The sequence below is a fragment of the Pseudomonas sp. GW821-FHT02H06 genome, assembly GCF_059421525.1.
The window spans coordinates 110,006-166,458 of record NZ_JBWKVD010000008.1; the positions used below are offsets into that span (position 1 = coordinate 110,006).

Below are 56,453 nucleotides of genomic sequence, written 5' to 3' on the forward strand. Positions count from 1 at the left end.
CTCGCGAAGACTTACTTTCAGCCCCAGAGAAAGTGGCTGAATGCCCCGGCCTCTTCGTGAGCAAGCTCACTCCCACAGGTCTTGCGCCAACCGGGAATCCCGAGCCGAATCACCCTCCCGTGGGAGTCGAGCTTGCTCGCGAAGACTTACTTTCAGCCCCAGAGAAAGTGGCTGAATGCCCCGGCCTCTTCGTGAGCAAGCTCACTCCCACAAGTCATTCGTCGTCAGTTGCATAGGCGACACAGACGCTGCTGCACCGAGGCGGTGGATCAGGTCTTGAGCAGCAACCCGCCCTCGATCGGCACATAACGACTGGCCGCGCGGATCAACGAATTGGCGGTCAACCCCGGTACGCCGTAGGCAATCGCTTCGACGCCGTGTTTGCTGATGATGCGCTCCAGCAACAGGTCAAAATCGCCATCGCCGGACGCCAGCACGACTTCATCGACATTCGGCGCGACGTCCATGATGTCGATGGTGATGCCCACGTCCCAGTCGCCCTTGGCCGAGCCGTCGCTGCGCTGGATGTAGGGTTTGAGTTTGACGGTGAAACCGAGGTTGCGCAGGATCTGCTGGAATTGCTGCTGCTTGCTGTCGCCACGGTCGATGGCATACGCATACGCCTCGACGATCTGCCCGCGCTGGCTGATGTCAGCCCACAGGGCGGCGTAATTGAAGTGACAACCGTGAGCCTGACGCACTGTGTAATACAGGTTCTGTACGTCGGCGAAGACCGCGATTCTTCTCACCCAAAATCCTCGATGCGCTGACAAGCGACAAGGGCCCGAAAACCGGACCGGCGCTCAGTATGCCATTTTGGGAACGGGATTGAAGGATTGGGTGTGGAGGGCCGCAGCGTGCTGTCGGGGCAGCGGGACATTCCTAAAGGATATGCCGCCGCTGCCTTTCGTTATCAGACGAAAGAATCGTCGTCGTCAAACAAGCCGCCACCGGTGTCACTGCCGTAGTCAGTGTCGGCGAAGCCATTTGAATCACTGCCCCAGCTGTCATTGCCGGTACTGTCATTACCTGTCACGCGCTGCTGGTCGTCACCCCACCCACCGCTGCCGCCCTGATCATGTTCGGCGGCAGGCTGGGCCGGCTGCTCCTGGATGATCTCGACGATTTCCTGCGGTTGGCTGTTGTGATGGAACAGGCTGCTGATGCCTTCCGCCAGCATCACGCCACCGGCCACGCCCGCTGCGGTTTTCAGGGCGCCGCCCAGGAAACCACTGCCGACTGGAGCCGCCGGTGCCTGTTGCGGCTGGGCATAGTTTTGCTGTGGCTGAGCATAATTTTGCTGCGGTGCGCTGGCCGGACCGCTTTCACGCCAGCCGCCCGAGGAAGGTTGCGGGTTCGACGGACGCGAGAACGACGAAGCTGGTTGCTGAGCCTGGGGCTCGCGCGAACCGCCGCCGAAGATGCTCGACAGAAATCCACCGCCGCTGCCGGACTGGGCAGGCGCGGCGGACTTTGCCCGCTCCAGCTCAGCCCGCAGCTGTTGAATCTGCTCGTCGCGCTGACGGTTCTGGGCCTCCAGCTGCTTGATCGCGACTTCCTGCACCAGGATCGACTGCGCCATGTAATAAGGCGCGGCCGGCTGGCGAGTCAGGTGCTCCTTGATCAGCGCTTCGGCCTGCGCATCACGGGGGGCCGATTCGGTTTCTGCTTGCTTGAGCTTGCCAAACAAGCCGTCGATCAGGGTTTGTTCTTCGCTGTTCATGGCGACCTCGTTAGATTGCCGTAGGAATTCTGTTCTGAGCCATTGCTCGGACATAGCCAGTAATGGGGCTGTTCAAGGGCGTTTCAATAGGATGTAAAAAAAGTTAAGAAAGCCGGCTCGCGGGTGCCGGTTGGCCGGTTCCGCGGCGCTACGTTACAGTGTCGGCCTGCTTATCCCTGTGATCCGTTCATGAATCCGCTGACCATTCTGCAAGACTCGCTGTACTTCTTCCGACGCAACTTCGGCAGCATTCTTACGTTGTGCCTGCCCTTGGTAGTGCTGGAGGCCCTGACCAAACAGCTCATCGGCTTCGGGCAGGGCAACGGCGTCGCGCCACTGTTGGTCGGGCTGCTTTTTTATCCGCTCTACACCGGTGCGCTGATCCTTTTCCTGGATGCGAAAACCCGGGGCGAAGAGCCGGTCAAATCCAGCCTGTGGGCCGTGGCGTTGCGCATGTGGCCCACGTTCGCGGTGCTGACGGCGCTGAGCACCCTGCTGATCATGGCCGGCATGTCGCTGTTCATCCTGCCGGGCGTGTGGGTGATGATCAAACTGCAGCTGTCGGAATACTTGCTGGTATTGCGCGGGATGGGGCCGCTGGAGGCGATGCGCGAAAGCTTCAGAATGACGCAGGGCCACGTGGTGCGGATTTTCGTCTGCGTGCTGTGCGTTTACATCCCGCTGTCGCTGCTTGAGGCGCTGAGTTATTACGTGCTGCCAGACCAGCAAAGCCCGATGCTGTCGATTGCGGTGGACAGTGTCTCCAGCTTCCTGCAGCTGCTTATCAGCGTGATGATGTTCCGGTTGTTCATGCTCATTGACCCGCCCGCTCGGTCGGTGTGAAAAGATGGCACGTCCGACGCGGTATCTGCTTTACCTCGCGGTGTCTGCCGGGCTGTTCGTGATACTGCTTTATGACGTGACCTGGCACCCCGCCCGGCACGAGAAGGTGGCGGTATCCTGCAACGCGAAGGACGCAAAGCCACCGGTATTGGCGCCGGGTCAGACGCTCAAGGTGATGACCTGGAACATTCAATACCTGGCCGGCAAGCGTTATGTCTTCTGGTACGACCTGCCCGACGGCAGCGGCCCGGACGAGCGCCCGACCCCGGAAGACCTGGCGTACAACCTCGATGAAGTCGCACGGGTCATCCGCGATGAGCAGCCGGACATCGTCTTGCTGCAGGAAGTCGACGACGGCGCGAAGAACACCGACTACGGCAACCAACTAGCCCTGCTCCAGGCGCGCGTCGCCGACCTGTACCCCTGCAGCAGCGAGGCGTTTGACTGGAAGTCCGACTTCGTGCCGGATCGCCACATCTTTGGCAGCGTCGGACGCAAACTGGCGACACTGAGCCGCTACCAACTGGACAGCGCCGAACGCCTGCACCTGCCCTCGCCGTCCGGCCATTTCATCAGCCGCCTGTTTCAACCTCAACCTGCGCTGCTGGTCAGCTACCTGCCGCTGAGCGATGGCCGACATCTGGCGGTGACAAACACGCACCTGGGCGATGCGGAGCCGGGCGGCGACGTGCGAAAACGGCAATTAGCATCGGTTCGTCAGTTGCAACAAACCTTCGAGCAAAACGGCACGCTGTGGATAACCGGCGGAGATTTCAACCTGCTGCCACAGGGGCAATATCAGCGGCTACCTGCCGAGCAGCGCGCGCCGTTTGCGGCAGAGAGTGAGCTGCGTGGCTTGTGGGAAAGCTTCCCGATGATCCCGAGCAATGAAGACGTGGCCGGTGAGGACCGTCGCACGTGGTACACCCGCTTCCCTAACGATCCCCGCATCAGCGGCCCGGACCGGACGCAGGATTTTCTGTTCTACAGCCCGAAGCTGAAACGGGTCGAGGCGCGGGTGAGGCAGGCGGATACGTTGTTGATTTCCGATCACATGCCGGTGATCGCGCGGTTCAGAGTGCCGGCGCAGGGTGAGTAAACCCTCTGTACGGATGCACAAAAGAGTCGTTTGATCTGAACCGACCAGTGCCGGATTGCCCGGCACCGATCGCTGCCATCAGAACGTGACGCTGGCAGTCAGCCGCGCAGTTCGGAGCGCTCCCTCCTCCACCTGGAGCGTGCTGCTGCCCGTGGTGGCCGGGTAGTATTCCTTGTTGAACAGGTTGTCGATGTTCAACTGCAGACTGGTCTTGTAGTCATGGGTGGGTAAATCCCAGCGCACAAAGGCATCGGCCGTCGTGTAGCTGTCCAGCCAAAAGCTATTGGCATCGTCGCCCGGCCGCTCTCCGACGTATCGGGCACCTGCGCCGACAAGCCACTTGCCGGTTTCGGCGGGCAGCCCGAGTTGATGGCTGAGGTACAGGCTCGCGGTGTGCATCGGCGCATTGGGCAAGCGGTTGCCTTCCTGCTCGGGTGATTCTGCGTTTTTCAGCACTTCCGTGTGGTCATAGGCGTAGGTGCCGATGATGCTCCAGTTACGCGCGATCTCTCCTGTTACATCCAGTTCAACCCCTCGCGAGCGCGCCTTCCCTACCGCCTCGTCAATGCTGTCGCCGTTTGCCTGCAGCACGCTGTTCACAAGGTTTTTCTTGACGATGTCATACACGGCCAGGTTCACGTTGAGCGCCTGGACCGGGCTGTATTTGACACCCACTTCGTAGCTGCGACCTTCGGTAGGCTTGAAGCTGTTGCCTGCATCGTCGGCATCATTCGGCACGAAGGAACGGCTGTAGTTGGCGTAGAGCGCGACGTTGTCGGTCGGCTGATAAACAATCCCGCCGAAGGGGAGAAATTTATCGCCGTTAGAATCCGCACCCGGTGCGTACGCGCTGCCCAGCCCCTGATCGCTGTATTGATCCCAGTGTTCCTGACGACCACCAAACACCAGAATCCAGCGATCGTTAAGGTGCCAGTTGTCCTTGAAGTACGCCGAGGTGGTGACCAGGTTATTTTCGGCGTTGCTCTGGGCCGCACTGACCGTCGCAGGCTCAGCCAGATTGCCGTAGGTGGGGTTCTGGATGTCGAGGTTGCCGGCGGTGCTACTGGCGTTGCGGTAGGTTTTACCGCGGTATTTATCCAGCGACTCGTTGTCCACCCCGACGACAATCTCATGCCGCTGGCCGAACAACTGCTGATCGCCTATAAAGTCCAGCGCGGTGTAGCGGCTCTCGTAGTCATAGTGCCCGCCGTTGGCAATCCGGCGCAGGGTGTCGCCTTTCAAGGTGCTGGGCTGTGCAATCGCCAGGCTGTAACGATCCTCGGTCCATCCATAGGTCAACCGGCTGCGCCAGTCATCATTGAGCTGGTACTCGAACTTCGCGGTGGTGCTTTGGCTGATGCCGACGGTCTTGGCCCAGCGCTCATCCAGACGATCGCGGTAACTGATGTCGGCCGGGTGGCCGTTGGCGAACACCGTGCCGCGGTCAAAGGGGCTCGCGTAATCGTTGTAGGTGTAGGCCAGTGAGAAACTGGCGCGGTCGCCGACCCAGGCGATCGACGGCGCAATAAGCGTGTGCTCATCGACACCATAATTACGCCAGTAGTCCTCGTGGGAGCGCTCGGCAACCAGCCGGTACGCCAAGTTGGTATCGCCGAGCGGCCCGGTGGTGTCCACACCAAAGGTCCCGCCGCCTTCACTGTAACCAGAGCCCGTCAATGTCGTGCTTTCGGTGAACTGCGGTTGTTTGCTGATCACATTGATCAGCCCGCCCGGCTCCAGCGCGCCATACATCAGCGACGCAGGGCCCTTCAACACTTCCACGTGATCAGTAGTGGCGCCGAGATTGCGGCCAATCGCCGAGCGGACCCCGTCCCGCAAAATGGAGTTGTCGTCGTTGCTGCCAAATCCGCGCTTGATCACAGCATCCTTGGTGCCCCCCAACGTGTTCGTCTGGGACACACCACTGACGAAGCGCATGGCGTCGTTGAGATCTTTGACCTGGTAGTCATCCAGGGTTTGCGCAGTGACCGTGTTGACGGTTTGGGCTTCATCTCTATTCTGGGTGGAGGTCTTGCTGGCGGTGCTCCCTTCAGAAACCGTATAGCTTCCCGAGCCGTCAGCCGCATCGCGTGTGGACTGGATGACACTGGGCGCCAACTCGGTGACCGTCTGGGCAGCCATTGCAAAACCAGGTAAGGCAGAACACAGCAGGACTGACGCATGAGTCCGGTTAAAGCGCTTGACCACGAGCTGACTCCGTAATGAAAAGAACGCTAATGCGATTCGTTACTATTACACGGGTTGAGCGCGCATTTACCTCACATGGCGTGTGAAGTTTTTTTGCATCCGCTCGTTGTCATGCCCTTGTGCTGCCGTTCACTTCCTCGGCTTCACCCGCGCGGTCGGCTCAGCGATCAGCGGATCGTCTGGCCAATAGTGCTTCGGGTACCGCCCCTTCAGGTCCTTCTTCACCTCGGCATAGGTGCTGCGCCAGAAGTTGGCGAGGTCTTGGGTGACTTGCACCGGGCGGCGTGCAGGGGACAGCAGGTGCAGCTTGACGATCTGCCGGCCGTTGGCAATGCGCGGGGTGTCGGCCAGGCCGAAGAGTTCTTGCAGGCGCACCGCCAGAATGGGCGGGGACTCGCTGTAATCCAGGCGCACCGATGAGCCTGACGGCACGGTCAGGTGGTGCGGCGCCAGTTCGTCGAGCCGCTGGGGCAAGGGCCATGGCAGCAGGTTGTGCAGGATCGATGAGAGGTCCAGATTACCGAAGTGGCTCAGTCGGGTGACCTTGCCCAGATACGGCAACAGCCAGTGTTCCAGCGTCGCCAGCAACCCGTCGTTACTCACGTCCGGCCACTGGCTTTCGCTCAGCGTTTGCAGATCCATCTGACGCAACAAACCGACGCGCGCCTGCCACTGGCGCAGCTCGGGCGTCCACGGCAGCAGCTCCAGTCCCTTGCGCCGCACCAGCGCCAGCAGGGCCTGACCTCGTGCGGAATCGTCTAGCCCGGTGAGCGGCTCGCGGCTGATGATCAGTTCACCGGCCTTGCGCTGACGTTCGGCGCGGAAGACGCCCTCGCGCTCGTCCCAGTCCAGTTGATCGAACTGAGTCACCTGTTCGGCGAGCACTGTGTTGAACAGCTCGGGATCGAACTCGGCGGCGAGATAAATACGCTCTTCGCGCTGGCCCTGGCGGCTGCCCAGGTCGGCCACCACCAGCCACGGCTGTTTCATCAGCGCGTCTGGCTCGGCGAACAGGGCAGCCCGACCGTTGGCGAGTCGATACTCCGCTCCGCCAGCACGGCGTTGTTGCGCGACGCGATCGGGATAGGCCAGCGCCAGCAGCGCGCCGAGCCAGCGCGGGTGATCGGGATCGGCGCCCGGTTTCCGGACGGTGCCCCTCAGATACCCGCGATATTGCCGCGACAATTGCCGCGCTCGCTGCACGCCGCCCTGCCCGCCTTTCTCCGCGCGCTCTGCGCCGGCCAGCAACGTCAGCCGGCTGTGCAGATCGGCACCGGCGCCGCGCAGAATGTCCCGTTCGCCCAGCAACGCAGCCACGTCGCAGGCCAGCGGGCCCAGACCCAGTTCATGACCGCGCAGCAGCAAATGGGCGATGCGCGGATGGGCGGGCACCTCTGCCATCGATTGGCCGTGAGCAGTGAGTTTCCAGTCTTCACCCGGCTTGCGCCTCAGAGCGCCCAGTCGGGCGAGCAGGTCCTGCGCCTGGGCGTACGCGGCGGCGGGCGGCAGATCCAGCCAGGTCAGTTGCGCCGGTTCAACCCCCCAACGCGCCAGTTGCAGTGCCAAGCCGGCAAGGTCGGCCTGAAGAATCTCCGCCGCGCCGTAGGCCGCCAATTGATCGTGTTGCGCCTCGGACCACAGTCGGTAACACACGCCCGGCTCAAGTCGCCCTGCCCGGCCCGCCCGCTGAGTCGCGCTGGCACGGGAGATGCGCTGTGTGTCGAGGCGCGTCATGCCGCTGCCGGGATCGAAACGCGGCACCCGCGATAGCCCCGCGTCGATGACCACCCGCACGCCATCGATGGTCAGGCTGGTCTCGGCGATATTGGTGGCCAGCACCACTTTGCGTTTGCCCTTGGGCGCGGGTTCGATCGCCGCGCGCTGGGCGCTCAGATCGAGCTCGCCATGCAGCGGGCACAACAGCACGTCGCTGCGATCACCAATGGCATCGGCCAACTGTTGAGTGACCCGACGGATCTCGGCCTGGCCCGGCAGGAATACCAGCACGCTGCCGGACTCGTTGCCCAGCGCGTCGAGCACGGTTTGCACCACCCGCGGCTCGATGAACTCCCCCGGCTGAAACGGCCGCCCCCACTGCATCGACACCGGGAACATGCGCCCTTGGCTGCTGATGACCGGCGCGTCGTTGAGCAAGCTCGACAGACGCGCGCCCTCAAGCGTCGCCGACATCAGCAGAATCTTCAGCGGCTGCTCGTCACGAAACAGCGCACGACCGTTGAGGCTAAGCGCCAGGGCGAGGTCAGCGTCGAGGCTCCGCTCATGAAATTCGTCGAAGATCAGCAGCCCCACGCCTTCCAGCGAAGGGTCTTCCTGCAAGCGCCGGGTGAGGATGCCCTCCGTGACCACTTCAATGCGGGTGTTGGGGCCAACCTTGCTGTCCAGACGAATTCGATAACCCACCGTCTCGCCGACGCTTTCCCCCAACTCGCTCGCCAATCGTTCGGCAGCAGCACGAGCCGCCAGACGCCGGGGCTCAAGCATCAGGATCGTCTGCCCCGCGAGCCACGACTCGTGCAAAAGCGCCAGGGGCACACGGGTGGTCTTGCCCGCACCGGGCGGCGCTTCGAGCACAGCCTCGTCCCGATCGGCAAGGGCCTGGCGCAAGGCGGGGAGAACGGCGTCGATGGGCAGCGAATTCATGAGAGCTCCAGAAACAGGGCGACGATTATACGGCGAGCCGCTGCGGCTTTGTTCACCCTGCCTACGAACTGTCTTCCCCTACGGATACTCTTATTGATTAGGCATTTGCCTTGTATAGTTGCGACTTCTTATGAGGAGATCCCCATGCGCATTCCATCCCGTTTGATTGGCGGTGTTCTGGTTGCCACGCTGCTGACGCAGCTCACGGCGTGCGGCAGTATTTTCTACCCGGATCGTCGTGGCCAGATTCAGGGCAGCGGTCGAATGGACCCCGCCATCGTGATACTCGACGCCATCGGCCTGTTGTTCTACATCATCCCCGGCGTGATCGCGTTCGGCGTGGACTTCGCCACGGGCGCGATCTACCTGCCAAGCGGCAATCAGGCGCAGATCGATCCGCAGAAACTTGAACCGGCGGTGCGCGCTGACGGCACGGTCGACAACCTCAAGCTGCAAGCCATCATTCAAACCGAGCTCGGCCGCACATTGCCGCTGGATGATCCACGCCTGATCCAGCACAAAGGCAGCGTGCAGCAGCTCGCTGCTCTGGGCCTTGTCCCGTCCGCTTGAGATTCATGATCTAAAGGAAGCGCCATGAGCACCAGCCCCGAACACGCCCGCTTATTGCGTCTGGCAACCCGCGCCTCGCTGGCGGTCGCGAGCATTCTGATCGTCGCCAAAGCTGTCGCGTGGTGGCTAAGCGGCTCAGTGAGTCTGCTGGCCGGCCTGACGGACTCGATGCTCGACGGCGCGGCGTCTTTTCTCAATCTGCTGGCGGTGCATTACGCGCTGCGTCCCGCGGACGATGATCATCGCTATGGCCACGGCAAGGCAGAAGCGCTGTCGGGCATGGCCCAGGCGCTTTTTATCGCGGTGAGTGCGTTCTTGATCGGTTTTCAGGCGGTCGATCGCATCCAGCACCCGCAACCCCTCGGCGCCCCCGGGTTAGGTTTGCTGGTGATGGTGTTGTCGATCGGCCTGACGATCGCGTTGCTGATGTTGCAGCACCGTGTGGTGAAGGCCACGGGTTCGGCGGCGATTCGTGCGGATTCCCTGCATTACCGCTCTGACCTGCTGCTTAACTTCAGCATCATGCTGGCGCTGGGTCTGGCTTATTTCGGCTATTCCCAACTGGATGCTTATTTTGGTCTGGCGATCGCGTTCTACATTTTGTGGAGCGCGATTTCCATTGCACGGGAAACGGTGTCGGTGCTGATGGACGCTGAACTGCCTGTGGATGTCAGCGCCAAGATGCTCGAACTGGCAGAAGGCGTGCCCGGCGTACTGGGCGCCCACGACCTGCGCACGCGGATTTCAGGCAATCACTGGTTTGTGCAGTTGCACCTGGAGCTGCCGGGCACGCTGACGCTGTCGGTGGCGCACGACCTATGCGAGCAGGTGGAAACGGCAATTCAGGACGAATTCCCCAAGGCCGAAGTGCTGGTGCACGCGGACCCGCAGGAAGTGGTGGGTCGTGGGGATGGACCGGTTTTGAATTGAAGGCGTCCTGCAGGGAAAGCTATGCCTGCAGGATTCTTTGAATTTGGCGGCGATGCGCAATGTGTGGGAGCGAGCTTGCTCGCAAAGACAATGTTCCGTCCGCAGAAAATTTCGCAGACTCACCGGCGTCTTCGCGAGCAAGCTCGCTCCCACATAGAGTGGGCAGTGGTTACTCACCTCTACTGCTGAATGCTATATCCCCGCCCTGCATAACAACTGGCCATCGCTTGACGGTACACACCGAGCACTTCCGGTGCCGGCTGATACGCTGCGCCTGCCGGGTCGAAATTGCTTTGCTGTACGGCGTAGCGGTAGCAGTCGTAGCGGTCCTGTTCGATTTCCTGTTGCGGCTTGCCTTCAGGCGGGTAGGCGACAACATCGTAGGGATTCGCTGCCTGCTGAACGGGCTGCGGCTGCTGAGGTGAATACACCGGCTCGACATTCTGCGGCGGCTCGGCGACCACGTATTCCTGGGTGTTCTGCTCGTAGGTGTAGTAGGTCCCGGCCGCGACGAAGAACAAGGCGCTGCCGAGCCAGACCTGTTGCGCGTAGTCGGGCAGGTAACGGACGCGAACGCCCCGTGGAGGCTGGACGACCACATAGCGCGGGCCCTGCGGGCGATACCAGTAACCGCCTGAGTAGAAGTAATCCCCGCCGCGATAAGGCACCCGCGAGTAACCACCCGGCATGCGATCGATCTCGTAACCCGGCCGATAACGCGGCCCCGATCCCCAGCCGTCGCCATGACCACCGGGGCGGCCGGCCTGCCAGTTGCCGTTATCGGGACGACGGTCGCCGTCGCGCCAGCGGTTGTCTCGGGGCTGGTCGCGGTAGAAGCCCTGACGCGGCTCCTGGGTCTGAACCACCGTGTCCGGCCGTCCCTGAATCGGCAGACCGCCCTGACGGTCCTGCAACTGGCGCTGCTGTTGCTGCTGCTCTTGCTGGCGTCGTTGCTGATCCTGCTGTTGCTGGCGTTGCTGCTGCTGGCGCTGATCGTCACGCTGCTGATTGCGCTCGCGATCCTGCTGCTGGCGCTGCTGATTGGCGCGCTCCTGCTGGTTCTGCTGAATCTGGCGCTGTTGCTGCACCTGTTCCTGCTGGCGCTGCTGTTGTTGCTGATTCTGCTGTTGCTGGCGTTGTTGCTGCTGCTCACGCTGCTGGTTGTCGTTGAAGCCGCGCTGGTTCTCCTGCTGCTGGCGCTGCATCTCGAACCCACGTTGCTGCTGTTGGCGCTGCTGCTGCTCGTTACGCTGCTGTTGCTGCTGTTGATTGTTGTCGTCGGCCAACACCTGAGCACTGATGCTCAAGGCCAAGAGACTGACACCTGCCAAACGCCAGATGCGCGTGTTCATGCTTTCCTCACTACGGCGCGGATACCTATGGGATAGGACTGCGAGTCGGGTGCGCCGTTCGCCGCACTCTATCAGCGTGGCGGATGAAACTATAGAAGCGCTTGCTGCGGTGCTGGCCAAAAGCCGGGCACAAAAAAAGAGGGCTCGATGGCCCTCTCTGGAATACTTCGTCCTGGCTCGACACTTGTGGCATCGGCTCACCTCGCATCGTCTTCTGGACAGTGCGTAGCCCGGTGGCCTGATCAACCCTGTCGGGCTGGAGGCCGCGGCTGGCCTGATTCGGCGGGCCGCGCTGGACGCTGTGTCCGGGCAGTGATTCTGGTTAAAAGAATAGGCTTTGGCGGACGACACAGGATTGCGAATATTGCTGATGAAAACACCACTTGCGCAATAATTCACTTCAGATGAATAATCCTGCGCAATCCATTCAATAAAGGCGCTTATCGTGAGCAAGCTCGACAGATATGACTTGAGTATTTTGGCCGAACTGCAAAAGGACGCGCGCATCTCCAATCAGGAACTGGCCGAACGCATTGGCCTGTCGCCTTCACCCTGCTCGCGCCGCGTCAAACAGCTGGAAGACGACGGTTATATCGTGGGTCAGGTCGCGCTACTGGACCGCAAGAAGCTGGGCCTTAGCCTGACGGCTTACGTGCTGATCGGCATGGATCGCCACACGCCCGACCGCTTCGAGAATTTCGAGCAGCACATCCGCAACCTGCCGCAGGTGCTGGAATGCAGCCTGGTGACCGGCATCGACGCCGATTACCAACTGAAGGTCGTCGTCCCGGACATGGATCACTATCAGAAATTTCTGCTTGGCCATCTGACCCGCATCGACGGCGTGACCAGCGTGCGCTCCAGCTTCGTGCTCAATCAGGTACTCGCGAGCACCGAACTGCCGCTGGTGCATTTGCGCGGCTGAAGCGCGTCCGCGCAGGTACAGGTTTTTGTGGGAGCGACTGGGGCGCCGATCTACCCTGCTCGCGAAGAGGCCCGTTAAGACGCTGAATAACTGCCGGTAGAGATGACGCCTTCGCGAGAAAGCTCACTCCCACAATGGAACTCAGCAGCATTCTAATTCGGGTCTTGCCGCAGTTCTTCAATCAAAGCTTGGCCGGCACTTCCCGCCACTGCCCCTGGTCCAGCCCATCAAGGCTCCAGTCGCCAATCCGCACGCGCACCAGTCGCAGCGTCGGCAGGCCGACTGCCGCTGTCATCCTGCGCACCTGGCGGTTTCGGCCTTCCTTGATCACCAGCTCCAGCCAGCTCGTCGGCACGCTTTTGCGAAACCGCACCGGCGGGTTGCGCGGCCAAAGCTCCGGTTCGTCCAGTTGCCGGGCCTGTGCGGGCAGCGTCGGGCCGTCGTTCAATTCGACGCCGTTGCGCAGCTTCTGCAGTTGCTCTTCCGTGGGCTCGCCCTCCACCTGCACCCAGTAGGTTTTCGCCAGCTTGTGCCTGGGATCGGCGATGCGCGCCTGCAATTGGCCGTCGTTGGTCAGCAGCAGCAAGCCCTCGCTGTCGCGGTCCAGGCGCCCGGCCGGGTAGATGCCGGGGATGTCGATGAAATCCTTGAGCGTCGCCCGGCCTTCGCCATCACTGAACTGGGTCAGCACGTCGAAGGGTTTGTTGAACAGAATCAACCGCGGTTCGGCGGGCGGTGCTTTGGCGACACGCCGGGGCGCGCCCGTGCGATCAGGCGAAGGACGGCGGGAATCGGGACGTTGGTGGCGGGGCATGGGAAACCGGTAAAAAAATGACAGAAACAGAAAGAGCCACTTTAGTGGCCCTTTCGTTGAACGCCTAGCGCCTTAACGGAGCCTTATCGGAACGGCGGTTCGTCGAAGCTGCGCAGTTTGCGCGAGTGCAGCGAGTTGAGCTGCGTGCGCATCAGGTCCAGCGCGGCGATGCCGATCTTCAAATGCTGGGTGACCGCCCGCTCGTAAAACGCATTGGCCGAACCCGGCAGCTTGATCTCGCTGTGCAGCGGTTTGTCCGAGACGCAGAGCAAGGTCCCGTAAGGCACCCGCAGGCGATAACCCTGAGCCGCGATGGTGCCGCTTTCCATGTCCACCGCCACGGCGCGGGACAGGTTGATCAGCGGCCGTTCCTGGGCCCAGCGCAGTTCCCAGTTGCGATCGTCGTAGGTCAGGACCGTGCCGGTGCGCAGACGCTTCTTCAGATCGTCGCCACGTTCGCCGGTGACTTGGGCGGCTGATTCCTGCAACGCCAGTTGCACTTCGGCCAGCGCCGGGATCGGAATGTTCGGCGGCAGCACGCGATCAAGAATACCGTCGCGGCGCATGTAGGCGTGGGCGAGCACGTAGTCGCCGATGGTCTGCGACTGACGCAGGCCGCCGCAGTGGCCGATCATCAACCAGCAATGGGGACGCAATACCGCGAGGTGGTCGGTGATGTTCTTGGCGTTGGACGGGCCGACGCCAATGTTGACCAATGTCACGCCATGGCCGTCTTCGGCGATCAGGTGATACGCAGGCATCTGGTAACGGTGCCAGACCACACCGGAGACGATGGCCTGGGCTTCGCCGTAATCCATGCTCTTGTCGACGACGACGTTGCCCGGCAGGACCATCTTCACGAAGCGCGGGTCATCGCGCAGTTTCTCCAGGCCATGCACGATGAACTGGTCGACGTAGCGGTGGTAGTTGGTCAGCAGGATCCACGGCTGAACATGGCGCCAGTCGCTGCCGGTGTAATGCACCAGACGGCGCAGCGAGAAATCCACACGGGCGGCGTCGAACAACGCGAGCGGCAGCGGATCGGTGTTGGCCCAGTCGTACAGACCGTCAGCGATGCCATCGGTGGCCGCCGACAAATCCGTGCTCGGGAAAACGCGGGCCAGGGTCGCAGCGGTGACGCCGGTACCGGCCAGCTCATCGCCCTGCTCGACCACGTACGGGTAAGGGATGTTCTGCTCGCTGACGCCCACTTCCACCGTCACGGTGAAGTCGTTCATCAACGGCACAAGTTGTTCGAGCAAATATTTGCGGAACGCCGCCGGGTGGGTGACGGTGACGCTGTAAGTGCCCGGCAACTGAACCTTGGCGTAGGCGCGGGTGGTCAGCGGCACTTCGCCCTGGCAGTGGTAGGTCAGACGCAGCTCGGGGTAGCGGAATGTCAGACGCTCGGCGGCAGTAGGTTCGACGCGGTCTTTCAGGTAGCGCTTGAGCGCCTGGCTCAAGGCGGTGGTTGCCCGTGCGTGCAGCTCAGCGAGCCGGTCAACGGCGTGTTCGGCAGTTTCTACGACAATGAAAGCTTCGGTCACGATGCATATCCTTCTTATCTTGCAAGCGCATATCTTGCCTGCAACAGATGACGAAGGCACGATTTGCCTGCGGCCGACGCGGCAATGGACGCGTTATACCTGCGGCGATGACCGCGCGAGCAGCGCCTGAACATCCACCCCGCGCGGCAAGGCGCCGTAGACACGCCCCGGTCGTTCCAGGCGCCCGGCAATAAACCCGTCGCTGACCACGGCATTGTCCGCTTCCAGCAGCAGTTTTGCCTGCAGCGCCACGGCGATGTCTTCGGTCAGTTGACGGGCGCGGTACCGGATGTCGCCGGTGTCCTGAAACGCCTCCTTCAAGCCATGAATATGCGCGGCCAGTCGCTTGTCGCCATGACCGTCGCCCAGCTCATCGAACAAAGCATCCAGCACGCCGGGCTCTTTGGACAGCGCGCGCAGGACGTCCAGGCACTGCACGTTGCCGGAACCTTCCCACGTCGAATTGACCGGCGCCTCACGGTAAAGGCGCGGCAGGATGCTGTCCTCGACATAGCCTGCACCGCCCATGCATTCCGCCGCTTCGTTGATCATTGCCGGCGCGCGCTTGCAGATCCAGTACTTGCCCACCGCCGTTACGAGTCGTGCGAAACGGGCTTCGTGGCCGTCATCCAGACGCTCCAGCGAGCGTCCCATGCGCAAGGTCAGCGCGAGGGCCGCTTCGCTTTCCAGCGCCAGATCGGCGAGCACGTTTTGCATCAGCGGCTGCTCGCTCAGCACACGACCGCTGACTCTGCGGTGGGCGCAATGGTGCGCGGCCTGGGTCAGCGCCTGACGCATCAGCGCGCTGGAACCGGTCATGCAGTCGAATCGGGTCATCGCCACCATTTCGATGATGGTCGGCACGCCGCGCCCCTCCTCGCCCACCATCCAGGCCAGGGCGCCGCGGAATTCCACTTCGCTGGAGGCGTTGGACCAGTTGCCCAGTTTGTTCTTCAGCCGCTGTATGTAGAACGCGTTGCGGGTGTCGTCCGGGCGATGGCGCGGCAGCAGGAAACAGGTCAGGCCCTTGTCGGTCTGCGCCAGGGTGAGAAAGGCGTCGCACATGGGCGCCGAGCAAAACCACTTGTGCCCGACCAGTTCATAGGCCTGACCGGGCCCGGGCTGGCCGACCGGAAACGCACGGGTGGTGTTGGCGCGCACGTCGGTGCCGCCCTGCTTCTCGGTCATCGCCATGCCGATAGTCACCCCGGCCTTGTGGGCGATGCCGACGTTGCGCGGGTCGTAGTGGGTGGCGAGGATCTTCGGCAGCCAAGTCTCGGCCAGGTCCGGTTGAAGACGCAGGGCCGGCACGCTGGCGAAGGTCATCGTCAGCGGACACCCGCTGCCTGCTTCGGCCTGGGTGTGCAAGTAGCTCATCGCCGCGCGGGCGACATGGGCGCCTTCCCGGGGATCGGTCCACGGCAGCGACGGGATGCCATGCTCGACCGCGGTTTGCATCAGCTGGTGATACGCAGGATGAAACTCCACCAGATCGATGCGATGGCCGTAGCGATCATGGCTGGCGAACACGGGTTTGTTCTGATTGGCGAGGAAACCCGCTTCCATCAACGGGCCACCGGCCAGTGCGCCATAGGCATCGATTCGGTCCCGTGCCCAACCCGCGCCGAAGCGCTGCGACCACTCTTGCAGCGGCAGGTCGATGCGGTACAGGTTGGTGCCGTCCAGAGAAGGCGGCTGATTGGTGACTTCGTGGGTCTCGGCGAACTGATGCAGATTGATGCGCTGGTCCATGAGGCGACTCCGGTCCGGGCAGCACGCGGCGGTCGTGCAGATGACCTAGTGAATCACGCACCCCGCACCGGCGACAGCGCCATAAAAGACGAAATCACGGCGGTTTTGCCTTGTCGATGTGTGGGCATCAGAGTTGATGCACATCCCGCGGGATGCACGGCCCATGTAGGAGTGACCGGGGTGGCGCTCCTACACCATTTGCGTCGCGATCTTCACATCCAGGCTCAAGCGGAACTGACTGCCGTTGCCCGGCTCGGATTGGTGGCTCAGGCGCCCGCCCTGCAATTCAATCAACTGTCGGCAAATCGCCAGACCGATGCCCAGCCCGCCGTATTCCCGCGTCGTCGAGCCATCCACCTGGAAGAAGTTGGCGTACAGCGTTTCTTCATCGAGGCGGCTGAAGCCGATGCCGGTGTCGATGACGTCGATCACCAGCCGCACGTGCTCGGCGTCTGGGCGCTGGCCATTGACGCGGATTCTGATCGAACCGGTCTTGGTGAACTTGATCGCATTGTCCAGCAGGCACTCCAGGCACTGGCGCAATTTCACGCCATCCCCTTCGAGGCTGTCCGGCAGTGTTTCGTCCAGTTCCACACTGAGTGCCAGCGCCTTGCTGCGGGCCAGCGGTTCGAAGCCACTGCGCAGTTGAAACAGCACATGACGCAGGCTGAATGGCTCGTTGCGCACGGTGATGCGGCCCGCTTGCAGTTCAGTCAGCGTGAGGATGCCGTTAACAATGCCCATCATGTTTTGCGCCGAGTCGGCGGCTGTCTGGCGATACAGCTCGATCTCGCTGTCGGCCACGTCCATCTGCATCAGCTCCAGCGAACCGATCACGCCGTTCATGGGGGTGCGCAATTCATGGGTCAGCGTGGCGAGAAACTCGTCTTTCAGTCGGTTGCTCACGGCCAATTGCTGATTGAGGGCTTCGAGCCCCTGCTGCGATTGCGCCATGATCTGCGCCTCGCGCTCACGCATGGCATTGATGCGGTCGGCCAGCGCCAGCGAAAGCAACGCCACCTCGATCACCGAGCCGATCTGGCTGGCGTACATGGTCCAGAAGTTGTTGGGCAGATGCCCGAGGAGCATGGTCGCGTTGACCACTCCGCCGATCAGGAACGCCGACCAGCCGATAATGAAATACCGCGCGACCCGCCGCCCCTTGAACCACGCCGCCAGCCCGATCAGCAGCACCACCGGCGTGAACAGCAAGACCAGCCCTGTCACCAGCCGCAGCGCTACGCCGTAATCCATGCTCAACGCGAGCGCCATGATCACCGCCGCGCAGACCATCATCACCAGAAGCGGCACATCCAGCCAGCGACCGAGGCTCGGCGTCTGCAGGAATTTACGGGTGAACTGGCTGGCAAACAGGATCGCGGCGGCAATCAGGAAAGTGGTCGAGGTATTGGCCCACCACGGGTTGTCGGGCCAGAAATACTCGATCGCCGCGCCATTGACCGACACCTGATACAGGCCGAAGAAGGTGATGTAGAGGATGTAATGCAAATACGCGGTGTCGCGCACGCTCAGGTAGATGAACAGGTTGTAGACCAGCATCACCGCCAGCACGCCGTAAATCATGCCGAGGATGTACAGGCGCGACGGCTGCTCTTCTATATACGCGTGGCTGGCCCACAGATTGAGCGGCGCCTGCACCGAGCCGTGACTGGCGACGCGCAGGTAAACGGCTTTGGTCTCGTGGGCGTTCAGGTTGAGATCGAAGACGTAGTTGTTCTGTTTAATCTGCCGACTGGCAAATGGCAGCATGTCGCCGGTCTGCCAGACCAGACTGGGGCGCGCGTCGCCGTTGCCGAGGTACAGATCGACGTGGTCCATCGGCGGGTAGGCGAGTTCGAGCAACCAGTCGGCGGACGCCAGCGGGTTGGCCGGTCGATAGGTCAGACGCACCTTTAGCCAGAACGCCGAGCGCGAATACCCGGCGTTGAGCGACGGACCGGCAAGCGGTTTGAAGCGTGCGGCGCCCTCGGGGGACGAGACTTGCTGAATGGTTGCATCGCCGGTGGGGTCTTCGAACACCTGGGTGTCGCGCCCCAATGCAAGGGTGCGGGTGTTTTCATCGAAGTCCACGGCGCTGGCGAACATCGGAAACAGGCAGAACAGCGCAATCAGCACCAGACGCATGGGGCACCGCCTTGGCACTGGTGACAGGCACAAGCCGCCGTGAAATCGTGGAACGGCTTCGCAATTCTGCGAGCGACCGCTGTATCGGTCGAAGGGGTCAGCGGGCAACGCACTTGCATTTACTCTTTTGGCGGAACAGATGAAGCGCCACAGGATAGCGATTGATAGCTCGATGACACCATCTAAATCTGTGCATTGGGTGAGACGGGTTCGTTCACATGCAGGAGTGGCTTTGGCCAGATTGCCAAGCAGTACAGGCTGATCGCAATGCACCTGGTGGGACCGGCTTTAGCCGGGAAGGCGTCAGGCGTCTCGCTGCAAAATGAGGGATGTTCGCACTGGCCCCTTCCCGGCTGAAGCCGGTCCTACTAACAGCAGGCGTCCTGCCGCAAAAATGATTGTGTTTGCACCAGCCCCTTCCCGGCTGAAGCCGGTCCCACTGGCAAAAAGTTTAGTGGTAAGCTCGCGCACCATGAATATCTATAGCTCCCGCCCTGTTGTCCTCTGTCTCTCCGGTCACGACCCCAGTGGCGGCGCCGGTTTGCAGGCGGATATCGAAGCCCTGCTTGCTCAGGGTTGCCACGCCGCTCCCGCTGTCACCGCGCTGACCGTTCAGGACACCGTGAACGTCACTGACTTTCGCGTGCTGGACCGCGAGTGGGTGCTGGCGCAAGCCAATGCCGTGCTCAACGATTCCACCGTCGCGGCAGTGAAGCTGGGGATGTTGGGTTCGCTGGAGATGGTCGACACCGTCGTTGAACTGCTGGCCGCGCATCCGCATCTGCCCATGGTCTGCGATCCGGTGTTGCGCGCCGGTGGCGGCGGTCGGCTGGGCAAGGACGAAGTGGGTTACGCCATGCGCGAGCGTCTGTTGCCACTCGCCACCATCGCCACGCCGAACCTGCCGGAAGCGCGCATCCTCGCCGAACTGCCTGAAGGCACCGCCGATGAATGTGCCGAAAAGCTGCTGCCGTTCTGCGAGCACTTGCTGATCACCGGCGGTCATGGCGATGAGCACGAAGTTCACAACCGTCTGTACATCCGCGGCGGTCAGTCACGCACTTTCACCTGTCAGCGTTTGCCGGGCAGCTACCACGGCTCCGGCTGCACACTGGCCAGCGCCTTGGCGGGAAGACTGGCGCAGGGCCAGGACCTGATTGGCGCTGTGCAAATGGCGCTGGACTACACTTGGCGCACGCTGCGCGATGCCGAACAGCTGGGCCGGGGACAATTCGTTCCGCGCCGCCTGCCGCTGGATTTCTGCTCGTAACGCCACGAAAAAGAGGCACCCTGATGAGATTACGTGGCTTGTATGCCGTGACCGACAGCCAGCTGTTGGCCGGTAAATTCCTGTCTTACGTCGAAGCCGCCCTCGATGGCGGCGTGACCCTGCTGCAATACCGCGACAAATCCGGCGACGAGACCCGCCGCCTGCGCGAAGCCTCGGCGCTGCTCAAGCTGTGCGAGCGCTACAAGACCCGATTGATCATCAACGACGACGCCGAAGTGGCCGCGCGCCTGGGCGTCGGCGTGCACCTTGGGCAAACCGACGGCTCGCTGCCGGACGCCCGCGCCCTGCTCGGTCACAAAGCCATTGTCGGCGCGACCTGCCACGCACAGCTGGAACTGGCCGACAAGGCCAAGACCGACGGCGCCTCGTATGTCGCCTTCGGACGCTTCTTCAATTCCCAGACCAAACCCGGCGCACCGACCTGCAGCCTCGACCTGCTCAGCCAGGCACGCAAACGCATCAAGTTGCCCATTGCGGTGATCGGCGGCATCACCCTGGAAAACGCCGCGCCGCTGGTGGCCCACGGCGCCGATCTGCTGGCCGTCGTGCACGGGCTGTTCGGCGCTGAAACCACTCAGGAAGTTACGCGCCGCGCCCGGGCTTTCAACGATTTGTTCAAACCCGCCTGATTCTGCATCAGGCCGGTTACGCACTCATTCATTCCCGATTCAAACAGAGACCTCATCATGTCCCGTTCTGAAACCCTGTTCGCCAACGCCCAGAAACACATCCCCGGCGGCGTCAATTCACCGGTCCGCGCGTTCAAAAGCGTGGGTGGCACGCCGCTGTTCTTCAAACACGCGGTCGGCGCCTACGTCACCGACGAAGACGACAAGCGTTACGTCGATTACGTCGGCTCGTGGGGCCCGATGATTCTGGGCCACAGTCATCCGGACGTGCTGGATGCCGTGCGCAAGCAGCTGGAACACGGGCTGTCGTACGGCGCACCGACCGCGATGGAAACCGAGATGGCCGATCTGGTCTGCTCGATTGTGCCGTCGATGGAAATGGTGCGCATGGTCAGTTCCGGCACTGAGGCGACCATGAGCGCGATCCGTCTGGCGCGCGGTTTCACTGGCCGGGACAGCATCATCAAGTTCGAAGGCTGCTACCACGGCCACTCCGACAGCCTGCTTGTGAAAGCCGGTTCCGGCGCGCTGACCTTGGGCGTGCCGAGTTCGCCCGGCGTACCGGCGGCCTTCGCCAAGCACACGCTGACCCTGCCGTTCAACGACATCGACGCGGTCAGAACGATGCTCGCTGACGTCGGCCAGGAAGTGGCGTGCATCATCGTCGAGCCGGTGGCGGGCAACATGAACTGCGTGCCGCCTGCGCCGGGTTTCCTGCAAGGCCTGCGCGAGGCCTGCGACGAGCACGGCGTGGTGCTGATTTTCGACGAAGTGATGACCGGTTTCCGCGTCGCCCTCGGTGGGGCGCAGGCGTACTACGGCGTGAAACCGGACCTGAGCACGTTCGGCAAGATCATCGGCGGTGGCATGCCGGTCGGCTGTTTCGGCGGCAAGCGCGAAATCATGTCGCACATCGCGCCGCTGGGCCCGGTGTATCAGGCCGGCACGCTGTCGGGTAACCCGCTGGCGATGGCGGCGGGTCTGACCACCCTGCGCCTGATCAGCCGCCCGGGTTTCCACGATGAGTTGAGTGCGTTCACCACGCGCCTGCTGGAAGGCCTGCAACAGCGCGCCGACGCCGCCGGCATCCCGTTCGTGACTACTCAGGCGGGCGGCATGTTCGGTCTGTACTTCAGCGACGCCAAAGAAATCGTCACCTTCCAGGACGTAATGACCAGCGACGCCAATCGCTTCAAGCAGTTCTTCCACCTGATGCTGGAAGGCGGCGTGTACCTGGCGCCGAGCGCGTTCGAAGCCGGCTTTACCTCGATCGCCCACGGGGACGCAGAGTTGCAGCAGACGCTGGACGCGGCGGAAAAGGCATTCGCCCAACTGAAATAACGGGCAGACCGGGCGGAACGGATTCCGCCCGCGTCTCTACAGCCTGCTCAACCGCCCTGAATTCAGGCCAATCAAGCCCGCGCAGCAGAAAATCAGTAAAGACTTTGTAAGGTTGCCCTCGCTTATTTCATAATGCGCAGCCAGCACGTTTCGCTGGACGGGCATGCCCGCACCTTTTTCAGAGGTAAGTCGACTTCCATGAATCGCACCGGCCGCACCCTTGCATTGGGCTGCCTGTTGCTTCTTCATCCCCTGCTGGCTAATGCAGGTGGCAACTCGTTGTTGATCCCGGCGGTGGGTCGTTGCACCCTCAATACCCAGCCAGACAACCTGCCAGCAGCGTTGTCCGCTTGTCAGCAGGCGGCTCAGGATGGGGATGCGCAGGCGCAATACGAGTTGGGGGAGTTCTACTACGAGGGCAAAAGTGCGCCACGTGACTTGACCCAAGCACTCAATTACTTCGAAAAAGCTTCGCTGCAGGGGCACGCCCAAGCGCAGTACCAACTGGGCTTGATGTTCTTTCGTGGCGAAGGGGTGCAGGCCAACAACATTCAGGCGTATATCGTGCTGAAGATGGCGGCGGTCAACGGTTCGGAAGATGCGCTGGATCAGGCGGACGAAGTGTCCGCGCAAATGAAGCGCGAAGATCTCGACGTGGCCACCCAAGTGCTCGGGCAGATCTTCCGCAAATACCTGCTGGAGCTGCAGACCGCTGAAGGACGCACGCCGTTTGCGCCCTTCCCTGCCGACAGCGACAAGCCTTGACCTGAATTACTTGTCCGGCATGGGCATCGGAAACGGCATGACGTTGCCGGTGTGACGCGCCTCGGTGATCTTCGCTGTGCCCATCCGCTCCACTTCATCGATCCGCACGATCGAGTGCATCGGCACGAAGCTGCGCACTACGCCATCGAACTGCGCCTTGAGCTTCTCTTCGCTGGGGTCGACCACGACGGTGGTGCGCTCGCCGAAGACGAATTCTTCCACTTCCAGAAAACCCCACAGATCACTCTGATAGATCTGTTTGGCGTACATCTCGAACACCTGTCCCTGGTTGAGAAAAATCACCTTGTAGATTGGAGCTTCGCGTTTGGTCATAACAGGCAGGCAGTGATCAGCGTTTTGAAAAAGGGCGCGAACTATAGCATGCCGCTGGTTAGACGACGCTAGGAAGCCGGGGCCCGCATCCCTATAATGCGCGGTTCTTTGAATCACCTGATGAACCCCCGCATGGCCAAGAAGCTTTACATCGAAACCCACGGTTGCCAGATGAACGAGTACGACAGCTCGCGCATGGTCGATCTGCTGGGCGAACATCAAGCACTGGAAGTCACCGCACGGGCGGAAGACGCTGACGTCATCCTGCTCAACACCTGCTCAATCCGCGAGCGGGCGCAGGATCGGGTGTACTCCCAGCTTGGCCGCTGGCGCGAATTGAAGCTGGCGAACCCGGAAATGGTCATCGCCGTCGGTGGCTGCGTGGCGAGTCAGGAAGGCGCGGCCATCCGCGATCGCGCGCCGTACGTCGACGTGGTGTTCGGCCCGCAGACCCTGCACCGTCTGCCGGAAATGATCGACGCGGCGCGCATCACCCGCCTGCCCCAGGTCGACGTCTCGTTCCCTGAAATCGAAAAATTCGATCACCTGCCCGAGCCCCGTGTCGATGGCCCGAGCGCTTATGTGTCGGTGATGGAAGGCTGCAGCAAGTACTGCACGTTCTGCGTGGTGCCTTATACCCGTGGCGAAGAAGTCAGCCGGCCGTTCGACGACGTCATCAACGAGGTGCTTCATCTGGCCGAGAACGGCGTGCGTGAAGTGACCCTGCTGGGCCAGAACGTCAACGGTTATCGCGGCACCACCCACGACGGGCGCCTCGCTGACCTGGCCGAACTGATCCGCGTGGTCGCCGCCATCGACGGCATCGACCGCATTCGCTACACCACTTCGCACCCGCTGGAGTTCTCCGACAGCCTGATTCAGGCCCACGCCGAAGTCCCGGAACTGGTGAAGCATCTGCACCTGCCCGTGCAATCAGGTTCAGACCGGATTCTCGCGGCCATGAAACGCAATCACACGGTGCTCGAGTACAAGTCACGCCTGCGCAAGCTGCGCGCGGCGGTACCGGACATCTGCATCAGCTCCGACTTCATCGTCGGTTTCCCGGGCGAAACCGAGAAAGATCACCTGCAAACCATGAAGCTGGTGGAAGACGTCGGCATGGATTTCTCCTACTCCTTCGTTTACAGCGCACGTCCCGGCACACCCGCGGCCGACTTGCCCGACGACACGTCGGAAGAAGTGAAGAAGGAGCGCCTCAAGCAGCTGCAGGACCTGATCAATCGCCAGGGCCTGGACATCAGCCGCAAGATGGCCGGCACGGTGCAGCGCATTCTGGTCACCGATTACTCGAAGAAGGACCCCGGCGAACTGCAGGGCCGTACCGAGAACAACCGGATCGTCAATTTCCGCTGCGACAACCCCCGGCTGATCGGCCAGTTCGCCGACGTCTACATCGACAGCGCCCAACCCCACTCGCTGCGCGGGTCGTTGTTGCAATAAGCCAAAGCGCCCCAATCTAATCGCCACGCATGATGTTTATGCGCAGGACCTCGCGCTGAATCTGCTGTCGGACAGCCGCCATACGTCGGCTGCACCGGCGCACGATTCAGCTCGCAGGCCCGGCGGGCTGTCTGTTATCGGCTGCCCCGCCGGGCGTCTGCGCAGCTCATTTATCCATTCGTGAGTGAACCCTTCCTGACACTGCCTGCAGGGGTTATCCTTCACGTCACTTCACATTGCCGTCGGGCGGCCCAAAACCACTTTGAACGCACCTATCGAACCACATCGCTTCAGCCTCGAACCTATCGAGGCTCACCGCTTCGCCAATCTGTGCGGGCAATTCGACGAGCATTTGCGCTTGATCGAACAGCGCCTGGACATCGAGATCCGCAATCGCGGAGGCCAGTTCGAGATGATCGGCGAGCGCAAACAAACCACCTCGGCAGAGAACCTGCTGCGCCGGCTGTATCGGGAAACGAAAGCGACCAAACTGTCACCGGACATGGTTCATCTGTTCCTGCAGGAATCCGGCGTTGAAGAGCTGGATAACCACCCTGCTGCCGAAGTCGGCGTCGCTCTGCGTACCAAGAAAGGCATGATTCGCCCCCGTGGCTTGAATCAGCAGCGGTACGTGAAGGAAATCCTCGCCAACGACATCAACTTCGGCATCGGTCCGGCCGGTACCGGCAAGACTTATCTAGCCGTGGCCGCTGCGGTTGATGCCCTTGAGCGCGAGACCATCCGCCGCATCCTGCTGGTGCGTCCTGCCGTAGAAGCGGGCGAAAAGCTCGGCTTTCTGCCCGGCGACCTGTCCCAGAAAATCGACCCGTACCTGCGCCCGCTGTATGACGCGCTGTACGAAATGCTCGGCTTCGAATACGTCGCCAAGTTGATCGAGAAGCAGGTGATCGAAGTCGCGCCACTGGCGTACATGCGCGGTCGCACGCTTAATAACAGCTTCATCATTCTCGACGAGAGTCAGAACACCACCGTCGAGCAGATGAAAATGTTCCTGACCCGTATCGGCTTCGGCTCCACCGCCGTGATCACCGGTGACGTCACCCAGATCGACTTGCCCAAGGGCACTAAATCTGGTCTGAACCACGTCATCGACGTGCTCAAGGACGTGCCGGGCATCAGCTTCACCCACTTCAAGCCCAAGGACGTCGTGCGCCATCCGTTGGTGCAGCGCATCGTCGAAGCCTACGAGCGCTACGAGGAACGCAACGACAATCCGGCCGCTCCCCAGGGTTCACGGGACACTCGCCGCGATGCTTGAGCTGGATCTGCAACTTGCGAGTCAGGCCAGCGCCCCGAGCGAAGCCCAGCTCCGCCTCTGGTGTGAAATGGGCCTGCGCCAGCGTTCGGCTGACTCGGAACTGACCATTCGCCTCGTCGACGAAGCCGAAGGCCGAGAACTGAATAACACGTGGCGGCACAAGGATTACGCCACCAACGTGCTGTCGTTCCCAGCCGACGTCCCCGACGAGATGCTGGACATCCCGCTGCTGGGCGATCTGGTCATCTGCGTGCCGGTCGTCACCCGTGAAGCCGCTGAACAGGGCAAGTCATCGGACGCTCATTGGGCGCATCTGGTGATTCATGGCTGTCTGCATCTGTTGGGCTACGATCACATCGATGACGACGAAGCCGAAGAGATGGAAGCGCTGGAACGGGAGTTGCTTGCAGAGCTTGGCTATCCGGATCCCTACGCCGACGACGAATCCGTCGACAGTCCGCATTCCGACACACCCCATTTAGAAACATCAGCCAAGGACCACGAGTAAGGGCTATGAGCGAAGACCGATCGAGCAACGGGCAAAAGTCATGGTTGGGCAAACTGACCCAGGCATTTGCCCATGAGCCGAAAAACCGCCAGGAGCTGCTGGAGCTGCTGCGCGAAGCCCATCAGAACAAGCTGCTGGACAGTGAAGCGCTGGCCATCGTCGAAGGCGCCATTCAGGTCGCTGACCTGCAGGTCCGCGACATCATGGTGCCGCGTTCGCAGATGATCAGCATCAAGGCCAGCCAGACCCCACGCGAGTTTCTGCCTGCCGTGATCGATTCGGCGCACTCGCGCTACCCGGTCATCGGTGAAAGCCACGATGACGTGCTGGGCGTCTTGCTCGCCAAGGACCTGCTGCCGCTGATTCTCAAGGAAGACGGTGGCAGCGGCGACGTGAAAAGCCTGCTACGCCCGGCGACCTTCGTCCCTGAATCCAAGCGTCTGAACGTGCTGCTGCGGGAATTCCGCGCCAACCACAATCACATGGCCATCGTCATCGACGAATACGGCGGCGTGGCGGGTCTGGTGACCATCGAAGACGTGCTCGAACAAATCGTCGGCGACATTGAAGACGAGCATGACGTCGAGGAAGACAGCTACATCAAGCCGCTGCCCAGTGGCGACTTCCTGGTCAAGGCGCTGACCCCGATCGAGAGCTTCAACGAGTTCTTCGACAGCGGGTTCTCAGATGACGAATTCGACACCGTCGGCGGTCTGGTGATGAATGCGTTCGGGCACCTGCCCAAGCGTAATGAAATCACCGAAATCGGCGCGTACCGTTTCCGCATCCTGAATGCCGACAGCCGTCGTATTCACTTGCTGCGCCTGAGCCCGATCAACCGCACGTGATGCCCTACCCGCTTTAAGGAATGTAAATGCGCTGGATCACCCGCCCCGGCTGGCCCGGTAACCTGCTAGCCATGGTGGCCGGCGCGTTGATTACCCTGGCCCTGGCACCCTTCGATATCTGGCCACTGGCGATTGTCGCGCTGGTGGTTTTCTATCTCGGTCTGCGCGACCTTACACCCCGTCAGGCCCTCTGGCGCGGTTGGTCCTACGGATTTGGCCTGTTCGGCGGCGGCACCAGCTGGATTTACGTCAGCATCCACACCTATGGCGAGGCGCCGGTCTGGCTGGCGGCTTTCCTGATGGTGCTGTTCTGCGCGGCGGTGGCGTTTTTCTTCGCCCTGCCGGCATGGATCTGGGCCCGCTGGATCCGCCGCAACGAAGCCCCGCTGGCGGATTCACTGGCCTTCGCGGCCTTGTGGTTCGGCCAGGAAATGTTTCGCGGCTGGTTCCTCACCGGTTTCCCCTGGCTCTATTCCGGCTACAGCCAACTCGACGGTCCTCTCAAAGGGCTCGCGCCATTGGGCGGCATGTGGCTGATCTCCTTTGTGCTCGCGCTGACTGCAGCGCTGCTGTGCAATCTGCCCCGTTTGCGGACACGCGCGCCGAAATTGGCGGCAGGCATCGTGTTGCTGCTGGCGCCGTGGGTTGCCGGGCTGGCGCTGAAGCATCACGCCTGGACCGAGCCATCGGGCAAGCCGCTGACCGTGGCGGCCATGCAGGGCAACGTCGAGCAGAGCATGAAGTGGGACCCGGCGGCGCTCAACGCGCAACTCGCGCTGTACCGCGACATGACCTTCACCTCGAAAAAAGCGGACCTGATCATCTGGCCGGAAACCGCCGTGCCGGTGCTCAAGGAGTCGGTTGAAGGTTATCTGTCGGTGATGGGCAAGTTTGCGGCCGAGCGGGATTCGGCGCTGATCACCGGGGTACCGCTGCGAGAAAAAGGCACCCATGGGGAATACCGTTACTACAACGCCATTACCGTAACGGGCGAAGGCGACGGCACCTACCTCAAGCAGAAGCTGGTGCCGTTCGGTGAGTACGTGCCGTTGCAGGACCTGCTGCGTGGGCTGATTACCTTCTTCAACCTGCCGATGTCTGACTTTGCGCGCGGCCCATCCGGGCAGTCGTTGTTGCAAGCCAAGGGTTACGAGATCGCGCCGTTCATTTGTTACGAAGTGGTGTACCCGGAGTTCGCCGCCGGGCTCTCGGCGCAAAGCGATCTGCTGCTGACGGTGAGCAACGACACCTGGTTCGGCACCTCGATCGGCCCGCTGCAGCATTTGCAAATGGCGCAAATGCGCGCACTGGAAGCCGGCCGCTGGATGATCCGCGCCACCAACAACGGCGTCAGCGCGCTGATCAACCCGTTCGGCGAAATCACCACCACCGTGCCGCAGTTCGAGCGCGCCGTGATGTACGGCGAAGTCACCCCGATGCAAAACCTCACGCCCTACCTGCACTGGCGCTCATGGCCGCTGATCGTGCTGTCGCTGCTGCTGATCGGCTGGGCGTTCTTTGCAGGCAGGATGGCGAAGGCGGTTTGAGCCGGTTGCTGGCTCTCTGCAATAGAGGTCACGGCGTCCTGACACAGCGCCGTCGTGCAGCGAACGCAACCTTGTGGGAGTGAGCTTGCTCACGAAGACGGCACATCAGCCGCCGAAGATCTAGCGGCTGCCCCGGCCTCTTCGCGAGCAAGCTCGCTCCCACATGGACAGTGCCTACCGCACCGCCGTGGGTCCTCCACGACGCCAAGGTAATTCTGTCACCGGTAAAACAAGCGATAGCCCACCAGTCCCGCCGCTTCATTGATCAATTGCCCGTTCTGCCACACCGCCCTCGCCTCCGGGGTCCAGCCACCGAACGGGCGGGCGTTGTCCACGCTCAGGAATCCGACCGGCGCCGGAACCACGTCAAATCCGGCCTTCTCGAAACTCCACACCGAACGCGGCATGTGCCAGGCCTGGGTGACCACGACCACGCGCTTGATGCCCTGGGGCAACAAGATCGCGGCGGTCATGTTGGCGTTTTCCCAGGTCGTGCGGCTTTCGCCTTCCTGCCAACGGGCATTCACCCCAAAGTCATCGCGCAGGGAGTCGGCCATGATCGCCGCCTCGCTCGGTGGCTCGCCGTAATGCAGCCCGCCCGTGGTGAGGATCGGCAAACCGGACGCCTTCGACAAACGCGCGGCGTACCTCATGCGCTCCAGCGCCACGCCCGTTGGGATATCAGTGCCCCAGCTCGGGTCATTGCGTTCACGGCCAGAACCCAGAATCACGATCGCATCTGCACGTTGGGCCAGCGTGGCCCACTCGCTACGCGGCAGCGGCGGAATGCTCTCGATGCCCTTCGCCGACCACTCCACCACAATGGGCAGACTCATTGCGGTCATGCCGCCAACGCCGATGACGAACAGTACCCGCGCCAACACCGGCCGGCGATTTTTCAACCACCAGGCGAGCACCAACAACAGCAGGAAAAGGCCCGGAGGCAGTAGCAGGTTTTTGATGAAATAACGAAAGGGCATCGGGCATCTCCAAAGATGCCCGAAGCCTAGAAGCAATGACGCTAAGCAGCAATGCTCGATTGGCCGGGGTCAGCCCCCCGCAGAAGTTAACGCTTGAAATGTTTGGTGGAACTGTAGCGACTCAACTTTGCCGACACCTTGGCTCGGCGCTGCTCCTTGAGCCAGATGACATTGGCTTGAGGATGCGGCGCTCGCATCGACTCGGAAGGCTCCCGTGAGGTGCTGGAACTTCCCCTCGTGATGATTGAAGAATCTTCTTTGATAACGATTTCGGTCCTGCCCAGATAAGCCTCGATCAACTGAAACTCGGCGTGGCTCAATCCACGCAACTCAAGCTCGGCGGGGGATTCGTTTCGAAGCCGCACCGCCGTTTTTGCTGTGTCCAGAGCCAGGCCCAGACGATCGATCAAACGGTCATACACATCAGGTTGCTCTACTTCATGCTGCAGCTCTGCCATCCGCTCACCTCACTGAAGATAAACACTTACCCCCGTCAGTGAGCTTAGCGCCACTGCAAAAACCGGCGCGGTGCCGCGACCAACGGCGGATGCCGCAGATGCCGAGTCTTGAGCACGCAATCAGGGTTTCCCTCGGCTTGGTAGCCTCATGTATGCTACGGCGCTTCCTGTAAATCCACTTCCGCCCAACCGGGCATGGATGCATCGCAATGCGGACGGCCTCGTCTGGCATGCGAAGGCTTCCTGATCCGGTCACGCCGAGAAGCGGTCAAGGGTCACTCATTTCAGCCAAAAGTAGCCATGCACGAACTCTACCAGCCCCGCGAAATCGAAGCCGCCGCCCAGACCTTCTGGGACGAGCAAAAGTCTTTTGAAGTCAGTGAACAGCCAGGCAAGGACACCTTCTACTGCCTGTCGATGTTCCCTTACCCCAGCGGCAAGCTACACATGGGTCACGTGCGCAACTACACCATTGGCGACGTGATCGCCCGCTATCAGCGCATGCAAGGCAAAAACGTGCTGCAGCCGATGGGCTGGGACGCGTTCGGCATGCCGGCGGAAAACGCCGCGATGAAGAACAACGTCGCCCCTGCCAAGTGGACCTACGAAAACATCGCTTACATGAAGAACCAGCTCAAGAGCCTGGGTCTGGCGATTGACTGGTCCCGCGAAATCACCACCTGCAAACCCGATTACTACCGCTGGGAACAATGGCTGTTCACTCGCCTGTTCGAAAAAGGCGTGATCTACCGCAAGAACGGCACCGTGAACTGGGACCCGGTCGACCAAACCGTTCTGGCCAACGAGCAAGTCATCGACGGGCGCGGCTGGCGTTCGGGCGCGGTGATCGAAAAACGCGAAATTCCGATGTACTACTTCAAGATCACCGCCTACGCGGATGAGCTGCTGGAGAGCCTCGACGAGTTGCCGGGCTGGCCTGAACAGGTCAAGACCATGCAACGCAACTGGATCGGCAAATCCCGTGGCATGGAAGTGCAGTTCCCGTACGACCAGGCGTCGATCGGCGAAGCCGGCACCCTGAAAGTCTTCACCACCCGCCCCGACACCCTGATGGGCGCGACCTACGTGGCCGTTGCCGCCGAGCACCCGCTGGCGACCCTCGCTGCGCAGAATAATCCCGAGCTGCAAGCGTTCATCAACGAATGCAAAAGCGGCAGCGTCGCCGAAGCCGACGTCGCCACCCAGGAAAAGAAAGGCCTGCCGACCTCGCTGTTCGTCGAACACCCGCTGACCGGCGAGAAGCTGCCGGTGTGGGTCGCCAACTACGTGCTGATGCATTACGGCGACGGCGCGGTCATGGCCGTTCCTGCCCATGACGAACGCGATTTCGAGTTCGCGACCAAGTACAGCCTGCCGATCAAAGCCGTTGTGCGCACCAGCGCGGGCGATGAAACCCCTGCGCCCTGGCAGGACGCATACGGCGAGCACGGTCAACTGATCAACTCCGGCGAGTTCGACGGCCTGGATTTCGCGGGTGCTTTCGACGCGATGGAAGCCGCGCTGCTGAAGAAAGAACTCGGCAACTCACGCACCCAGTTCCGCCTGCGCGACTGGGGCATCAGTCGCCAGCGCTACTGGGGCTGCCCGATCCCGATCATTCACTGCGACACGTGCGGCGACGTGCCTGTCCCGGAAGATCAACTGCCGGTCAAGCTGCCTGAAGACGTGGTACCGGACGGCGCGGGCTCACCGCTGGCGCGCATGCCCGAGTTCTACGAGTGCAGCTGCCCGACGTGCGGCGCGCCGGCCAAGCGCGAAACCGACACCATGGACACCTTCGTCGAGTCCTCGTGGTACTTCGCCCGCTACGCCTCGCCTCACTACGAGGGCGGCATGGTCGACCCGAAGGCCGCGAATCACTGGCTGCCGGTTGATCAATACATCGGCGGTATCGAACACGCGATCCTGCACCTGCTGTACGCGCGCTTCTTCCACAAGCTGATGCGCGACGAAGGCCTGGTCAGTTCCAACGAGCCGTTCAAGAACCTGCTCACCCAAGGCATGGTCGTGGCCGAGACGTTCTATCGTCTGGAAGCCAACGGCGGCAAAACTTGGTTCAACCCGGCTGATGTCGAGTTCGAACGCGACAGCAAGGCCAAGATCATCGGCGCCAAACTGATTGCCGATGGCCAGCCGGTTGAAATCGGCGGCATCGAAAAGATGGCGAAATCGAAGAACAACGGCGTCGACCCTCAGTCGATGATCGACCAGTACGGCGCCGACACCTGCCGCCTGTTCATGATGTTCGCCTCGCCACCTGACATGAGCCTGGAATGGTCTGATTCCGGCGTGGAAGGCTCGCACCGCTTCCTCAAGCGCGTCTGGCGCCTGGCTCAGGCCCACGTGACGGCGGGCGCTGCAAGCGCACTCGACAAAAGCGCGCTGAACGACGACCAGAAGGCCATTCGCCGCTCGATTCACCTGGCCATCAAGCAGGCCGGTCAGGACGTTGGACAGCATCACAAATTCAACACCGCTATCGCTCAGGTGATGACGCTGATGAACGTGCTGGAAAAAGCGCCACAGGCTTCGGCTCAGGACCGCGCGCTGTTGCAGGAAGGTCTGGAGACGGTCGCGCTGTTGCTGGCGCCGATCACCCCGCACATCAGCCACGAGCTGTGGGCGGCACTGGGCCACTCCGACCCGGTCATCGACGCCGGCTGGCCTGCGGTCGATGACTCGGCACTGGTGCAGGACACGTTGCAGCTGGTGATTCAGGTCAACGGCAAACTGCGTGGTCATATCGAGATGCCGGCCAGCGCCACCCGCGAGGAAGTCGAGGCGGCCGCACGGATCAACGAAAACGTGCTGCGCTTCATCGACGGCCTGACCATCCGCAAAGTGATCGTGGTGCCGGGCAAACTGGTTAACATCGTCGCCAGCTGACGCAATCATTGGGCGCCTGTCTGCAGGCGCCGCATCAATTTCAAGAACCCGGGATGCCGGGTTCTAACGGATTCAAGGGAGCAACAAGATGATCAAACGCAATCTGCTGGTAATGGGACTCGCGGTTCTGCTGAGCGCCTGCGGTTTCCAGCTGCGCGGCACCGGCACCAACGCCCTGTCGATCAAGGAACTGGACGTGAGCGCGCGCGATGCTTACGGCGACGTCGTCACCCAGCTGCGTCAGACCCTGACCAGCAGCGGCGTGCACGTGTACACCGGCGCGCAGTACAAGCTGTTCATTGCCCGTGAAGACGAAACCCAGCGCACCGCGAGCTACGCCGGTTCCGGCCGCTCCGCCGAATACGAGCTGACCACCGTGCTGAAGTACGAAATTCACGGCAGCAAAGACGTCCTGCTGCTTGATGACTCCGTGCAGTCGCAGAAAGTCTTCGTCCATGACGGCAATAACCTGATCGGCTCTGACCAGGAAGCCGCGCAGATCCGTAAGGAAATGCAAAGCGACCTCGTGCAAAAAGTGCTGGCCCGTCTGCAGCAACTGACACCTCAGCGCCTTGACGAGCTGCAAGCCAAAGCCGACGCCGCCGCCCGCGCCCAGGCCGATGCCGAAGCCGCAGCTCAACGCATTCGCGACGAGACGCCACAGCAGTCGCCTATCGAAATCCCGTCCAAGTGACGGCATCGGGGCCGGTTCGCCGGCCCTGATCTTTTCTGACCCATGAAACTCGCCCCCGCCCAACTTTCCAAACACCTGCAAGGCACCCTTGCGCCCGTCTACATCGTCAGCGGCGATGACCCGCTGCGGTGTCAGGAGGCCTGCGACGCCATTCGTGCGGCTGCGCGCCAGCAGGGCTATGACGAACGTCAGGTGTTCAGCGCCGATTCGAGCTTCGACTGGGGCACCCTGCTCCAGGCGGGCGCGAGCATGTCGCTGTTCGCCGAGCGCCGGCTGTTGGAGTTACGCCTGCCGTCCGGTAAACCCGGCGACAAAGGCGCCGCCGCGCTGCTGGAATACTGCGGCCGTCCCGCCGAAGACACGCTGCTGCTGATCAGCCTGCCCAAGCTCGACGGCTCGGCGCAGAAAACCAAATGGGGCAAGGCGCTGGTTGAAGGGCCGCAAACCCAGTTCGTGCAGATCTGGCCGGTGGACGCCAGCCAGTTGCCGCAATGGATTCGTCAGCGCCTGTCACAAGCCGGCCTGGCAGCAACGCCGGACGCCATCGAACTGATCGCTGCGCGGGTGGAAGGCAACTTGCTGGCCGCTGCGCAGGAAATCGAAAAGCTCAAGCTGATGGCCGAGGAAGGCCAGATCACGGTCGAAACCGTGCAGGCGGCGGTGGCTGACAGCGCGCGCTTCGATGTTTTCGGTCTGACTGACGCCATCCTCAACGGCGAAGCGGCCCATGCGCTGCGAATGCTCGAAGGCCTGCGTGGCGAAGGCGTCGAACCTCCGGTCATTCTCTGGGCGCTGTCCCGCGAGCTGCGTGTGCTGGCCAATCTGGCGTTGCAGTTCAGTCAGGGCATTCCGCTGGACAAAGCCTTCAGTCAGGCGCGCCCGCCCATCTGGGACAAGCGCAAGCCGTTGATGAGCAAGGCCCTGCAACGCCACTCCGCGCGACGCTGGGGTCAGCTGTTGATGGACGCGCAACACATCGACGCGCAAATCAAAGGACAGGCCCAAGGCTCGGTCTGGAGCAGCCTGAGTCGACTGACGCTGCTGATGGCGGGACAAAGGCTGGCATTGCCGGCGGAATAATCTGTAACCTTTCGATAGCTCAGGTTAATTGGACAGCGGCGCCGAAGTGGCCGAACATCCCCGCTGCTCCACCCCACCACTTGAGCGAGAACGCCATGAGCAAAGCCAAAAAGCGGCCGAACAAGGCCAAATCCATCATCGCCCAGCCACTGTTCCGCAGCCGTCAGGAACAACCCGGCAAAGGCAAAGGCAGCTACCGCCGCGAAGCCTTCCAGTCTAAAAGCTGGGAGGCTTCTTCCGTTATGGCGGCTTGAAAACTTCAGGTTACTGACTGACGCCCCACCAACAGGGCCGGCATGTTAAGGTCTGCACCTTCCGGTTTAGCCCTGTGGACCCCAGAATGCCCCCAAGCTTTCCCCGTCGCTGGCACCTTCGCCAGTTGATCGCCGCCTCCAGCCTCTTCGCGCTGGTTGCCTGTGCCGAGCAGCCTACCGCTGCCGTTGCCACCCCTCTCCAGTCCGCGCCCGCGGCCCAAGTCGTCAAGAACCTGCCCACGCCTTCTGGCGCTGTTGCGCGACCCGACGACGGCAACTTTGAAATCCAGCCCGCAATGACCTTCAGCGAGTGGCAGAGCCAGTTCCGTGCTCTGGCGCTGAACGCGGGTGTGCGGCCCGATGTGTTCGATAGCGCGTTTGCCGGCGTCACGCCGGACATGAGCGTGGTCAAGGCCGATCGCAGTCAGCCAGAATTCAGCCGCCCGGTGTGGGAATACCTCGATGGCGCCATGTCGGCCGTACGCGTGCGCAAGGGTCAGGCCCTGCTCAACCAATACGCCGATGCGCTGAGCGCCATCGAGCAGCGTTATGGCGTTGATCGCCAGGCATTGGTCGCCGTGTGGGGCATGGAGAGCAGCTTCGGTCAGTTCCAGGGCACGCAATCGGTGATTCGCTCACTGGCGACGCTGGCCTATGAAGGCCGCCGACCGCAGTTTGCCCAGGACCAATTGATCGCCGCGCTGCAGATCATCCAGCACGGCGATATCGATGCGCCGAGCATGCTGGGCTCGTGGGCCGGCGCCATGGGCCAGACGCAGTTCATACCGACGACCTACAACACCCACGCGGTGGATTTCGACGGCGACGGTCGCCGTGACATCTGGAACTCCCCCACCGACGCCCTCGCCTCCACCGCACATTACCTGCAAAGCTCGGGCTGGCAGAAAGGCCAGCCGTGGGGCTTTGAGGTGCAACTGGCTCAGGGTTTCGACTACGCGCTGGCCGACGCTTCAACCCGTAAATCCATCAGCGAATGGCAACAGCTGGGGCTGAAGCTGCCAAACGGTTCAGCGTTGCCGGCCAATTTGCTGCAACAGCAGGCGGCCTTGCTGTTGCCCGCCGGCTACAAAGGCCCAGCCTTTCTGGTGATGGACAACTTCCGCGCCATCCTCAAGTACAACAACTCGTCGTCCTATGCACTGGCCATCGGGTTGCTGTCCGAGCGGTTCAGTGGCGGCGGTTATGTGCAGGGCAGCTGGCCGCGGGGTGATCGTCCGCTGAGCCGCTCCGAGCGTATCGAGTTGCAGACGCTGCTCTCGGCCCGACAGTACGACGCAGGCGCCCCGGACGGGATCATCGGCGCCAACACGCGTAAGGCGATTCGCAGTGCGCAGCAATCCTTTGGCTGGCCGGCGGACGGGTACCCGACGCAGGAGCTGCTGCAGCAGTTGCGCCAGCCGTAGATTCCGGCACAGCTAAACGCAACGCAAAAAAAACGGGCTGGATATTTCTATGCGGCCCGTTTTGCTTTCTGCATCAACGACGCTGTGATCAGCCCGCCGTGAGCAGCGACTTGACCAGCTTGGCTTGTTCGTCCGCGTGGTACGAGGACCGAACCAGCGGGCCAGAGGCGACGTTCTTGAAGCCCATCTTGTAACCTTCTTCGGCGAACCAGTCGAAGACGTCCGGGTGGACGAAGCGCTGGACCGGCAAATGGTTACGCGATGGTTGCAGGTACTGACCCAGGGTCAGCATGTCGATGTTGTGCTCGCGCATGCGCTGCATGACTTCGATGACTTCTTCGTCGGTCTCGCCCAGCCCCAGCATCAGCCCGGACTTGGTCGGGACGTGAGGGACCATTTCCTTGAAGCGCTTGAGCAAGGTCAGCGACCACTGGTAATCCGAACCCGGGCGCGCAGCCTTGTACAGACGCGGCACGGTTTCCAGGTTGTGGTTGAACACGTCTGGCGGCGTCGCGGCGGTGATTTCCAGCGCGATGTCCATGCGGCCACGGTAATCCGGGACCAGGGTCTCCAGCTGCACGTTTGGTGACAGCAGGCGGATCTCGCGAATGCAGTCGGCAAAGTGCTGGGCACCGCCGTCGCGCAGGTCGTCCCGGTCAACGGAAGTGATCACGACGTACTTGAGTTTCAGGTCGGCGATGGCGACGGCCAGGTTCCTCGGCTCATCGGTGTCCAGCGCTTTCGGACGGCCATGACCGACGTCGCAGAACGGGCAGCGACGGGTGCAGATGTCGCCCATGATCATGAAGGTCGCGGTGCCGCCGGAGAAGCACTCGCCCAGGTTCGGGCAAGACGCCTCTTCGCACACGCTGTGCAGCTTGTGCTTGCGCAGCAGCGCTTTGATGCGGTCGACTTCCGGCGAGACCGGGATGCGCACGCGAATCCAGTCCGGCTTCTTCGGCAGATCGACCGTCGGAATGATCTTCACCGGGATGCGCGCGACTTTTTCCGCGCCGCGCAGCTTCACGCCGGCCTCCACTTTCGGACGCGCCACACGCTCGGGCGTGGTCACGCTCACTGTCGGGATCAGGGTCTGTACGGCATTCTCTGTATTCACGACAGTGTCAGCTGCCTCATACGCAGTAGTCATATCAATCGATTCCGCCCGTTAGGGTCGTCTGCTCAGCGTAGTCGAGGTGTTTGACGAGCTGCGCACGCAGCCGGGCACTAACCTCGGCAAATTCAATCGGACCTGCCTGTTCGCGCAGCTGGGTCATCGCCAGCCCCGCATACCCGCAGGGATTAATCCGTTTAAAAGGGTCCAGATCCATATCGACGTTCAACGCAAGGCCGTGAAACGAACAGCCGTTGCGGATGCGCAGCCCCAGCGAGGCAATCTTGGCGCCGTCGACATAAACCCCCGGTGCATCGGGCTTGGCTGCGGCGTCTACGCCGTAACTGGCCAGCAGATCGATCAGGCTGCGCTCGATCCGGGTGACCAGCTCGCGAACGCCAAAGCCCAGACGGCGCACGTCCAGCAGCAAGTAAGCGACCAGTTGGCCGGGGCCATGATAAGTCACTTGGCCGCCACGATCGACCTGCACCACCGGGATATCCCCCGGCAGCAGCAAATGCTCGGGCTTGCCGGACTGGCCCTGGGTGAAGACGGGCGGATGCTGCACAAGCCAGACCTCGTCGGCGGTTTCGCGGTCGCGGCCGTCGGTGAAGCGTTTCATAGCCTGCCAGGTGGGCTCGTAGTCGGTCAGCCCGAGTTCACGAAAGCCCAGAACCGGCCCCATCACAGCACCATGTGCACGAAGCCGGTGGCCCGCAGTTCGCTGTTGATGTCGTACAGCTGGTCTTGGCCGGTGGCGATGATGTGCAGCTGAACGGTGGTGTATTTACCGTTGCTGCTCTGGCGCTCGGCCAGGGTTTTCATGTCGACGGTGGCGTGCTTCTCGAGGATCTCGATGACCCTGTCTTTAAAGCCCACACCTGTGTCGCCGATGATCTTGATGGGATAGTCGGCGCAGGGAAATTCGATTTTTGGCGCTTTTACTTCGGTATCTGTCATGGCAGTAACGGCCTCGTAAGCCGGAAAACGGACAGGCCCCCGGCGCGTTCGGCGACGGGGGCGTACGGAGCAACGGTCAGTTTTTGATCAATCGTTGATCAGTTGAACAGACCGTAGAAGAACAGGCGGATGCTATCCCACAGGCGGCGGAAGATACCACCTTCGTCGACGGCGTCCAGAGCGATCAGGTTGGCGCTGTGCACGACCTTGTCGTCCAGTTTGACTTCAACCTTGCCGATGACGTCGCCTTTGGCGATCGGTGCAACCAGTTGCGGGTTCATGGTCATGCTGGCAGCCAGCTTCTTCAGCTCGCCTTTTGGCATGGTCATGGTCAGGTCTTCAGCCAGGCCGGCTTTGACTTGACGCTCTGTGCCTTTCCAGACCGGCGCCTGAGCCAGCTCGGTGCCCTTCTGATAGAAGGTCTGGGTTTCGAAGAAGCGGAAACCGTAGGTCAGCAGCTTCTGGGTCTCGGCAGCACGAGCTTGCTCGCTGTTGGTGCCGAACACCACCGCAATCAGACGCATGCCATCACGAACGGCCGAGGACACCATGCAGTAGCCGGCTTCTTCGGTGTGACCGGTTTTCAGACCGTCGACGGTCTTGTCACGCCACAGCAGCAGGTTGCGGTTCGGCTGTTTGATGCCGTTCCAGAAAAACTCTTTCTGCGAGTAGATCGCGTAGTGAGCCGGGTCTTCGTGGATGATCGCGCGCGCCAGCAGGGCCATGTCATGGGCCGTGGCGTAGTGATCAGGGTTCGGCAGGCCGGTCGGGTTCATGAAGTGGCTGTTGACCATGCCCAGGTCGGCAGCGGTCTTGTTCATCAGGTCGGCGAAGGCGTCTTCACTGCCGGCGATGTGCTCGGAAAGCGCAACGCTGGCGTCGTTGCCCGACTGAATGATGATGCCGTGCAGCAAGTCGCTGACGGTGACCTGGCTGCCCACCTTGATGAACATCCGCGAACCGCCGGTGCGCCAGGCGTTTTCGCTGACGGTGACAGGGTCGTTTTCGCCAATCTGGCCGCGACGGATTTCCAGCGTGGCGATGTAGGCGGTCATCAGCTTGGTCAGACTGGCCGGTGGCAGGCGCTGGTCGCCATTGTTTTCGACCAGAACGTTGCCGCTGTTGGCGTCCATCAGCACATAAGCCTTGGCAGCCAGTTGCGGTGGCGATGGCGTCATCTGTTCTGCCGCAAACACGGCAGGCGCGGTGAATAGCGGGATTAGCAGGCAAAGGCGTTTTGCAAAGCTGGTGATGTTCATCCGTCTCTCGAAAATGCTAATGGGCAAACATGCCCTTGCGGGCAAAGCGGGTGCCGGGCTACCCCGGCAAACGGGCTCACATTCTACAGAACGTGCCGTGAAAAGCTGCTGACAACGACACACCCGGTCGGCACGTCGTCGGTCAGGCAGCGAAACTCGCCTCCGTTTCCGGGGCGGATATCGCTGATAAAAGCGTTACTGGTCCGACGTGACGACGCTTGGCGAGCCGAGATTGGCCGACCTTACGCTGTTTTGCAGTTGCTGGGCTTCACCCGGCGTGTCGACCGGTCCCATCCGCACGCGATAGAGCGTCTGTTGATTGCGTGCGATCGAACTCACGAACACCGGCGCCCGGACCATCCCGCTCAATTTCGACCTCAGGAGTTCCGCAGCGTCCGGGTTGGCGAAGGCTCCCACTTGGAGAAACAGCCCAGACGCTTGTCCGGAAGCGTTTTTTTTTGCGTCGATCGGCACGGGTGTGACCGGGGCGGCATGTTGCTGCGGCGGCGGCGTCCATTGTTCGATCGTACCCGCTGATGCGGTAATCAGCGGAGCGCCCGGTTGCGGCTGACGCGCCGGAGGATTGCTGCTCGCCACCTGCGGCTGATCCAGCATCAGCGGCGCCGGTTTGCCGCGCTGCGCCCAATACTGAGAAGGGTCGATGCCTTCGACTTTTACCCGCGCTGTGCCGGTCTCGGCATAACCGAGTTTCTTCGCCGCCGCGTAGGACAGGTCGATGATGCGGTCGGAATAGAACGGGCCGCGGTCGTTGACCCGCAGGATCACCGTGCGGTTGTTGTCCAGATTGGTCACGCGAACATAGCTGGGCAGCGGCAGGGTCTTGTGGGCCGCGCTCATGCCGTACAGGTCATAGACCTCGCCGTTGGCGGTGTTCTGTCCATGGAATTTGGTGCCGTACCAGGACGCCGTTCCCGTCTGGGAATAGGTCTTGGAATCGCTGAGCGGGAAATAGGTCTTGCCCAGCACGGTGTACGGGTTGGCCTTATAGGGGCCGGTGTGCAGGGTCGGAATGGCGTCGGGGATGCGCGAAACGTCAACGTCCCACCAGGGCGCGCCGTCTTTGTGCGCCCTGTTGATGTCCAGCCCGGGCTGCGAACGAATGATGTTGCCCTGCTGCCGCTGCGTCGTGGTCGTCGGGCGGCTGGTCGAGCAACTGACGATCAGCAAAGTCAGCGCCGTGAAGGCCATCAGTTTCAATGGTTGTTGCATCGGCAGTGGCCGCATTACTTGACGTCCCGGGCTTGAACAAGCATTTCAGACAGCTGATGCACGGCCATGGCGTACATCACGCTGCGGTTGTATCGCGTGATTGCGTAAAAATTCTTCAGACCCATCCAGTATTCAGGGCCTTTGTCGCCATCGAGGCGAAACGCCGTGACCGGCATGTCGTCGCGCAGCGCATCATGACTCGCCCAGCCCAACGCTCGCAACTCCCCAACGTTCTTCACCGGATCGATGCCGGGGCTCAAGCCCTCATCAACACGGTCACCTCGAACGTCCGCGCGGCTGACAACCGGCTGACCGGCCACCCAGCCGTGACGCTGGAAGTAGCTGGCCACGCTGCCGATTGCATCGTCCGGGTCGTTCCAGATATTGATGTGGCCGTCGCCGTCGAAATCCACCGCATAGGCGCGAAAGCTGCTCGGCATGAACTGAGGCAAACCCATGGCGCCGGCGTAGGAGCCCTTGAGCGTCAGCGGATCGACCTGCTGTTCACGGGACAGGAGCAGGAATTCACGGAGCTCCTTGCGGAAGAAATCAGCGCGCTGGGGATAGTCGAACGCCAGCGTCGACAATGCGTCCATCACCCGGTAATTACCGGTGTTGCGGCCGAAAAACGTCTCGACGCCGATAATCGAAACGATCACCTGAGCGGGCACGCCATACTCTTGCTGGGCGCGAGCCAGGGCGGCCTCGTGCTGACGCCAGAAGTCGACACCCCGGGCAACACGCGCGTCGGTGAGGAACATCGGGCGATAGTCCTTCCACGGTTTCACACGCTCGGCAGGCTTCGAAATGGCATCGAGAATCGCCTGCTTGCGCTGCACATCGCGGAACACATCGATCAGTTGCTCGCCCGCAAAACCGTAATCGCGGGTCATTTCGCTGACGAACTGGGCGACTTGAGGAGAGCCGTCATAGTCACCGGCAAGTGATTCCTGCACTGAGCCGAAGATGCCCATCAGACCGACCAGCGGCGCATATCGAGCAGCCCAGCCACGCACTACTTGCATTGAGTTCTTCACCTTAATCAAACCTGAGCGATCCACTTGCGATGCGTGTGGATCGACATCAAAACACCAAACGCTGACAGCAGCGTCACCAGCGAAGTTCCGCCGTAGCTAATGAAGGGCAACGGCACGCCTACGACCGGCAGCAGACCGCTGACCATACCGATATTGACGAAAACGTAAACAAAAAAGGTCATGGTCAGGCTGCCCGCGAGCAGCTTGCCGTAGAGCGTCTGCGCCTGGGCGGTGATCACCAGCCCGCGGCCGATCAGCAACAGGTAGATCAGCAGCAGCGCGCAAATCCCCACCAGCCCGAATTCTTCGCCAAGCACCGCAATGATGAAGTCGGTGTGGCTTTCCGGGAGGAAGTCCAGGTGCGACTGCGTGCCCATGAGCCAGCCTTTGCCGAACACGCCGCCCGAACCGATCGCTGCCTTGGACTGAATGATGTTCCAGCCGGTGCCGAGGGGATCGCTCTCCGGGTCGAGGAAGGTCAGGATCCGCTGCTTCTGGTAATCGTGCATGAAGAAGAACCACATGCCGACCGCCACCGGTACCGCGGCCGCCACCACGCTGATGATCCAGCGCCAGCGCAGGCCGGCCATGAACAGCACGAAGGTGCCGGACGCCAGAATCAGCAGCGAGGTGCCGAGGTCCGGCTGACGCACGATCAGAATGAACGGCAGACCAATCAACCCGAGGCTCACCGCGACGTGCTTGAGGTGCGGCGGCAGCGTGCGTTTGGACAAGTACCAGGCGATGGTCGCCGGCATGATGATCTTCATGAATTCCGAGGGCTGAAAGCGAATGACTCCGGGAATGTTGATCCAGCGCGTGGCGCCCATGGCGTTGTGGCCCATGACGTCCACCGCCACCAGCAGCAAAACGCCGATCACGTAGGCGGCCGGCACCCAGCGGGCCATGAACCTGGGTTCGAGCTGGGCGATGACGAACATCGACACCAGACCGATACCGAAGGATGTCGCCTGCTTGATCAGCAGGTCCCAGCTCTTGCCGCTGGCCGAATAAAGGACAAACAGGCTGCCCGCCGCCAGCGTCAGCAGCAGGATCAGCAATGGGCCGTCGACGTGAATTTTCTGCAGAAACGTGGCGCGACGGCGCATCACATCTTCGCTGGACAAGATGCGGTCGAAATTACTCTTCACGGGCCGCGGTCTCCGGAGGCTGTGCATTGCTGGCGTATTCGGGTTTCAGGTGGCCCTGTGGATCAAGCAGCCAGGCGTCCATGACCTGCCGCACGACGGGCGCGGCAACGCCCGACCCGGACTCGCCGTTTTCGATCATCACCGCGACGACAATCTTCGGGCTGTCGGCCGGCGCGAAGCCGACAAACAAAGCGTGGTCGCGGTGGCGTTCCTGGACTTTCGAGCGGTCGTATTTCTCGCCCTGCCGAATGGCCACGACCTGAGCCGTACCACTCTTGCCGGCGATTCGGTATTGGGCACCGATGGCGGCTTTGCGCGCGGTACCGCGAGCGCCGTGCATCACTTGCTGCATGCCGTGGTTGACCTTGGCCCAGTCCGACGGATCACGCAGGACGATGTCCGGCATCGGGTTCTCGTCCACCGGCTTCTGCCCTTCGACGGTTTTTGCCAAGTGCGGACGGTTCCACTTGCCCTTGTTCGCCACTAAGGCGGTGGCCTGGGCCAACTGCAACGGCGTGGCCTGCATGTAGCCCTGGCCGATCCCCAAAATGAGTGTTTCGCCCGGGAACCACGCCTGCCGCCGGGTCACGCGCTTCCAGTCACGGGACGGCATCAGGCCGGGGGATTCTTCGAACATGTCCAACGACACCTTCTGGCCGATGCCGAACTTGTTCAGGTACGCCGACAGCCGATCGATCCCGACCTTGTGGGCCAGATCGTAAAAGTAGGTGTCGTTGGAGCGCATGATCGCCGTGTCCAGATCCACCCAGCCATCGCCGGTGCGGTTCCAGTTACGGTATTTGTGATCGTAGTTCGGCAGCATGTAGTAGCCGGGGTCGAAAACCCGCGTGCTGGCCGTGACCACGCCGGTGTCGAGACCGGCAATCGCCACCGCCGGCTTGATGGTCGAACCCGGCGGGTACAGGCCCCGCAGAATGCGGTTGAACAGCGGTCGGTCGACCGAATCGCGCAGCTCGGAATAGGCCTTGAAGCTGATGCCAGTGACGAACAGGTTCGGGTCGAAGCTCGGCTGACTGACCATCGCCAGCACCTCACCCGTGTTCGGGTCCAGCGCCACCACCGCGCCGCGACGCCCGGCCAGGGCGGCTTCGGCGGCTTCCTGCAACTGGATGTCGAGACTCAGGACGATGTCCTTGCCGGGCACCGGATCGGTCCGTTTGAGCACGCGCAGTACGCGGCCGCGGGCATTGGTTTCGACTTCTTCGTAACCGACCTGACCGTGCAGCTCGGGCTCGTAGAAACGCTCGATCCCGGTTTTGCCCATGTGGTGGGTGCCGCTGTAGTTCACGGGATCGAGGCTTTTCAGCTCTTTCTCGTTGATCCGGCCCATGTAACCCACCGAGTGGGCGAAGTGCTCGCCCTGTGGGTAGTGGCGAACCAGCTGCGCCACCACTTCAACCCCCGGCAGGCGGAACTGGTTAACGGCGATACGGGCGATCTGCTCTTCAGTGAGTTCGAACAGGATGGGCACCGGCTCAAACGGCCGGCGACCCTGCTTCATGCGCTTTTCGAAGATGATCCGGTCGTCAGGCGTCAACTCAAGGACATGGACGATGGTGTCCAGCACCTGGGTCCAGTCACCCGAGCGTTCGCGGGTCATGCTCAGGCTGAAACTGGGCCGGTTGTCGGCAATGACCACACCGTTACGGTCGTAGATCAGCCCGCGGCTCGGCGGGATCGGCTGCACGTGAACGCGATTGTTCTCGGACAGCGTCGAGTGGTACTCGTACTGGATGACCTGCAGGAAATACAGCCGCGCGACCAGCACGCAGATCAGCACGACGACCGCGACTGCGCCGACCACGACTCGGCTGCGCACCAGGCGTGCGTCCTTTTCGTGGTCTTTCAGGCGAATCGGCTGAGACATTTAGGGCAGGTTCACAGTGAAGGCAGCGGCGCTACTTGTGATAAGGGTGACCGGACAGCACGGTCCAGGCACGATAAATCTGCTCACCGATGAGAATGCGCACCAGCGGGTGCGGCAACGTCAGCGGCGACAACGACCAACGCTGCTCGGCCCGTGCACAGACTTCCGGCGCCAGCCCTTCCGGACCGCCGACCATCAGGTTGACCGTGCGCGAATCCAGACGCCAGCGATCGAGCTCGCCCGCCAGTTGCTCGGTGCTCCATGGCTTGCCATGCACTTCAAGCGTGACGATCCGCTCGCCCGGCTGCACTTTCGCCAGCATGGCCTCGCCTTCCTGACGGATGAGGCGTGCCACGTCGGCGTTCTTGCCACGGGTGTTGAGCGGGATTTCCACCAGCTCCAGCGCCAGTTCGGATGGCAGACGCTTGGCATATTCATGCCAACCCTCTTCCACCCACTTGGGCATGCGGGAACCAACGGCGATCAGACGCAAACGCACAACGAAGCCTTAGGCCTGGTCTTTGTTCAGCTTGTCAAAATGCACGTGAGCGTTTTCCGGGCTGTGGTGTGCAGCGCTGGCCGAACGGCTCTGCTCGGCACCGGCCCACAGACGCTCGAGGTCGTAAAACTGGCGAGCGGAGGCGGTCATCATGTGGACGATGGCGATGTCCAGGTCCAGCAGCACCCAGTCGCTGTCGCCCTTGCCTTCTTCGCCCAGCGGCTTGAGGCCCTGTTTTTTGACTTCTTCACGGACCTTGTCGAGCATCGCGTTGATCTGGCGATTGGAAGTACCGGTCGCGATGACCATGTAGTCGGTGATGCTTTGTTTGTCACGAACGTCCAGCACCTGGATATCCTGGGCCTTGACGTCGTCCAGGGCAGCCCTGATCACTTCGATGATTGGGTTTACAGCGCGTTTGTCAGTCATAAAAAACTCTTTCAACTCGTATGTTTGGGCGTTTCTTCGCGCACTTGGCTGCGTAGCAACACACCTTCAGTTCGACGCACGGTACAGCCCGTGCGTATCGATATAGGCCAGTACCGCGTCTGGCACCAGAAAACGTACCGACTTACCGCTGGCCAGCAGTTGACGGATCTGGGTGGCAGACACCGAAAGCGGCGTCTGCCAGACGAACGTAATCTTTCCGCCGGGCCCTTTGAGGGCCTTCGGATCACTGACGGCACGTCCCGCGAGCAGATTTCGCATCGCATCCGGGGACTCGCTGTCGGCGTCCGGGCGTTGCAGCACCACGATATGGCAGCGCTCCAGCAACTCTTCCCACCGATGCCAGGAAGGCAGCCCGCAAAAGGCGTCCCAACCCAGCAATAAAAATAGCTGGTCATCGGCGGCGAGTTCCGCGCGCATCGATTCCAGCGTGTCGATCGTGTACGACGGCTTGTCGCGCAACAGCTCGCGATCATCCACCGTCAATGGCGGCACACCGGCCACCGCGCACTGGACCATCGCCAGACGGTCCTGGGCCGAAACGCTCGGCGTGTCGCGATGAGGCGGTCGGGCACTGGGCGTCAGACGCAGCTCATCGAGTTTCAGCAGCTCGGCGACTTCCAGCGCGCCACGCAAATGGCCAATGTGCACCGGGTCGAACGTGCCGCCGAGTATGCCGATGCGCTGGGGCATCCGTGCAGTGTTCAGCGGAACCGCAATCGGATCGGCCACTGCCTGGGCGCCGCTCACTGAAGCCTGACCGACGTCGGCCAAGTCAGACCGGCCCCTGCCCGCGCAATTGTGTGCCATCGCCGACGACGATGTATTTCTCGCAGGTCAGGCCTTCGAGCCCCACGGGACCCCGCGCGTGAATCTTGTCGGTGGAGATGCCGATTTCCGCACCCAGGCCGTATTCGAAACCGTCGGCAAAGCTGGTGGGCGCGTTGACCATCACTGAACTCGAGTCGACTTCAGCCATAAAGCGGCGAGTCTGGGCTTGCGAGTCGGAGATGATGGCGTCGCTGTGATGCGAGCCGTAGTGATTGATGTGTTCGATGGCCTGATCCAGACCGGTCACGACGCGGATCGAGAGGATCGGCGCCAGGTACTCGGTGTGCCAGTCTTCTTCAGTAGCCGGCAAAACGTCGATCAGGTCGCGGGTGCGCTCGCAGCCGCGCAGCTCGACGCCTTTTTCGCGGAACTGGGCGGCCATGGGCGGCAGGAAGTCTGCGGCGATGGTTTGATCGACCAGCAGGGTTTCCATCGCGCCGCAGATGCCATACCGGTAGGTCTTGGCGTTGAAGCTGATGCGTTGGGCGGCGGCCAGGTCGGCGTGGGCACTGACGTAGACGTGGCAGATGCCGTCCAGGTGTTTGATGACCGGGACTTTGGCGTCGCGGCTGACGCGTTCGATCAGGCCTTTGCCGCCGCGCGGGACGATGACGTCCACGTACTCGGGCATGGTGATCAACGCACCCACGGCGGCGCGGTCGGTGGTTTCGACAACCTGTACGACGGCGGCAGGCAAGCCGGCTTCGTCGAGGCCACGCTGGATGCAGGCGGCGATGGCGCGGTTGGAATTGATGGCTTCGGAACCGCCACGGAGGATGGTGGCGTTACCGGATTTGAGACAGAGGCTGGCGGCGTCGATGGTTACGTTGGGGCGCGACTCGTAGATGATGCCGACGACGCCCAGTGGCACGCGCATTTTGCCGACTTGTATGCCGGACGGCTGGAAGTTCATGTCGCGCAGGGTGCCGATGGGGTCTGGCAAGCTGGCGACCTGACGCAGGCCGGCGATCATGCTGTCGATGCGGGCCGGGGTCAGGGAGAGGCGTTCGAGCAGAGCGGGTTCGAGTCCATTGGCGCGGCCGGCAGCGAGGTCTTGTTCGTTGGCGGCGGTCAGCTCGGCACGGGAAGCGTCCAGCGCGGCAGCGGTGGCTGCGAGGGCGCGGTTCTTCTGTGCGGTGCTGGCACGGCCGATCACGCGGGAGGCTTCGCGGGCGGCGCGACCCAGGCGGGTCATGTAGTCAAGAACGGACTCAGTCATGGTCTCGGGGGTCTTGGCAAATGGGAAAGCGGCGGATTATAGCTGTCGGGCGTGCTGAACGACAGCGGCGACGGGCGGATGGTCAGAATAAGGGGGTTTTGTTGTTCTCAATGCGGGGGTTTGGTTGCTCCTTCGTCGCAATACCCTCACTCCGTTCCCGCTGCGTGGGCCCTGCGCTCAGCCTGCACCCAAGTCGCGTTTGGCGGTGTCTGGAATTTTTGCGTACGAAGATCAAGATCAAAAGCGCGTTTGGGCAGATCAAGGGCTTCCCGGCTAAAGCCGGTCCCACTATGTGAACACGGTGCTTTAGTGGGACCGGCTTCAGCCGGGAAGGCGCCCGTGTGGGCAATGGGATTTTTGATCTGCTCCCCGGTGCGTGCCTAGCCATTCAGCTCCAATTAAGGCCGATGTTGATATGATCGCGGTCCATTCTCTGACTGCCGTTGTTTATGCCTGACCAATCGCCACGCGCCCTGCCGGACAGTTTTTTTCATCGCGATGCTCAGACGCTTGCCCGGGATTTGCTGGGCAAGGTGATCCGCCACAAGGTCGACGGGTTGTGGTTGTCGGCGCGGATTATTGAGACGGAGGCGTATTACGTGGCCGAGAAAGGCAGTCATGCGTCCCTCGGTTACACAGAAAAACGTAAGGCTTTGTTTCTGGAAGGCGGGCACATTTATATGTATTACGCCCGTGGCGGTGACTCGTTGAACTTCAGCGCGGAAGGTCCGGGCAATGCCGTGTTGATCAAATCGGCTTATCCCTGGGTCGACGCGGTGTCCGATGAGAACGCCCTCGCCCGCATGCTGCTCAATAATCCCGACGCCAGCGGCAACGTGCGCACGCCAGAGCGGCTGTGCGCCGGGCAGACGCTGCTGTGCAAAGCGCTGGGCCTGAAAGTGCCGATGTGGGACGCCCAGCGCTTCGATGAAGAACGGCTTTTCGTCGAGGACGTGGGCCAGCGACCGCCGCGCATTATCCAAACGACACGCCTCGGCATCCCCGCCGGACGCGACGAGCACCTGATGTACCGGTTCGTTGACGCCGCCTATGCCCGCTTCTGCACACGGAACCCGGTCAGACGCGGGCAAGTCGAAGGACGCGACTATATTTTCATCGAGCAAGGAAACTGAACCCATGGGCGCGTGGCTCGACAGCATCACCTCCTGGCTAAGCGCCAACCCCTCCTGGCTCGGCGCGGCGATTTTCATCGTTGCGTTCATCGAGTGCCTGGCGATTGCCGGCATCGTCGTCCCCGGGACCGTTGTGCTGTTCGCGATCGCCGCACTGGCCGGCAGCGGCATACTCCCGTTGAGTGAAGCGCTGTTGCTGGGGTTCCTCGGCGGGATATTGGGCGATCTGGTCTCGTACTTCCTCGGCCGGCGCTTTCATCAGAAGATTCGTCAATTGCCCGGCCTGCGCAATCATCCGGAATGGATCGGCGGCGCCGAGACCTACTTCCAGCGCTACGGCATCGCCAGCCTGCTGGTCGGCCGCTTCATCGGCCCGCTGCGCCCGATGCTGCCGATGGTGGCCGGGATGTGCGACATGCCGTTCGTGCGCTTTGCCGGTGTGAGCTTGATTGCCGCTGCCGGCTGGTCTGTGGCCTACATACTGCCGGGCTGGGCGACCGGTGCGGCCATCCGCCTGCCGCTGCCGGAAAACTTCTGGCCCCAGGCTGCCGTGGTGGGCGGCGGGCTGGCGCTTCTGCTGGGCATCAGCGTGCAGAGCAGCCTTCGGCAAAAGCCCTACGCGACCAAGGTCATCGCCCTGACCTGCTTCGTGCTGCTGGGAAGTGTTTTTCTGGGCTGGCCATACCTGGCCGATTTCGATCAGGGCATCATGACCGTGGTCCAGACCAGTCGGAGCGCTGCGGCCGAAAACTTCGTGGTGATGGTGACGGGCCTGGGGGATTTCCGCACTCAGTTCTGCGCCGCCGCCCTGCTGACGATCCTGCTGGTCGTCACGCGGCAATGGCGCCATGCGATCTTCGCGGTCGGCACCACCCTGGGCGCGGCGCTGATCAACCAGAGCATGAAATACACCTTCGCCCGCGCCCGGCCTGACGTACTGACGGAGGCCCTGGGGACCTACAGCATGCCGAGCGGACATGCATCGGCCTCGTTTGCGCTGTTCATGACGCTGGCGGTGCTTGCCGGTCGCGGTCAGCCGGTGCGGCTGCGCCTGACGTGGCTGCTATTGGGCGGCATTCCGGCGCTGGCGATCGCAATGTCACGGGTCTATCTGGGTGTGCATTGGCCAACGGATGTCACGGCGGGGATGCTGCTGGCGTTTTTCACCTGCGCGGCGAGCCTTGCGTTCGTGCAGAACAAAAAGCCGTTGGAGGCCCTGCCGATTAAAGTCTGGTGGCTGGTGCTACCGGCAATGGTGGCGCTTTTCGGCGGGTTCGGCCTGCACTCGTTCCCCCACGGTTTGATCCGCTACCAGTACTGAAACAGCTCAGGCGCGGCCTGCCGGAAGAACGATCCGGTCCGCGCCGCGCAAAACAACAGCATTCAGGCCTGCATGTCGCCCTGCATTTCGTCGAGCAGGTCCTGAATCGCATCGAGCCGTTGTTCGGCGTCTTCGATTTCCAGCAGCTCGATCTTGTCTTCTTCGGCGAAGGGCAGCAGGTAGGCCAGTTGATTGGCCAATGAATGCTGACCGCTGGCGGTGAGGCCCATGTTCAGCGCGGCCACCATCGGGTGCTCGGCCAGCGCGGCGAGTAACGCGACCAAATCGTCGTCCTCCTCTTGCAGCGGCTGTTCCTCGGGATCGTCGAGCCATTCGACCTCGCCGATCAGCAGGTTGTCGCGCTGGGTGCTGTAGTCCTTCACCCGAAAGCGTCGAGCACCCACTACCCGAATGCCGAGCAGGCCGTTGTCCTGCTTCTGGAAATCGGTGACCCGCGCTTCGCAGCCGATCATCGAGAAACCGTCCGGCACGTCGCCCGTCTCACTGCCTTCAGTGATGCAAACGACGCCAAAGCCTTCGCCCTGCTTCATGCAGCGGCTAATCATGTCGAGGTAGCGCGCCTCGAATAGCTGCAGATCGAGCACGCACCCCGGGAACAGCACGGCGTTCAGTGGAAACAGCGGCAGCGTAAACAACGGCAACGACATAAACCTATCCTCAAGCAACCAGAGACACCGCCAACGGCAGGAACAAGGCCGTGGCGACACCCATCAGACTCATCGCCAACGCCGCGAAGGCGCCGCATTCCTCACTTTCCTGCAGGGCCGCCGACGTACCCACCGCGTGGGCCGTCAGCCCAAGGGCCATGCCGCGGGCTTCCGGGCTGGTGACCCGCGCCAGCGTCAGCAGGCCGGGGCCGAATATGCCGCCGATCACCCCGGTTATCAACACAAAGACTGCGGCCAGCGCCGCCACACCGCCAATCTGCTCGGCGACCAGCATGGCGATCGGCGAGGTCACGGACTTGGGCGCCATGGTCATCAGGATCATGTGATCGGCGCCGAGCATCCAGCCCAGCCCGACGCACAGCCCGGTGGCCAGGACGCCGCCCACCACCAGCGTAGTCAATACCGGCCAGAACAGCTGCCGGATGCGCCGCAGGTTCAGATAAAGCGGCACGGCCAGCGCAACCGTTGCCGGGCCAAGCAAAATGCTGAGGATTTCGGTGCTTTTGCGGTACTCAACGTAGGACAGCCCGCAGCTCACCAGTACGCCTATCACCACCAGCATCGAAATCAGCACCGGTTGCAAAAACACCCAGCGGGTTTTCTCGTAGCCAGCCAGCACCAGTTGATACGCGCCCAGCGTGATGGCGATACCGAACAAGGGGTGATGAATCACCGACAGCCAGGCGCCGTGCCAGTCCAAACTCATGATGGCTCCCGGCGATTGGCCTGACGGTCGATGAGTTTCTGCATCAGCCAGCCGGCGAAGGTCAGCGACACCATCAGGGAAATCACCAGCGAGCCGACGATCGCCCAGAAGTCCTCGGCGATCTGGTCGGCATACACCATCACACCCACGGCGGGCGGCACCAGCAGCAGCGGCAGGTATCGCAGCAGACTGCTGGCCGCCAGGCTGATGGGTTCACTGACTTCGCCGCGGGTCATGAGGTAGATCATCAGCAGCACCAGCCCGATGATCGGGCCGGGCAGGATCGACAGAAACAGGTGATTGAGCGCGGTTCCGATCAGTTGGAACAGCACAAGCCAGGTCAGGCCTCTTAGCAACATAGAAAACTCCAGCAGATTCGCGGCGACATTATAGGCATGCCACCCGCGCTGCCTATGGGGCGGTATTCACCAGTTGAGACCACGTTGACCCGCGCAGTGGCGCGTGCTGATCTTCAATGCCAAGCAATAACAGCGCCGGCGTCACCTCGTCGACTGCGGTTCAAACTGTAGGAGTGAGCTTGCTCGCGATCTGACGCGAAGCGGCAGCAAACCTGCGAGCGCGTTGTGTCAGGGGGCCTGCCCGTGAAGATCCAGCGCAAAAACAATCACCCACTAGGAGAGTAGCGATGCCCCACGTACCCGTTGCAGAACTCAAGAGCTATGAAGGCAAGGACCTGGGATGCTCCGAGTGGCTGACCATTGATCAGGGACGCATCAATCTGTTCGCCGAAGCCACCGGCGACTTCCAGTTCATCCACGTCGATCCGGTAAAAGCAGCGCAAACCCCGTTCGGTTCGACCATCGCCCATGGCTTTCTGTCGCTGTCGCTGATGCCCAAGCTGATGGAGTCCTTGATGGTCGTGCCCGAAGGCATGCAGATGGCGATCAACTATGGCCTGGACAGCGTGCGCTTCATTCAGCCGGTGAAAGTGAACTCGCGCGTTCGTCTAAAAGTCACGCTGGCGGAGGTGACCGAAAAGAAGCCCGGCCAATGGTTGCTCAAAGCCTCCGCGGCCCTTGAAATCGAAGGCCTGGACAAGCCTGCGTTCGTGGCGGAACCGCTTTCGCTGTGCTTCGTGTAAGCCCCGCCGCCTCTCCATAACGCCTGCGCAAACCTTCCTGAAACATGAAACAGTCGTAACAGACTGTTTCATGAGCGTTCCTCGCTGCGGCATACTCGCTGCGGCTGTGTGAGCGACTCGATACACGTACGCGATCAGATCACGCCGAAACATCTTATTTTCGGGATTTACCATGCGCGCGTTTGCTCCTTTGGCCCTGACCTTCCTTCTTACCGCTTGCGGCGATGGCGAATCGCTGTTGCCCCCGGACGCTCGCCTGCCCGACGGCGGACGCTATCGTGGCGACGTGATCAACGGCGTGCTGCAAGGCAAGGGCCGGATCGATTATCCCAATGGCAGCTGGTACGCCGGGGAATTCAAGAACGGTCAGTGGAACGGCCAGGGTGAGTGGCACGCCAGCAACGGCGACGTGTACAAGGGCGGTTTCCAGGACGGGCTTTTCAATGGCCAGGGCTCGCTGACGACCAGCGCCGGCAGCTACGTCGGCGGCTACAAGCTGGGGCGGCGCGACGGCGAAGGCACGCTGAAAGAGCACGGCATGAGCTATCGCGGCGAGTTCAAGGCCGACCTGTACGACGGCGCCGGTCATCTGGAACTGGATGACGGCAGCGAGTATCAGGGCCAGTTCGCCCACGGCAAACCCAACGGCGAGGGCCAGCGCAGCGATTCGGCCGGCAACCAGTTCAGCGGCAAGTTCGTCGACGGGCAGCTTGAAGGCACGGGCAATTTCAACAGCGCCGATGGCGATCAGTACGTTGGCGGCTTTCACAACAATCAGCTCAACGGTCGCGGTCGCTACGAAAACGCCGATGGCGATGTCTGGTCGGGGCAGTTCAAGGATGGCGCGTTCACCGGCAAGGGCGAGTTGATCGGCGCGGACGGCACGCGCTACCAAGGCGACTTCAAAAACTGGCGCTTCGCAGGCTCAGGCAGCCTGAAGCTCCCGGACGGCAGCGTGTACATCGGGCAGTTCGAGAACGACAACTATCAAGGCAGCGGCGTGCTGACCACCGCGGAAGGCGAAGTCCAGAGCGGCACCTGGTCGAACGGCCAGCGGGTGCGCGATGCCGCCGGCAAGCTGCTGCCGGATCCGCTGGAAATCGGCTTGCTCGCCCAAGGTGCCCTCGTCGAAAAGGCCCTCGCCGCCGTGCCCGCCTCCACGCCGGCCATCGAGCTTTACAGCCTTGTCGTGGGCGGCGATGGCAAGCAGAGCGTCTTTCTGCGCGAGGCCGATTACGTCAACAAACTGCTCGCGACGCGCTTCGGCGCTTCGGGTCAAATCACCTTGGTGAACCATCGCGATCATATGGCCGATCGACCGCTGGCCACCCGCGAGACCATCAGCCGCGCCGTGCAAACGTTGGCCAAGCGCAGCGGCCCGGAAGATTTGATCTTCATTTACCTGACCAGCCACGGCACCCACGAACACGAGTTGGTGCTGGATCAGCCGCGTCTGGAGCTGTCCGACCTGCCTGCCAATGAGATGGCTGGCGTGCTGGCTCCGCTGAAGAATCGCGACAAGGTGGTGGTGATTTCCGCCTGCTATTCGGGCGGTTTCATTCCGGCGATCAAGGACGAGCGGACGATGGTGATTACCGCTTCACGTGAAGATCGAGTGTCGTTTGGCTGCTCTGAGGAGGCCGATTTCACCTACTTCGGCGAGGCGCTGTTCGGCAAGGCGCTGGTTGAAACCGACGATCTGGTGCAAGCGTTCAATGAGGCAAAAGACATCGTCGCCCAGCGTGAGACGGACGAAAGCTTCGAAGCCTCCGAGCCGCAGATGTGGGCGCCGAAAGGTGTGGTCGCCCATTGGCGGCAGCTGCGCAAGAGCCAGGCGGAGCGGGCGTTGAATACCGTTCGACGCTGAGTGCTCAGGCCCAAAAGCGGGGTCACTTGAACATTTCATGTGTTTTTGTGAAACCCTCCCGCTTCGCTCGCAGTCTGTTCCGGTACAGCGCCTATGCTTGTGGCGTATCAAGGGAGAAAGATCATGTACTTGACGCCTCAGCACATTTTGCTTGCCGGAGCTACCGGATTGACTGGCGAGCACTTGCTCGACCGCCTGCTTAACGAACCCACTGTCACCCGCCTCCTCGCCCCCAGCCGTCGTCCTCTGGCTGAACATCCACGGCTGGAAAACCCGGTCGGCGATCTCCAGAGTTTGTTGCCCACCCTCGAAGGTCCGGTGGACATCGCTTTCTGCTGCCTGGGCACCACGATCAAACAGGCCGGTTCCCAGGAAGCGTTTCGGGCCGTGGATCTGGACATGGTCGTGGCATTCGGCAAACGTGCTCGCGAGCTGGGCGCGCGTCATCTGCTGGTGATCAGCGCGGTGAATGCCGATCCGAAATCGAGCATCTTTTACAGCCGCGTCAAAGGCGAGATGGAAGAAGCGCTGAAGCTACAGGGCTGGCCACAACTGACCATCGTCCAGCCGTCGTTGTTGATTGGCGAGCGGCAGGATCAGCGGTTTGTGGAACAGCTGGCCGCGCCGATTGCCAAGTTGATCCCCGGCAAATACGGCGGCATCGAAGCCTGCAACCTCGCCCGCGCGTTGTGGCGCCTGGCGCTGGAAGAGCAGGAGGGGGTGCGGGTGGTTGAATCAGATGATTTGCGGCGGTTGGGGAAATGACTGAGCACTGCTCAAGCTGACAGCAAAAACTGTGTAGTCGTGAGCTTGCTCACGAACGCGGTTTGACAGTCACTTTTACAGGGCCAGTCATGTCGCAATCGCGAGCAAGCTCACTCCTACATGGAATTCATTCGGCCGGACACCGCAGCATATTGTAGGAGTGAGCTTGCTCGCGAAGAGGCCATCACATCCGACGTATCTCCGACAGGACATAGACCGCCGCGAGCAAGCTCGCTACCACATGGAATGCATTCGGCCCGGACACCGCAGCATATTGTAGGAGTGAGCTTGCTCGCGAAGAGGCCATCACTTCCGACGTATCTCCTACAGGACATAGACCGCTTTCGCGAGCAAGCTCACTCCTACAGGGATCGCCGTTCTGAGTTACATCCCGCCAGTAGCCTGAAACCCCACACCCAGCGCGGTCAGGATCGACAGCGGGAGCAGCAGCGTGTCGAGCAGCGCGCTGCCGGGCAGGTCGAGCATCGGGTATTTCGGCGCCTCGGTGCCGAAGCGGTCCTTCTCACAGCAGCCGCCTTCGATGGCGTACAGATCCAGTCGCGTCCCGGCGTACACGACTGGCGCGCCGGGCTGGTTGGCGTCGAGGGTGCGCACGGTCGAGCAGCCTGTGGTCAGCAACAGGCCCAAGGCAATGACGACGAGCTTATTCATCAGCGCCAAAGTGATGCTCGCCCCAACGGGGCAGCATGTCCTGCGGGATGTTAAGCAGGTTGAGAATCCGCGCCACGACGAAATCCACCAGATCGTCGATCGTCTGCGGCTGGTGATAGAAACCGGGCGACGCCGGCAGAATCACCGCGCCCATGTTCGACAGCTTGAGCATGTTCTCCAGATGAATGCTGGAGA

54 protein-coding genes (1 of these 54 cut by a window edge) are annotated in these 56,453 nt (G+C 61.8%); 25 read left to right on the plus strand and 29 right to left on the minus strand.

Going from position 1 to position 56,453, the window contains the following annotated elements; all coding sequences use genetic code 11:
- Nucleotides 1-269: 269 nt before the first annotated feature.
- The gene (locus AC07VF_RS14935) at nt 270-749 is read right to left on the minus strand and encodes an NYN domain-containing protein (protein WP_108121635.1); all 480 of its coding nucleotides are present in this window, start codon (nt 747-749) and stop codon (nt 270-272) included.
- A 164-nt stretch (nt 750-913) separates the two neighbouring features.
- The gene (locus tag AC07VF_RS14940) at nt 914-1,723 is read right to left on the minus strand and encodes a DUF2076 domain-containing protein (protein WP_282367248.1); all 810 of its coding nucleotides are present in this window, start codon (nt 1,721-1,723) and stop codon (nt 914-916) included.
- A 189-nt stretch (nt 1,724-1,912) separates the two neighbouring features.
- Between AC07VF_RS14940 and AC07VF_RS14945 the strand changes: the two genes are divergently transcribed.
- Nucleotides 1,913-2,566 (plus strand): DUF7847 domain-containing protein, encoded by a 654-nt coding sequence (locus AC07VF_RS14945; protein WP_423573250.1) that lies wholly within the window; start codon nt 1,913-1,915, stop codon nt 2,564-2,566.
- The gene (locus AC07VF_RS14950; RefSeq protein WP_495009192.1) at nt 2,541-3,665 is read left to right on the plus strand and encodes an endonuclease/exonuclease/phosphatase family protein; all 1,125 of its coding nucleotides are present in this window, start codon (nt 2,541-2,543) and stop codon (nt 3,663-3,665) included. The genes AC07VF_RS14945 and AC07VF_RS14950 overlap by 26 nt, the downstream gene beginning before the upstream one ends.
- Nucleotides 3,666-3,743: 78 nt before the next feature.
- On the opposite strand, the gene AC07VF_RS14955 is transcribed toward AC07VF_RS14950, so the two are convergent.
- On the minus strand, nt 3,744-5,807 hold the full coding sequence (locus AC07VF_RS14955) for a TonB-dependent siderophore receptor (protein ID WP_495009191.1): 2,064 nt from the start codon (nt 5,805-5,807) through the stop codon (nt 3,744-3,746).
- A 195-nt stretch (nt 5,808-6,002) separates the two neighbouring features.
- The gene (gene hrpB / locus AC07VF_RS14960) at nt 6,003-8,534 is read right to left on the minus strand and encodes an ATP-dependent helicase HrpB (protein WP_346627679.1); all 2,532 of its coding nucleotides are present in this window, start codon (nt 8,532-8,534) and stop codon (nt 6,003-6,005) included.
- A 144-nt stretch (nt 8,535-8,678) separates the two neighbouring features.
- On the opposite strand from hrpB, the gene pmcY reads away from it, so the two are divergent.
- Nucleotides 8,679-9,104: a periplasmic Zn2+ metallochaperone PmcY gene (gene pmcY / locus AC07VF_RS14965; RefSeq protein WP_122536914.1), complete on the plus strand. Its 426-nt coding sequence runs from the start codon at nt 8,679-8,681 to the stop codon at nt 9,102-9,104.
- A gap of 24 nt (nt 9,105-9,128) precedes the next feature.
- Nucleotides 9,129-10,034 (plus strand): cation diffusion facilitator family transporter, encoded by a 906-nt coding sequence (locus AC07VF_RS14970; RefSeq protein ID WP_495009190.1) that lies wholly within the window; start codon nt 9,129-9,131, stop codon nt 10,032-10,034.
- Between the two features lie 179 nt (nt 10,035-10,213).
- Here the strand turns inward: AC07VF_RS14970 and AC07VF_RS14975 are convergent, their stop codons facing one another.
- Nucleotides 10,214-10,948 (minus strand): DUF6515 family protein, encoded by a 735-nt coding sequence (locus AC07VF_RS14975; RefSeq protein WP_192173742.1) that lies wholly within the window; start codon nt 10,946-10,948, stop codon nt 10,214-10,216.
- Nucleotides 10,949-10,960: 12 nt separating this feature from the next.
- On the opposite strand from AC07VF_RS14975, the gene AC07VF_RS14980 reads away from it, so the two are divergent.
- Nucleotides 10,961-11,422, plus strand: coding sequence for a hypothetical protein (locus AC07VF_RS14980; RefSeq protein ID WP_346631225.1), 462 nt, complete (start codon nt 10,961-10,963; stop codon nt 11,420-11,422).
- 409 nt (nt 11,423-11,831) lie between these two features.
- Nucleotides 11,832-12,311 carry an Lrp/AsnC family transcriptional regulator gene (locus AC07VF_RS14985; protein WP_074893299.1) on the plus strand — a complete coding sequence of 160 codons (480 nt, stop codon included), beginning with the start codon at nt 11,832-11,834 and terminating at the stop codon, nt 12,309-12,311.
- Between the two features lie 181 nt (nt 12,312-12,492).
- On the opposite strand, the gene AC07VF_RS14990 is transcribed toward AC07VF_RS14985, so the two are convergent.
- From AC07VF_RS14990 to AC07VF_RS15005, 4 genes are all read right to left on the minus strand, one after another.
- Nucleotides 12,493-13,125 (minus strand): rRNA large subunit pseudouridine synthase E, encoded by a 633-nt coding sequence (locus AC07VF_RS14990; RefSeq protein WP_495009189.1) that lies wholly within the window; start codon nt 13,123-13,125, stop codon nt 12,493-12,495.
- A gap of 83 nt (nt 13,126-13,208) precedes the next feature.
- A complete protein-coding gene (gene amn, locus AC07VF_RS14995) occupies nt 13,209-14,672 on the minus strand; it encodes an AMP nucleosidase (protein WP_065988354.1) in 1,464 nt (487 codons plus the stop codon).
- A 93-nt stretch (nt 14,673-14,765) separates the two neighbouring features.
- Complete coding sequence (locus AC07VF_RS15000; protein WP_495009221.1) at nt 14,766-16,412, minus strand: acyl-CoA dehydrogenase family protein; 1,647 nt, start codon at nt 16,410-16,412, stop codon at nt 14,766-14,768.
- Between the two features lie 201 nt (nt 16,413-16,613).
- Nucleotides 16,614-18,569 (minus strand): sensor histidine kinase, encoded by a 1,956-nt coding sequence (locus AC07VF_RS15005; protein WP_495009188.1) that lies wholly within the window; start codon nt 18,567-18,569, stop codon nt 16,614-16,616.
- A 472-nt stretch (nt 18,570-19,041) separates the two neighbouring features.
- On the opposite strand from AC07VF_RS15005, the gene AC07VF_RS15010 reads away from it, so the two are divergent.
- The 4 genes from AC07VF_RS15010 to AC07VF_RS15025 all read left to right on the plus strand — a co-directional run bounded on the left by AC07VF_RS15010 (nt 19,042) and on the right by AC07VF_RS15025 (nt 22,595).
- The gene (locus tag AC07VF_RS15010; protein ID WP_192173744.1) at nt 19,042-19,839 is read left to right on the plus strand and encodes a hydroxymethylpyrimidine/phosphomethylpyrimidine kinase; all 798 of its coding nucleotides are present in this window, start codon (nt 19,042-19,044) and stop codon (nt 19,837-19,839) included.
- Nucleotides 19,840-19,862: 23 nt separating this feature from the next.
- Nucleotides 19,863-20,489 carry a thiamine phosphate synthase gene (gene thiE / locus AC07VF_RS15015; RefSeq protein WP_074892695.1) on the plus strand — a complete coding sequence of 209 codons (627 nt, stop codon included), beginning with the start codon at nt 19,863-19,865 and terminating at the stop codon, nt 20,487-20,489.
- Nucleotides 20,490-20,546: 57 nt separating this feature from the next.
- Nucleotides 20,547-21,830: a glutamate-1-semialdehyde 2,1-aminomutase gene (gene hemL, locus AC07VF_RS15020; RefSeq protein ID WP_192173746.1), complete on the plus strand. Its 1,284-nt coding sequence runs from the start codon at nt 20,547-20,549 to the stop codon at nt 21,828-21,830.
- A 198-nt stretch (nt 21,831-22,028) separates the two neighbouring features.
- Nucleotides 22,029-22,595: a tetratricopeptide repeat protein gene (locus AC07VF_RS15025; RefSeq protein ID WP_282367220.1), complete on the plus strand. Its 567-nt coding sequence runs from the start codon at nt 22,029-22,031 to the stop codon at nt 22,593-22,595.
- A gap of 6 nt (nt 22,596-22,601) precedes the next feature.
- Here AC07VF_RS15025 and AC07VF_RS15030 read toward each other — a convergent pair whose 3' ends face one another.
- Entirely contained in the window at nt 22,602-22,928 is a 327-nt protein-coding gene (locus AC07VF_RS15030) for a DUF1820 family protein (protein ID WP_065988358.1), read from the minus strand.
- 132 nt (nt 22,929-23,060) lie between these two features.
- On the opposite strand from AC07VF_RS15030, the gene miaB reads away from it, so the two are divergent.
- The 5 genes from miaB to lnt all read left to right on the plus strand — a co-directional run bounded on the left by miaB (nt 23,061) and on the right by lnt (nt 28,571).
- A complete protein-coding gene (gene miaB, locus AC07VF_RS15035) occupies nt 23,061-24,389 on the plus strand; it encodes a tRNA (N6-isopentenyl adenosine(37)-C2)-methylthiotransferase MiaB (RefSeq protein ID WP_282367219.1) in 1,329 nt (442 codons plus the stop codon).
- Between the two features lie 262 nt (nt 24,390-24,651).
- Entirely contained in the window at nt 24,652-25,668 is a 1,017-nt protein-coding gene (locus AC07VF_RS15040; RefSeq protein ID WP_495009187.1) for a PhoH family protein, read from the plus strand.
- A complete protein-coding gene (gene ybeY, locus AC07VF_RS15045; protein WP_495009186.1) occupies nt 25,661-26,176 on the plus strand; it encodes an rRNA maturation RNase YbeY in 516 nt (171 codons plus the stop codon). Before AC07VF_RS15040 ends, ybeY begins: the two co-directional genes overlap by 8 nt.
- Nucleotides 26,177-26,181: 5 nt before the next feature.
- Entirely contained in the window at nt 26,182-27,024 is an 843-nt protein-coding gene (locus AC07VF_RS15050) for a CorC family transporter (RefSeq protein WP_065988361.1), read from the plus strand.
- Nucleotides 27,025-27,050: 26 nt separating this feature from the next.
- Nucleotides 27,051-28,571, plus strand: coding sequence for an apolipoprotein N-acyltransferase (gene lnt / locus AC07VF_RS15055; RefSeq protein WP_495009185.1), 1,521 nt, complete (start codon nt 27,051-27,053; stop codon nt 28,569-28,571).
- Between the two features lie 218 nt (nt 28,572-28,789).
- On the opposite strand, the gene AC07VF_RS15060 is transcribed toward lnt, so the two are convergent.
- Together AC07VF_RS15060 and AC07VF_RS15065 are read right to left on the minus strand one after the other, a co-directional pair.
- The gene (locus AC07VF_RS15060; protein WP_346631218.1) at nt 28,790-29,551 is read right to left on the minus strand and encodes a YdcF family protein; all 762 of its coding nucleotides are present in this window, start codon (nt 29,549-29,551) and stop codon (nt 28,790-28,792) included.
- An 86-nt stretch (nt 29,552-29,637) separates the two neighbouring features.
- Entirely contained in the window at nt 29,638-30,009 is a 372-nt protein-coding gene (locus AC07VF_RS15065) for a hypothetical protein (protein ID WP_346631217.1), read from the minus strand.
- A gap of 300 nt (nt 30,010-30,309) precedes the next feature.
- Here AC07VF_RS15065 and leuS point away from each other — a divergent pair, with 300 nt between their 5' ends.
- The 5 genes from leuS to AC07VF_RS15090 all read left to right on the plus strand — a co-directional run bounded on the left by leuS (nt 30,310) and on the right by AC07VF_RS15090 (nt 36,368).
- Nucleotides 30,310-32,916, plus strand: a complete 2,607-nt coding sequence (leuS, locus tag AC07VF_RS15070; protein ID WP_495009184.1) for a leucine--tRNA ligase — start codon at nt 30,310-30,312, stop codon at nt 32,914-32,916.
- A gap of 88 nt (nt 32,917-33,004) precedes the next feature.
- Nucleotides 33,005-33,610, plus strand: coding sequence for an LPS-assembly lipoprotein LptE (locus AC07VF_RS15075; RefSeq protein WP_346627664.1), 606 nt, complete (start codon nt 33,005-33,007; stop codon nt 33,608-33,610).
- 42 nt (nt 33,611-33,652) lie between these two features.
- Nucleotides 33,653-34,690 (plus strand): DNA polymerase III subunit delta, encoded by a 1,038-nt coding sequence (gene holA, locus AC07VF_RS15080; RefSeq protein ID WP_495009183.1) that lies wholly within the window; start codon nt 33,653-33,655, stop codon nt 34,688-34,690.
- A 95-nt stretch (nt 34,691-34,785) separates the two neighbouring features.
- Nucleotides 34,786-34,944, plus strand: a complete 159-nt coding sequence (gene arfA, locus AC07VF_RS15085; RefSeq protein WP_037017982.1) for an alternative ribosome rescue factor ArfA — start codon at nt 34,786-34,788, stop codon at nt 34,942-34,944.
- A gap of 86 nt (nt 34,945-35,030) precedes the next feature.
- The gene (locus AC07VF_RS15090) at nt 35,031-36,368 is read left to right on the plus strand and encodes a lytic murein transglycosylase (RefSeq protein ID WP_495009182.1); all 1,338 of its coding nucleotides are present in this window, start codon (nt 35,031-35,033) and stop codon (nt 36,366-36,368) included.
- Between the two features lie 88 nt (nt 36,369-36,456).
- Here the strand turns inward: AC07VF_RS15090 and lipA are convergent, their stop codons facing one another.
- From lipA to AC07VF_RS15150, 12 genes are all read right to left on the minus strand, one after another.
- On the minus strand, nt 36,457-37,446 hold the full coding sequence (gene lipA, locus AC07VF_RS15095; RefSeq protein WP_442969436.1) for a lipoyl synthase: 990 nt from the start codon (nt 37,444-37,446) through the stop codon (nt 36,457-36,459).
- 73 nt (nt 37,447-37,519) lie between these two features.
- Nucleotides 37,520-38,167: a lipoyl(octanoyl) transferase LipB gene (lipB, locus tag AC07VF_RS15100; RefSeq protein ID WP_192173758.1), complete on the minus strand. Its 648-nt coding sequence runs from the start codon at nt 38,165-38,167 to the stop codon at nt 37,520-37,522.
- Complete coding sequence (locus AC07VF_RS15105; protein ID WP_074892711.1) at nt 38,167-38,442, minus strand: DUF493 domain-containing protein; 276 nt, start codon at nt 38,440-38,442, stop codon at nt 38,167-38,169. Before AC07VF_RS15105 ends, lipB begins: the two co-directional genes overlap by 1 nt.
- A gap of 98 nt (nt 38,443-38,540) precedes the next feature.
- Complete coding sequence (locus AC07VF_RS15110) at nt 38,541-39,701, minus strand: D-alanyl-D-alanine carboxypeptidase family protein (RefSeq protein WP_282367192.1); 1,161 nt, start codon at nt 39,699-39,701, stop codon at nt 38,541-38,543.
- 195 nt (nt 39,702-39,896) lie between these two features.
- Entirely contained in the window at nt 39,897-40,946 is a 1,050-nt protein-coding gene (locus tag AC07VF_RS15115) for a septal ring lytic transglycosylase RlpA family protein (RefSeq protein WP_495009181.1), read from the minus strand.
- The gene (gene mltB, locus AC07VF_RS15120; RefSeq protein ID WP_282367188.1) at nt 40,946-41,956 is read right to left on the minus strand and encodes a lytic murein transglycosylase B; all 1,011 of its coding nucleotides are present in this window, start codon (nt 41,954-41,956) and stop codon (nt 40,946-40,948) included. The genes AC07VF_RS15115 and mltB overlap by 1 nt, the downstream gene beginning before the upstream one ends.
- A 17-nt stretch (nt 41,957-41,973) precedes the next feature.
- On the minus strand, nt 41,974-43,077 hold the full coding sequence (gene rodA / locus AC07VF_RS15125; protein WP_163022102.1) for a rod shape-determining protein RodA: 1,104 nt from the start codon (nt 43,075-43,077) through the stop codon (nt 41,974-41,976).
- 31 nt (nt 43,078-43,108) lie between these two features.
- Nucleotides 43,109-45,007, minus strand: coding sequence for a penicillin-binding protein 2 (gene mrdA, locus AC07VF_RS15130; protein WP_495009180.1), 1,899 nt, complete (start codon nt 45,005-45,007; stop codon nt 43,109-43,111).
- A gap of 31 nt (nt 45,008-45,038) precedes the next feature.
- Nucleotides 45,039-45,506, minus strand: a complete 468-nt coding sequence (rlmH, locus tag AC07VF_RS15135) for a 23S rRNA (pseudouridine(1915)-N(3))-methyltransferase RlmH (protein WP_037017961.1) — start codon at nt 45,504-45,506, stop codon at nt 45,039-45,041.
- 9 nt (nt 45,507-45,515) lie between these two features.
- The gene (rsfS, locus tag AC07VF_RS15140; RefSeq protein ID WP_192173763.1) at nt 45,516-45,935 is read right to left on the minus strand and encodes a ribosome silencing factor; all 420 of its coding nucleotides are present in this window, start codon (nt 45,933-45,935) and stop codon (nt 45,516-45,518) included.
- A 66-nt stretch (nt 45,936-46,001) separates the two neighbouring features.
- The gene (gene nadD / locus AC07VF_RS15145; RefSeq protein ID WP_495009220.1) at nt 46,002-46,646 is read right to left on the minus strand and encodes a nicotinate-nucleotide adenylyltransferase; all 645 of its coding nucleotides are present in this window, start codon (nt 46,644-46,646) and stop codon (nt 46,002-46,004) included.
- Nucleotides 46,647-46,728: 82 nt separating this feature from the next.
- A complete protein-coding gene (locus AC07VF_RS15150) occupies nt 46,729-48,003 on the minus strand; it encodes a glutamate-5-semialdehyde dehydrogenase (RefSeq protein ID WP_346631210.1) in 1,275 nt (424 codons plus the stop codon).
- A gap of 449 nt (nt 48,004-48,452) precedes the next feature.
- Between AC07VF_RS15150 and AC07VF_RS15155 the strand changes: the two genes are divergently transcribed.
- Complete coding sequence (locus AC07VF_RS15155) at nt 48,453-49,136, plus strand: DNA-3-methyladenine glycosylase (protein ID WP_192173765.1); 684 nt, start codon at nt 48,453-48,455, stop codon at nt 49,134-49,136.
- Between the two features lie 4 nt (nt 49,137-49,140).
- Nucleotides 49,141-50,457 carry a bifunctional DedA family/phosphatase PAP2 family protein gene (locus tag AC07VF_RS15160; protein WP_495009179.1) on the plus strand — a complete coding sequence of 439 codons (1,317 nt, stop codon included), beginning with the start codon at nt 49,141-49,143 and terminating at the stop codon, nt 50,455-50,457.
- A gap of 62 nt (nt 50,458-50,519) precedes the next feature.
- On the opposite strand, the gene AC07VF_RS15165 is transcribed toward AC07VF_RS15160, so the two are convergent.
- The 3 genes from AC07VF_RS15165 to AC07VF_RS15175 are packed head-to-tail and all read right to left on the minus strand — an operon-like array spanning nt 50,520 to nt 52,211.
- On the minus strand, nt 50,520-51,125 hold the full coding sequence (locus tag AC07VF_RS15165) for an LON peptidase substrate-binding domain-containing protein (protein ID WP_192173767.1): 606 nt from the start codon (nt 51,123-51,125) through the stop codon (nt 50,520-50,522).
- 10 nt (nt 51,126-51,135) lie between these two features.
- Entirely contained in the window at nt 51,136-51,846 is a 711-nt protein-coding gene (locus AC07VF_RS15170) for an LrgB family protein (RefSeq protein WP_192133651.1), read from the minus strand.
- A 2-nt stretch (nt 51,847-51,848) separates the two neighbouring features.
- Nucleotides 51,849-52,211 carry a CidA/LrgA family protein gene (locus AC07VF_RS15175; RefSeq protein WP_065988384.1) on the minus strand — a complete coding sequence of 121 codons (363 nt, stop codon included), beginning with the start codon at nt 52,209-52,211 and terminating at the stop codon, nt 51,849-51,851.
- A gap of 287 nt (nt 52,212-52,498) precedes the next feature.
- On the opposite strand from AC07VF_RS15175, the gene AC07VF_RS15180 reads away from it, so the two are divergent.
- The 3 genes from AC07VF_RS15180 to AC07VF_RS15190 all read left to right on the plus strand — a co-directional run bounded on the left by AC07VF_RS15180 (nt 52,499) and on the right by AC07VF_RS15190 (nt 55,586).
- The gene (locus AC07VF_RS15180; RefSeq protein WP_495009178.1) at nt 52,499-52,954 is read left to right on the plus strand and encodes a MaoC family dehydratase; all 456 of its coding nucleotides are present in this window, start codon (nt 52,499-52,501) and stop codon (nt 52,952-52,954) included.
- Between the two features lie 172 nt (nt 52,955-53,126).
- A complete protein-coding gene (locus AC07VF_RS15185; protein WP_192173769.1) occupies nt 53,127-54,821 on the plus strand; it encodes a C13 family peptidase in 1,695 nt (564 codons plus the stop codon).
- A 123-nt stretch (nt 54,822-54,944) separates the two neighbouring features.
- The gene (locus AC07VF_RS15190; protein WP_192173770.1) at nt 54,945-55,586 is read left to right on the plus strand and encodes an oxidoreductase; all 642 of its coding nucleotides are present in this window, start codon (nt 54,945-54,947) and stop codon (nt 55,584-55,586) included.
- A 384-nt stretch (nt 55,587-55,970) separates the two neighbouring features.
- On the opposite strand, the gene AC07VF_RS15195 is transcribed toward AC07VF_RS15190, so the two are convergent.
- Nucleotides 55,971-56,258: a YceK/YidQ family lipoprotein gene (locus AC07VF_RS15195; RefSeq protein WP_122536988.1), complete on the minus strand. Its 288-nt coding sequence runs from the start codon at nt 56,256-56,258 to the stop codon at nt 55,971-55,973.
- A protein-coding gene (ubiX, locus tag AC07VF_RS15200) for a flavin prenyltransferase UbiX (protein ID WP_065988388.1) crosses the window boundary here: on the minus strand, nt 56,251-56,453 show its end. The gene runs 427 nt beyond the window's last position; the window shows 203 of its 630 coding nt (coding positions 428-630); its start codon lies beyond the right edge, outside the window; it ends in the stop codon at nt 56,251-56,253. Before ubiX ends, AC07VF_RS15195 begins: the two co-directional genes overlap by 8 nt.

Coding starts and splice junctions, on each gene's coding strand:
- AC07VF_RS14940 (WP_282367248.1), bottom strand. CDS start 1,723: ATGAACAGCGAAGAACAAACCCTGATCGACGGCTTGTTTGGCAAGCTC.
- AC07VF_RS14945 (WP_423573250.1), top strand. CDS start 1,913: ATGAATCCGCTGACCATTCTGCAAGACTCGCTGTACTTCTTCCGACGC.
- AC07VF_RS14955 (WP_495009191.1), bottom strand. CDS start 5,807: ATGGCTGCCCAGACGGTCACCGAGTTGGCGCCCAGTGTCATCCAGTCC.
- hrpB (WP_346627679.1), bottom strand. CDS start 8,534: ATGAATTCGCTGCCCATCGACGCCGTTCTCCCCGCCTTGCGCCAGGCC.
- pmcY (WP_122536914.1), top strand. CDS start 8,679: ATGCGCATTCCATCCCGTTTGATTGGCGGTGTTCTGGTTGCCACGCTG.
- AC07VF_RS14970 (WP_495009190.1), top strand. CDS start 9,129: ATGAGCACCAGCCCCGAACACGCCCGCTTATTGCGTCTGGCAACCCGC.
- AC07VF_RS14990 (WP_495009189.1), bottom strand. CDS start 13,125: ATGCCCCGCCACCAACGTCCCGATTCCCGCCGTCCTTCGCCTGATCGC.
- AC07VF_RS15005 (WP_495009188.1), bottom strand. CDS start 18,569: ATGCGTCTGGTGCTGATTGCGCTGTTCTGCCTGTTTCCGATGTTCGCC.
- AC07VF_RS15010 (WP_192173744.1), top strand. CDS start 19,042: ATGAATATCTATAGCTCCCGCCCTGTTGTCCTCTGTCTCTCCGGTCAC.
- thiE (WP_074892695.1), top strand. CDS start 19,863: ATGAGATTACGTGGCTTGTATGCCGTGACCGACAGCCAGCTGTTGGCC.
- hemL (WP_192173746.1), top strand. CDS start 20,547: ATGTCCCGTTCTGAAACCCTGTTCGCCAACGCCCAGAAACACATCCCC.
- AC07VF_RS15025 (WP_282367220.1), top strand. CDS start 22,029: ATGAATCGCACCGGCCGCACCCTTGCATTGGGCTGCCTGTTGCTTCTT.
- AC07VF_RS15030 (WP_065988358.1), bottom strand. CDS start 22,928: ATGACCAAACGCGAAGCTCCAATCTACAAGGTGATTTTTCTCAACCAG.
- miaB (WP_282367219.1), top strand. CDS start 23,061: ATGGCCAAGAAGCTTTACATCGAAACCCACGGTTGCCAGATGAACGAG.
- ybeY (WP_495009186.1), top strand. CDS start 25,661: ATGCTTGAGCTGGATCTGCAACTTGCGAGTCAGGCCAGCGCCCCGAGC.
- AC07VF_RS15050 (WP_065988361.1), top strand. CDS start 26,182: ATGAGCGAAGACCGATCGAGCAACGGGCAAAAGTCATGGTTGGGCAAA.
- lnt (WP_495009185.1), top strand. CDS start 27,051: ATGCGCTGGATCACCCGCCCCGGCTGGCCCGGTAACCTGCTAGCCATG.
- AC07VF_RS15060 (WP_346631218.1), bottom strand. CDS start 29,551: ATGCCCTTTCGTTATTTCATCAAAAACCTGCTACTGCCTCCGGGCCTT.
- AC07VF_RS15065 (WP_346631217.1), bottom strand. CDS start 30,009: ATGGCAGAGCTGCAGCATGAAGTAGAGCAACCTGATGTGTATGACCGT.
- leuS (WP_495009184.1), top strand. CDS start 30,310: ATGCACGAACTCTACCAGCCCCGCGAAATCGAAGCCGCCGCCCAGACC.
- AC07VF_RS15075 (WP_346627664.1), top strand. CDS start 33,005: ATGATCAAACGCAATCTGCTGGTAATGGGACTCGCGGTTCTGCTGAGC.
- holA (WP_495009183.1), top strand. CDS start 33,653: ATGAAACTCGCCCCCGCCCAACTTTCCAAACACCTGCAAGGCACCCTT.
- arfA (WP_037017982.1), top strand. CDS start 34,786: ATGAGCAAAGCCAAAAAGCGGCCGAACAAGGCCAAATCCATCATCGCC.
- AC07VF_RS15090 (WP_495009182.1), top strand. CDS start 35,031: ATGCCCCCAAGCTTTCCCCGTCGCTGGCACCTTCGCCAGTTGATCGCC.
- lipB (WP_192173758.1), bottom strand. CDS start 38,167: ATGGGGCCGGTTCTGGGCTTTCGTGAACTCGGGCTGACCGACTACGAG.
- AC07VF_RS15105 (WP_074892711.1), bottom strand. CDS start 38,442: ATGACAGATACCGAAGTAAAAGCGCCAAAAATCGAATTTCCCTGCGCC.
- AC07VF_RS15110 (WP_282367192.1), bottom strand. CDS start 39,701: ATGAACATCACCAGCTTTGCAAAACGCCTTTGCCTGCTAATCCCGCTA.
- AC07VF_RS15115 (WP_495009181.1), bottom strand. CDS start 40,946: ATGCGGCCACTGCCGATGCAACAACCATTGAAACTGATGGCCTTCACG.
- mltB (WP_282367188.1), bottom strand. CDS start 41,956: ATGCAAGTAGTGCGTGGCTGGGCTGCTCGATATGCGCCGCTGGTCGGT.
- rodA (WP_163022102.1), bottom strand. CDS start 43,077: ATGCGCCGTCGCGCCACGTTTCTGCAGAAAATTCACGTCGACGGCCCA.
- mrdA (WP_495009180.1), bottom strand. CDS start 45,007: ATGTCTCAGCCGATTCGCCTGAAAGACCACGAAAAGGACGCACGCCTG.
- rsfS (WP_192173763.1), bottom strand. CDS start 45,935: ATGACTGACAAACGCGCTGTAAACCCAATCATCGAAGTGATCAGGGCT.
- nadD (WP_495009220.1), bottom strand. CDS start 46,646: ATGCCCCAGCGCATCGGCATACTCGGCGGCACGTTCGACCCGGTGCAC.
- AC07VF_RS15150 (WP_346631210.1), bottom strand. CDS start 48,003: ATGACTGAGTCCGTTCTTGACTACATGACCCGCCTGGGTCGCGCCGCC.
- AC07VF_RS15155 (WP_192173765.1), top strand. CDS start 48,453: ATGCCTGACCAATCGCCACGCGCCCTGCCGGACAGTTTTTTTCATCGC.
- AC07VF_RS15160 (WP_495009179.1), top strand. CDS start 49,141: ATGGGCGCGTGGCTCGACAGCATCACCTCCTGGCTAAGCGCCAACCCC.
- AC07VF_RS15165 (WP_192173767.1), bottom strand. CDS start 51,125: ATGTCGTTGCCGTTGTTTACGCTGCCGCTGTTTCCACTGAACGCCGTG.
- AC07VF_RS15175 (WP_065988384.1), bottom strand. CDS start 52,211: ATGTTGCTAAGAGGCCTGACCTGGCTTGTGCTGTTCCAACTGATCGGA.
- AC07VF_RS15180 (WP_495009178.1), top strand. CDS start 52,499: ATGCCCCACGTACCCGTTGCAGAACTCAAGAGCTATGAAGGCAAGGAC.
- AC07VF_RS15185 (WP_192173769.1), top strand. CDS start 53,127: ATGCGCGCGTTTGCTCCTTTGGCCCTGACCTTCCTTCTTACCGCTTGC.
- AC07VF_RS15190 (WP_192173770.1), top strand. CDS start 54,945: ATGTACTTGACGCCTCAGCACATTTTGCTTGCCGGAGCTACCGGATTG.
- AC07VF_RS15195 (WP_122536988.1), bottom strand. CDS start 56,258: ATGAATAAGCTCGTCGTCATTGCCTTGGGCCTGTTGCTGACCACAGGC.